Raw genomic sequence first — 56,001 nt, forward strand, 5'->3', positions numbered from 1 at the left:
GATGGCGGCGGACATCCTGGCGTACCGGGCGGACGAGGTGCCGGTCGGCGACGACCAGGCGCAGCACGTCGAGCTGACGCGGGATCTGGCGGAGCGCTTCAACCAGCGGTACGGGCCGGTGTTCACGGTGCCCCGCGCGGTGCTGCCGCGGGTCGCCGCGCGGGTGATGAATCTGCAGGATCCGACGTCGAAGATGGGGAAGTCCGAGGACACCGGTCCCGGGATCGTCTATCTGCTGGACGAGCCGGAAGCAGTCCGCAGGAAAGTGATGCGGGCGGTGACCGACAGCGGCCAGGGCGTGGCGTACGACCCTGAGGAGCGGCCGGGCGTGGCGAACCTGCTGGAGATCCTGTCGGCGTGTTCGGGGCGGACGCCGCAGGAGCTGGCCGCGGAGTACGACTCGTACGGGGCGTTGAAGAAGGACACGGCGGAGGCGGTGGTCGAGGAGCTGCGTCCGCTGCGGGAGCGGCACGCGGAGCTGGCGGCCGATCCGGGCCATGTGGACGCGGTGCTCCGTACGGGGGCTGAACGCGCACGGGCGCTGGCGCGGCCGACGGTGGACGCGGCCTACCGGGCGATCGGGCTGCTGCCTCCGGCGTGAAGGGCGGCGGGGCCTGCCACCCCCGGGTGCAGGGGGCGGCAGGCCCGACGGACGTCAGCCGTTGCCGGAGGCGAGCTCGCGGCTGCGGTCGCGGGCGGCTTCCAGGGCGGCGATCAGGGCGTGACGCACGCCGTGCTTCTCCAGCTCGCGGATGGCGTTGATGGTGGTGCCGGCCGGGGAGGTGACGGCCTCGCGCAGCTTGACCGGGTGCTCGCCGCTGTCCCGGAGCATGATGGCGGCGCCGATGGCGGACTGCACGATGAGGTCGTGCGCCTGGGCGCGCGGGAGGCCGAGGAGGATGCCGGCGTCGGTCATCGCCTCGACCAGGAAGTAGAAGTACGCCGGGCCGGAGCCGGACAGCGCCGTGGCGGCGTCCTGCTGGTACTCGGGGATGCGCAGGGTTTTGCCGACCGGCTGGAAGATCTCCTCGGCGCGGGCCAGGTGCTCCTCACCTGCGTGGCTGCCCGCGGAGATGACCGACATGCCCTCGTCGACGAGGACGGGGGTATTGGGCATGACGCGGACGACCGCGATGCCGGCGGCGAGGCGTTCCTCGAAGAAGGAGGTCGGCACGCCGGCCGCGGCGCTGATGACGAGCCGGTCGGCGGCGACGTGCGGGGCCAGCTCCGCCAGGAGGGCGGACATGTCCTGCGGCTTGACGGCGAGGATGAGGGTGTCCGCGGTCTTGGCGGCCTCGTCGTTGGAGACGGCCTCGACGCCGTAGCGGGCGCGCAGTTCCTCGGCACGTGCCGGACGGCGGGCGGTGACCAGGAGGTTTTCCGGCTTCCAGCCGGCGCGGAGCATGCCGGACAGCAGGGCCTCGCCGATCTTCCCGGTGCCGAGCACGGCGACTTTCTGGGTCATGGGCCCATCTTCGCACCGGGGACGGCGGCAAAGGGGTCGCTGTCCACGGTGCGGTCGGGCGGGTCGTGTCGGGTCGGCCGGGTGGGCGGGCGTGCGGGATCGTCAGGCGGTACGGCGGCGGAGGGTGGCGGCGCCCAGTGCCAGGGCGATGGCGGCGCTGCCCGCGACGACGGCGATGTCGCGGACGAAGTCACCGGTGATGTCGGTGTGGGTGAGCACCTGCTGCATGCCGTCGACGGCATACGACATGGGCAGCACATTGGAGACGGCCTCGAGCACGGGCTGCATCTGCCCGCGTGGCATGAGCAGTCCGCACAGCAGGAGCTGCGGCAGCAGCACGGCGGGCATGAACTGGACGGCCTGGAACTCGCTGGCGGCGAAGGCGCTGACGAAGAGACCGAGGGCGGTGCCGAGGCAGGCGTCGGCCAGGGCGACCAGCAGGAGCAGCCAGGCGGACCCGGTGACGTCCAGACCGAGGGTGAGGACGGCGAGGCCGGTGGCCAGGCCCGCCTGGACGACCGCGATGGCAGCGAAGGCGAGCGCGTACCCGGCGAGGAGGTCGCCCTTGCCCAGCGGCATCGACAGGAGGCGCTCCAGGGTGCCGGAGGTGCGCTCGCGGAGGGTGGCGATGGACGTGACCAGGAACATCGTGATGAGCGGGAAGATGCCGAGCAGCGAGGCTCCGACGGTGTCGAAGGTGCGGGGGCTCGCGTCGTAGACCCAGGACAGCAGCGTGAGCAGCACACAGGGGACGACGACCATGAGGGCGATGGTGCGCGGGTCGTGGCGCAGCTGGAGCAGCACACGGCGGGCGGTGGCGAGGGTGCGGTGCGTGCTCATCGGACGGCCTCCTCGGCCTCGTTCGGGGTCGCGGGGTGCGGGGCCGTGCGGCCGGCGGCCTCGTCGACGAGACGGAGGAAGGCCTCCTCGACGGTGCCGGCGCCGGTGCGGGAGCGCAGCGAGTCGGGGCTGCCCTGGGCGAGGATGCGGCCCTCGCGCATGAGGAGCAGGCGGTGGCAGCGCTCGGCCTCGTCCATGACGTGGCTGGAGACGATCAGCGTGGCGCCGCGTTCGGCGGCGAGACGGTGGAAGAGCTCCCACAGGTCGCGGCGGAGAACGGGGTCCAGGCCGACGGTGGGCTCGTCCAGGACGAGGAGTTCGGGCGAGCCGAGCAGGGCGACGGCCAGGGAGACGCGGTTGAGCTGTCCCCCGGAGAGGTTCCCCGCCAGGGCGCCCGCGTGCGAGGTGAGGTCGACGTCGGCGATGGCCCGGTCGACGTGGTCGCGGGCGTCGCCGCCGAGGACCGCGGCGAAGTAGTCCAGATTCTGCCGGATGGTCAGATCCAGGTAGACGGACGGCGCCTGGGTCACGTAGCCGATCGTGGGGCGCAGATCACGATGGCCGGCGGGCCGGCCCAGCACGTCGAGGGTGCCGGTGACCTGGGCCTGGGTGCCGACGACGGCACGCATGAGGGTCGACTTGCCGCACCCGCTGGGGCCGAGCAGTCCGGTGATCTCACCGCGGGGGACGGTGAAGTCCAGGCCGTCCAGGACGGTGCGGCCGCCGCGCAGGACGGTCAGGCCGGCGGCATGGACGGCGGGACCCGGGGCCGGTGCCGCGGGGTCCTCGGATTTATTCATCATGCGGTGAATACTGCTCTCGCGGTTTACGCTGCGTCAACCCCAAGGGCTTGCGCAAGGGAGGGGCCGGCCAGGCAGAATGGAGACCGCGGCACCCCGGAAGGGGACAACCGTGCGCTGTGGCGGGGGAGTTGGTCGCGTTGTCGCCATCGGCGTCGGCCTCTTGCTCTCCGGGGCGAGGCGGTCGTCCTGGTGATCACGGCGGTGGCGATCGTCGTCACCAACATGTTCGAGGGCGTCCTGATCGGGCTGCTGACGGCCGTGGTCAAGGCGGCGTGGGAGACCTCGCACACCCACGTCGAGATCGACGACCGCGGCGGCGGCCCGATCGTCGTACGTGTCCTGGGCAACGCCACCTTCCTGCGACTGCCCAGGCTGCTCGACCAGTTGGAGGCGCTGCCGCGGAACCGCGCCATGGAACTCGACCTGCGGCGGCTGCGGCACCTCGATCACGCCTGCGGCATGGCGCTGGCCGGCTGGGCCGAGCGGCACAGCGAGCAGGGGGTGACGCCGGTGCGGGTCCAGCGGGCACCGGCGTGGGCGGGTGAACCATCCCGGCTCCTGAGGGTGAACCATCCGGACTCCTGAGGCGGCCGGGATCCCGGCCAGGGGCCGTTCCCGGCCCTGACACCGGCTCCGGGCCGTCTCAGGGACATCCCCTATGGCTTCCGGCGCGGCCCCGGGCGACCGTGGCGGTATGAGCCGTTCTACCGATCCATCCCGTCCGCCACGGGACGTGACCCGCGGCGAGAAGCGTCAGCTGGCGCTGGCTTCGGCCACCCTCGGCCCCTGGCGGCCCGCCGCCGCGGTCGGCGCCATCGGCGGGGGGGTCTTTCTGACCTTGTCCGCCATCGGCGGCGACTTCGGGTTCGGCGTCGTCGCCGGGGCCTGCTCCATCGCGCTGATGCTCTTCTTCCTCGTCGGCGGCGCCGGCGCGGTGACGGGGCGCGGCCCGCGGTCCGACCGCCGCATCCGCCGCTGGGCGGCCGAGCACCCGTGGCGCGTCGCGCTGGTACCGGGCGGCATGCTGCTCGTCACCGACCTCGTGATGCGCCAGATCCTCACCTCCGAGGGCTTCTTCGGCAGCCTCTGGGACGGTCTGTGGCGGGGGGCGCTCGTCGCGGGAGTCGTCGGCGTCGTCGGATCGGTGGCCGCGTCCCGCCGGGCCGGTTAGTCCGTGACGTCCTTCACGGCGACGGTCAGCGCGACCCGGTACGGCTCCACGACGCGGCCGTCCGGGAACAGCGTCAGCAGCTCGCGCCGCTCCTCGTCCAGGATCCGGGCGGCGGCCTCCGGGCCGATCACGGCGAAGTAGGACCGGCTGCCCAGCATCGCCAGGTGCGTGTCCACGGGGACGGTGCGGGTCCAGGCCAGGGCGCGGGAGCGCGGGCTCAGGCCGAGGCCGGGACCGAGCGAGCGCAGGACGCTCTCGGCGTCGCCCGCCAGGCCGTACGCGTGATGGCCGGGCACACGGGTGGCGAGCCGGGCCTCCTGTTCCACCACCCACGGCACGTCGGTGTCCGGCAGGTTCCACCACAGCGCGAACGCGCCGCCCGGCCGCAGCACGCGAGCCGCCTCCGGCGCCGAGCGCGCAGGGTCCGTCCAGTGCCACGCCTGCGCGTACGTCACGAAGTCGGCGACCCCCGCGGCGAACGGCAGCGTGTTCCCGTCCCCGCGCACGAGTGGCACCCCCGGCTGCCCCGCCCGCAGCTGCGCCGCCATCCCCGGCCCGGGCTCCACCGCCGTCACGTGCGCCCCGCGCGCCCGCATCAGCGCGGTCGCTATGCCCGTCCCCGCCCCGACGTCCAGCACGACCGCGCCCGTGAGGGTGCGGCCCGCCAGCTCCTCGACGGCGTCGAACATCTCACCCGGGTATCCCGGGCGCGCGGCGGCGTACTGCGCGGCAACGGCGTTGAACGACTCGGCGTACAGGCGGCGGTGTGTCGGCTGTGAGGTCATGCCGGTTGTCTTCCCCAAGCCGCGGCGCCCCGACCCCTGGACCGGGGCGCGGCGGCGGTGCGCTGTCAGCAGTGCGACGTGACGTAGCCGTCGCTGCCGGTGTGCACGTAAGTGTCGGAGACGTACTGGTCGGGGCCGATGCGGTCCCAGATGTTGCTCGTGCCGTAGTAACCGCTCACCGTCGTACCCGGGGTCTGGCAGAAGATGGGCACCTTGACATCGGTGGCCAGCGTCCTCACGATCTGGTAGCTGGTGCCCGGGCCGTTGCGGACGTTGACCCGCGTGCCCGGCGCGACGTCGTAGTAGACCAGATTCGTCGCAGCCGATGCCTCGGCCGCACCACCCAGTACCAGGAAAACCGCCCCGGCCAGGCCGGCCGCACCGGCGGCCAGCACACCGCGCCGCTTGCTCCGCGTACTTAACACGTCGTCCCCTGTCCGTGAATGAAGACGCCGACGTCAGCCGCAGCGTCCCGCGATGTAGCCGTCGCTGCCGGTGTGCACGTACGCGTCGGACACGTACTGCCCCGGGGCGATCCGGTCCCAGATATCGCTCGTGCCGTAATAGCCGTTGACCGTCGTACCGGGCGTCTGGCAGATGACAGGCACCTTCACGTCGTACGGAAGGATCCTGACGATCTGGAAGCTCGTCCCGGGGCCTGTCCGGACGTTGAGGCGGCAGCCCGGAGCGACGGGGTAGTACACGACGTCGGCGGCGGCTGCACCGCTCGCCATCCCGTCCACCAGCGCTTCCGCGGGCACGTCAAGACTGTTCTCGGCCATGGCTCTCCCCCGTGAAGATTCACGCTCTGTCAAGTGCAGGCTAGCAATCCGAGCCTTCGCCGTAAGGACGATCGGTTAGGCTCCCTGGGTTGCGGCCACGGACGAAAACTCGGGGGTGGGTCATGCCGCCGTCGGGCAGACCCGGCACGGGTCCGGAAGCGGAACGTCCGGAATACGCCGGGCAGTACCTCCTGGAGAGCCGGCTCGGAGCCGGCGGCATGGGCGTGGTGCACCTGTCCCGCTCCACCTCCGGCATGCGCCTGGCCGTCAAGGTCGTGCACGAGGAACTGGCCGCGGATCCCGAGTTCAGAGCACGTTTCCGCCAGGAGGTCGGCGCCGCCCGCCGGGTGAGCGGGGCCTTCACGGCACCCGTCGTGGACGCTGACCCCGACGCCGAGCGGCCCTGGATGGCGACCCTCTACATCCCCGGGCCGACTCTCGCCCAGTTCGTGAAGCGGAACGGTTCGGTGGCCCCGGCCCAGGTGCGGTACCTGATGGCGGGCCTCGCCGAGGCGTTGCGAGACATCCACCGGGTCGACGTCGTGCACCGGGACCTGAAGCCGAGCAACGTCCTGCTGGCCGCCGACGGTCCGAAAGTGATCGACTTCGGGATCTCGCGGCCGTCCGACAGCGACCTCCGCACCGAGACCGGCAAGCTCATCGGCACGCCGCCCTTCATGGCTCCCGAGCAGTTCCGGAACCCGCGGTCGGTCGGGCCGGCCGCCGACGTCTTCGCCATGGCGAGCGTCCTCGTCCATGCCGCGACGGGGCGGAGCCCCTTCACCTCGGACAGCCCGTACATCGTGGCGTACCAAGTGGTCCACGACGAACCGCAGTTGGAGGGCATACCGGCGGACCTCCGGCCACTCATCGAGCACTGCCTCGCCAAGGATCCGGACGACCGGCCCACCCCGGACGCCATCATGGCCGAGCTGAGAGCGATCTCGGCCTCGTACGACACCCAGACCTTCAGCGCCTTCGACCTCGGGGACTTCACGGGCGAGGAACTGATTCCGCACCTGCCGAGGCGCATCGGCGACGAGGCCGCCGCGCGCGCTGCCAAGTCCGGCGCGGCAGGTGACAACGCTCCCCGCCGGTCCCGGCTACGGCTCGCCATCGCGGCCACAGCGGCACTGGCCGTTCTGGGATCTGCCGCGGCGCTCACCGTCCAGCACATGGGCAGCAAGCCGGGTGCCGTGGACGGTCAACACCCGGCAGCACGGCAGGGCAGTCCGTCCGCCACAGCCTTCACCCCTTGGCAGAGCACCCTGCCCACGGACGGGGACCACGGGGGCTCGGCCGCCTGCGCGCACGAGGGCGAGGCGGTTTTCTGCACCCGGCCGGGGATCGCCGCCGTCCGGCTCGACGCGAGCAGCGGACGGATACGGTGGTCCGTTCCCAGCCCGGACACGGACCATCTCGGCGGACCGCAGCCTCCGGTCCTGGCGGGCGGTGTGCTGCGCGTCGTCACACATGACGGGAAGGAACTGGCCGGACTGGATCCGGCGACGGGAAAGACCCTCTGGAAGCGGGACATCTCCGCCTATCACGGGGCCCATTACAGCGTCGGCAACACGGTGCTGCTGCTCAAGGCGGGCGGCCGCGTCACTGCCGTCGACGGCGTGACGGGTCAGCAGCGCTGGGACGTCACACTGCCCAGTGAGTCCCAGCCCGTCTTCGCCGCCGTCCGCAGTTCGCGCACCGCCTATTCCGTCGAAGTCTCCGGCGACGGCAAGCACACCGTGGTGAGCGCGCTGAATCTGGCCGACGGAAAAGTGGGGGAGCGACGGCGGTTCGACGGAACGCTCATGCCCGTCGGCCTGTCCGGAAGCACACTGTTCCTGACCTCCGTGGACGACCTGTCCCGGACGGACGGGGTCGTGCGCATCGACACCACCGACTGGTCGGCGAAGCGCACACCACTGCCCATCCCCATGCCCAGCGTGCAGACAGTTGTCAGCGGCACGGTGGTCTACCTGCTGGAGTACGGCGGCGCCCTGATGGCCCTCGACACGAGCCGCGGGAGCGACGACGCGCAGCTTTGGCGCATGGAGACCTCGGTGAGCGAGGGATCACAGCCCGTTGTGGAGGGCGGCCGGCTGTACTACACCGCCGCCGACGGCCGCCTGCTGGCTGTGGACACCCGGCGGGGCGTCTTCCTCGGCCAGACCAGGCCGCGCCCGGCCACGGACAGCGGCCTCGTCTCCGGCGCGCCCCCCTCCCCCGTCGTCGCCGACGGCAAGGTGTTCGCGACCGCGCCCGACGGCACCGTGTTCGCGGTGGACGCCGAGGACCCCTCGCGCTGGTGAGAGCGGGAGGGGTCCCGGGCACAGGAGCGGCCGCGCGGCGCGCGGCGGCGGTCAGCCGTCGAGCTTGGTGACGTCGCGGACCGCGCCCTTGTCGGCGCTGGTGGCCATCGCCGCGTACGCCCTCAGCGCCAGGGAGACCTTGCGCTCGCGTGCCTTGGGGGCGTAGACGCCGCCGAGGGCGGCACGGCGGGCGGCCAGGTCCTCGTCCGTGACGAGCAGTTCGACGGTGCGGCCGGGGATGTCGATCCGGATGCGGTCGCCGTCCTCGACGAGGGCGATCGTGCCGCCGGAGGCCGCCTCGGGGGAGGCGTGGCCGATCGAGAGGCCCGAAGTGCCGCCGGAGAAGCGGCCGTCGGTGATGAGGGCGCAGCTCTTGCCGAGGCCGCGGCCCTTGAGGAAGGAGGTGGGGTAGAGCATCTCCTGCATGCCGGGGCCGCCCTTGGGGCCCTCGTAGCGGATGACGACGACGTCGCCTTCCGTGATCTCCTTGCGGAGGATCTTGTCGACGGCCTCCTCCTGGGACTCGCAGACCACGGCCGGTCCCTCGAAGGTCCAGATGGACTCGTCGACGCCGGCGGTCTTCACCACGCAGCCGTCGACGGCGAGGTTGCCGTGCAGCACGGCGAGACCGCCGTCCTTGGAGTACGCGTGCTCGGCGGAGCGGATGCAGCCCTCGGCGGCGTCGGTGTCCAGGGCCTCCCAGCGCTCGGACTGGGAGAAGGCTTCGGAGGAGCGGACGCAGCCGGGGGCGGCGTGCCAGAGTTCCTCGGCCTCGGCGGAGGGGGAACCGCCGCGGACGTCCCAGGTCTTGAGCCAGTCGGCGAGCGACGGGGAGTGCACGGAGTGGACGTCCTCGTTCAGCAGCCCGGCCCGGTGGAGTTCGCCCAGCAGGGCGGGGATGCCGCCGGCGCGGTGGACGTCCTCCATGTAGTACGTGCGGTTCTTCGCCACGTTGGGGGCGACCTTGGCCAGGCACGGCACGCGCCGGGAGACGGCGTCGATGTCGGTCAGGCCGAAGGGGACGCCCGCTTCCTGCGCGGCGGCGAGCAGGTGGAGGATCGTGTTGGTGGAGCCGCCCATGGCGATGTCCAGGGCCATGGCGTTCTCGAAGGCCTCGAAGGAGGCGACCGAGCGCGGCAGCACGGACTCGTCGTCCTGCTCGTAGTAGCGCCGTGTGATGTCCACCACGGTGCGGCCGGCGTCCTCGTACAGCGCCTTGCGGGCGGTGTGGGTGGCCAGGACCGAGCCGTTGCCGGGCAGCGACAGGCCCATCGCCTCGGTGAGGCAGTTCATCGAGTTGGCGGTGAACATGCCGGAACACGAGCCGCAGGTGGGGCAGGCGTTCTCCTCGATGCGGAGGATGTCCTCGTCGGAGATCTTGTCGTTGACGGCGTCGGCGATCGCGTCGATGAGGTCGAGGGTGCGCACGGTGCCGTCGACGAGGGTCGCGCGGCCGGCCTCCATGGGGCCGCCGGAGACGAAGACGGTGGGGATGTTGAGCCGCAGGGCGGCCATCAGCATGCCCGGGGTGATCTTGTCGCAGTTGGAGATGCAGATCAGCGCGTCGGCGCAGTGCGCCTCGACCATGTACTCGACGGAGTCGGCGATCAGGTCGCGGGACGGCAGCGAGTAGAGCATGCCGCCGTGGCCCATGGCGATGCCGTCATCGACCGCGATCGTGTTGAACTCGCGCGGCACGGCGCCCGCGGCCTTGATCGCCTCGCTCACGATGCGGCCGACCGGCTGCAGGTGCGTGTGCCCGGGCACGAACTCCGTGAAACTGTTGGCCACGGCGATGATCGGCTTGCCGATGTCCTCGCTCGCTACGCCCGAGGCCCGCATGAGGGCGCGCGCGCCCGCCATGTTGCGGCCGTGGGTGACTGTGCGGGACCTCAGCTCGGGCACGGGGACCACTCCCTACGTTTCCATCCTGGAGCCTTCGAGCGTACGCCCCGGGCCGCCGCGGATGACGGTGTGTCCGTATTGCGGACGTGTCGTCCACGGAATGGAAGGCCCGGCCCGCCCACGGCGGCCCGTGGCGCGTCACCCCGCGACGTCTCCGGGTTCGGCCAGGTAGCGCTGGAGCGTCGGCGCGACGAGGCGGACGACCTCCTCGATGTCCGCCGACGCCAGCGGTTCGACACGCACGACGTAGCGCATCATCGCGATGCCGAGCATCTGCGAGGCGGCGAGCTCGGCCCGCAGCCGCGGATCGGGGACCTTCAGTTCGTCCGCCACGCGCTCCAGCATCCGCCGCAGCACGATGCCGCGCAGCACGCTCGCCGCGGTCTCGTTGGTGACCGCCGACCGCATCACGGCCAGCATGGGAGCCCGGGTGACCGGGTTCTCCCAGATGCTCACGAAGAAGCGGGCGAGCCGCTCGCCCACGTCGTCCGGACCGGCCGCGAGGATCTCGGGCACACCGAACGCGGGCTCGAAGGTCATCTCGATCGAGGCCGCGAAGACCTGCTCCTTGGCCCCGAAGTAGTGGTGCACCAGAGCCGCGTCCACACCGGCCGACCGGGCGATCGAGCGGATCGAGGTCTTGTCGTAGCCCCGGGCGGAGAACTCCTCGCGCGCGGCGGCCAGGATGCGGTCCCGGGTCTCGGGTGTGCCCGACCGTGCTCCGGCGGGGCGGCCGCGGCCGCGCCTGCCGCCGGCCGCGCTCTCCCCGTACTCCGGGGCCTCCGGAACCTCCGGGTCCCCCCGGTCCTCCGCGTCCTGCGGGTCCCGCGGCATCAGCCCACCTGCGCCGCGGCGGCCAGGTGCAGCCGGGTGAAGGCCAGCGCCTCGGCGAGGTCGGCCTCCCGTTCGGCGGCGGACATCGCGCGCCGGGTGTTCACCTCGATCACCACATGCCCGTCGAAGCCGCCGGCCGCAAGCCGTTCCAGCAGTTCGGCGCAGGGCTGCGTGCCGCGCCCGGGCACCAGGTGCTCGTCCTTGCCGGAGCCGCTGCCGTCGGCGAGGTGGACGTGGCGGAGCCGGTCGCCCATGCGCCCGAGCATCTCCAGCGTCTCGGCGCGGGCCGTGGCCGTGTGCGACAGGTCGATGGTGAAGTGCCGGTAGTCCTCGCCGGTGGGGTCCCAGTCGGGGGCGTACGCGAGCATCTCGCGGTCGCGGTAGCGCCACGGGTACATGTTCTCCACCGCGAACCGCACGTCCGTCTCGTTCGCCATCCGCCAGATGCCGGAGACGAAGTCCCGGGCGTACGCGCGCTGCCACCGGAACGGCGGGTGGACGACGACCGTCGACGCGCCGAGCCTCTCCGCGGCCGCGCGGGCCCGCTGGAGCTTCACCCACGGGTCGGTCGACCAGACGCGCTGCGTGATCAGCAGGCAGGGCGCGTGCACCGCGAGCACCGGGATGCCGTGGTAGTCCGACAACCGGCGCAGTGCCTCGACGTCCTGGCTCACCGGGTCGGTCCACACCATGACCTCGACGCCGTCGTATCCGAGCCGGGCCGCGATCTCGAAGGCCGTCGCCGTCGACTCGGGGTACACGGACGCCGTGGACAGCGCGACCTTCGCATCGGGTACGCGCACGGTGTGTTCGTTCGGGTCCACAGGGTCAGGGGCTGCCACGGGGAACAGCGTACGGCGGCCGGTCCGCCGAACGTCACATCGCACCGGGGCGACGTGACGCGATCGACACGGCGCGGGACGCCGGGTCCGCGCCCTCCCTGTGCCCGGCGCACCTGCCCGTGCCGGGCGGCCGGCGGGACGTCCTCGCGGGGCCCTCGCAGCACCCTCGCGGGTCAGACGCGCTCGCTGACCATGAGGTCCAGCCGCCGCAGGATGACGCCCTCGCGCAGCGCCCAGGGGCAGATCTCGAGTTCCGTCACGCCGTACAGGTCCATCGCCGCGTCCGCGACGAGAGCGCCGGCGAACAACTGCCGGGCGCGGCCCTCCGAAACGCCGGGCAGCGCCTTGCGGGCGCCCTCGCTCATCGCCGCGAGCCGGGGCACCCAGTCGGCGAGCGACTTACGGGTCAGCGTGCGCTGGATGTAGAGCCCCTCGGCGGAACGGGCGGCACCGGCGATACGGGCGAGCTGCTTGAAGGTCTTGGAGGTGCCGACGACGTGATCGGGCGTCCCGATACGGCTGAACCCGGCGACGGTGCGGGCGATCTCGGCCCGTACGTGCTTGCGCAGCGAGCGGACGTCGTCGCCCGCCGGCGGGTCGCCCGGCAGCCATCCGCTGGTGAGCCGGCCCGCGCCCAGCGGCAGGGAGACCGCGGCGACCGGCTCCTCGTCCATGCCGTACGCGACCTCCAGGGAGCCCCCGCCGATGTCGAGCATCAGCAGCCGCCCCGCGGACCAGCCGAACCAGCGGCGCGCGGCCAGGAAGGTGAGCCGGGCCTCGTCCTCGCCGGAGAGCACGGTGAGGTCGACACCGGTCTGCTCGGCGACCCGGGCCAGCACCTCGTCGCCGTTGGCCGCCTCGCGGACCGCGGAGGTGGCGAACGGCAGGACCTCCTCGACGCCCTTGTCCTCGGCCACCACCAGGGCCTCGGCGACCTGGGAGATCAGCCGTCGCACGCCGTCCTCGCAAATGGCGCCCCGGTCGTCCAGCAGCTCCGCCAGCCGGAGCTCCGCCTTGTGGGAGTAGGCGGGCAGCGGACGCGCGCCAGGATGCGCGTCCATGACCAGCAGGTGGACGGTATTGGAACCCACGTCGAGGACACCGAGTCTCATGCCCGGAAACCTACTGCTCCGGGTAGTTTCCCGTGACATGCGGGGTGCGCGCTGCCGCGCGGGTGACCCCTGAAGATGCTCCACATGCTTACCCTGACATCGTGGCGAAGGCGAAAAAGGCGACGAAGCGACAGGAACACCCGGTCATCGAGGACGAAGTCGGCCTCGACTTCCCGCGCGCATGGGTGGAGTTCCCCGATCCGGCCGACGACGAACAGATCTTCCGCTGTGACCTGACATGGCTCACCTCGCGCTGGAACTGCATCTTCGGAAGCGGCTGCGAGGGCATCCAGGCGGGCCGCGCGAGTGACGGATGCTGCACCCTGGGCGCGCATTTCTCGGACGACGACGACGAGAAGCGCGTGGCCGGGCATGTGGACCGGCTCACACCCGAGCTGTGGCAGTTCCACGACGTCGCCGCGCAGGGGGGCGCGAAGGGCGGCTGGGCCGAGGTCAACGAGGACGGCGACCGGCAGACCCGGCGCCACCAGGGCGCCTGCGTCTTCCTCAACCGCCCCGGCTTCGCGGCCGGCGCCGGATGTGCGCTGCACCTGCTGGCGCTCAGGGAGGGCCGCGAGCCGCTGGAGACCAAGCCGGACGTCTGCTGGCAGCTGCCGATCCGCCGGACGTACGACTGGATCGAGCGGCCCGACGACACGCGCGTGCTGCAGATCTCCATCGGCGAGTACGACCGGCGCGGCTGGGGCCCGGGCGGCCACGATCTGCACTGGTGGTGCACCGGCGCGCGCTCGGCGCACGGAGCGGGCGACCCGGTCTATGTCTCGTACCGCGCGGAACTGACCGAACTCATGGGCACGCAGGGGTACGCGGCGCTCGTCGAGCTCTGCGAGCAGCGGCTCGCCTCGCTGCTGCCGATGGCACCGCACCCGGCCGACCCGGCTCCGGGACACGGCACTGGTGAGGCGCAGGGCCAGGCACAGGGCTAGGACGACGGCGATCCGGACGGCTCGCCGCTGGGCGAGCCGGACGGCGAGGGATCCGGCGCGGGCGACGTGGACGGCTTGGGCGAGGGGTCGGGCGAGGACGGTGACGGGGACGGGGTCCCCGTCCCGTGGATGGTGACGACACCGCCCGAGGGGTCGAAGAAGATCCGGGCGGTCCACGCCCCGGCCGGCTCCCTGTCGCGGTCCACCGACACCGTGATCGTCGTGGTGTCCCCCGGCCGCAGCATGCCGTGACGCCGACTGAGCCGCAGCCAGGGCGCCGACCGTGCGGCGGACCAGCGCACGGCCCGGTCGCCCTCCGCCTTCAAGGTGATGACGGTCACGTCGCCCTCGGTGCGGGCGGCGAGGACGAGCCGCCCCTGACGGTGGGCGGGACGGCCGCCGTGGTCGCCGCCGTGGCCGCCGCCGGCGTCGCCGCCCTTGGTGGCAGGGCTCGACGGCGACGCCGAATCGTCGTGGCCGGCCGGCGGGGCGGAGGTGTCGTCCTGCGCCGCGGGGGCGGCCGAGGTGACCGACACCGACAGCCGCCCGTGGCCGCCGCGCTGGGAACGCCCGCGTTCCGCGCTGCCCGCGACACCGGCCTTCTCGTACGGGAATCCGTCCGGCCCTTCGCCCTCGGCCGCGGTGAAGGAACCTTCCCCCTTCTGCCCCGGGGCCAGCGGCGCCCCGTGGTACGCCGCCCACAGCGCCAGCACCGGCGCCGCCACCACGGCAGCGACGACGGTGGACGTCACCGCGCGGTGCCGCATCCGGGCGCGGCGCGCGGTGCGCTCCTTCAGGTCCATGGGGAAGCCGTGCCGGTCGAAGCGCGGGGTGCACTGGCGGGTGCGCCCGATGCCGCCGCGCATGGCGTGCAGCAGAGCGGCGTACGCGGCCGAGCGCGGGGCCTCGATGGTCGCCAGCACGGCGGTCGCGGCGGTGGTGGCCAGGCCCGGCCACGGGCCCGCGGCGACCGCTCGCTCCGCGGTCAGCCGGCAGTGCGAGCAGACGTCCACGTGATGGACGAGCTCGCGGCGCAGGGCGGTGCCGAGCAGCACCCGGGCGTCCCCTGCGAGCCGGGCGACCGCCGGGCAGTTGCCCAGTTCGACGACGGCCAGGGCGGCCCTGGTGCGCTCCACCTCGCAGGCGGCCTGCGCGAGCAGCGCCCGGGTGGCGTCCGGCTCCAGGCCGACGACCAGCGCCACCTCGTGCGGGGCCAGCTGATGGCGGACCGCCAGCTCCAGCACCTCGCGCTGCTCCGGCGTCGTGCCGGCCGCCTCGGGCCAGGCCAGCGCGGACAGCTCGCCGCGGCGCCGGGCGGCCACCTCCGCGGAGGCCTTCACCGACACCGGGCGGCCGTCCGCCAGCGTGCGCAGGCAGGCCCAGCGGGCCAGCGCGTACAGCCAGGGGCGCCGCAGCTCGGGGTCGCGCAGGCGGGCGCGCTGCCGCTCGGCGACCGCCAGTACGTCGCCGAGGGCCACGGCCGCGGCGTCGTGCTCGCACAGCACCGACAGGCAGTAGGTGAACAGCCCGTCCAGGTACGGCTCGTAGTGGGCGGGCGGCTGCGAGGGCAGCGTGCCGTCCGGCCGGCGCCGTCCCGCCGCCGGGCCGGTCCCGCCGCCCGCCGCGGCGCGGCCGCGCTGGACCGGCGCGCGGTGTCGGCGGTGCGCGCCGGTCGTCTGCGAGGGTGTCTCAGGCCTGCTGCTCATCACTCCGTGACGGTAGGCCCACGGTCCGTACACCCTCAGCCGTCACGGCGGGCTTTAACCCAATTGGGTGGTGATCCCGCCCGAAAGAGCACACCTCGGCCACCCTTCGGGGCGATGTCTCGGGCGTGTGCGCGAGAGCTCCGCGGCGGGATCCGGGGCACCGGCACCCGCGGGACGGCGGCGACGGCCATGGCAGCGGCGGCCGCGATGGCCGCGATGGCCGCGATGGCCGCAATGTCAGTGGTACCCGATACCGTGCACGGCATGGCTGCCCGGACTCGACCCGCGTCAAAGGACCGACCGTCCTATCGCTGCACGGCATGCGGCTGGACGACCGTCAAATGGCTCGGCCGCTGCGGCGAGTGCCAGGCGTGGGGCACGATCGAGGAGTACGGCGGCGCCTCGCCGGTGCGCACGACCGCGGCCGGCCGTGTCACGACGCCGGCCATGCCGATCGGGCAGGTGGACGGCCGCCAGGCGACCGCGCGCGGCACCGGCGTGCCGGAACTGGACCGGGTGCTGGGCGGGGGGCTGGTCCCCGGCGCGGTGGTGCTGCTCGCCGGGGAGCCGGGCGTCGGCAAGTCGACGCTGCTGCTGGACGTCGCCGCGAAGGCGGCCGGGCCCGAGGCGCGCACGCTCTATGTGACCGGTGAGGAGTCCGCGTCGCAGGTGCGGCTGCGGGCCGACCGTATCGGCGCCCTGTCCGAGCATCTCTACCTCGCCGCCGAGACCGACCTCTCGGCGGTGCTGGCGCACCTGGACGACGTCAAGCCCGCGCTGCTCGTCCTGGACTCGGTGCAGACCGTCGCCTCGCCGGAGATCGACGGCGCCCCCGGCGGCATGGCCCAGGTCCGCGAGGTCGCCGGAGCACTGATCCGGGCGTCGAAGGAACGCGGCATGTCCACGCTGCTCGTTGGCCACGTCACCAAGGACGGCGCGATCGCCGGGCCCCGGCTGCTGGAGCACCTGGTGGACGTGGTGCTGTCCTTCGAGGGCGACCGGCACGCCCGCCTGCGGCTGATCCGGGGCATCAAGAACCGCTACGGCGCCACCGACGAGGTCGGCTGCTTCGAACTGCACGACGAGGGCATCACCGGCCTGGCCGATCCCTCGGGGCTGTTCCTGACCCGGCGCGACGAGCCGGTGCCCGGCACCTGCCTGACGGTGACGCTGGAGGGCAAGCGCCCGCTGGTCGCCGAGGTGCAGGCGCTGACCGTGGACACCCAGATCCCCTCGCCGCGCCGCACGACCTCCGGCCTGGAGACCTCGCGCGTGTCGATGATGCTGGCGGTGCTGGAGCAGCGCGGCCGCATCCGGTCGATCGGCAAGCAGGACATCTACACCGCCACCGTGGGCGGCGTGAAGCTCAGCGAGCCCGCCGCGGACCTCGCCGTGGCCCTGGCACTGGCCAGCGCCGCGATCGACACCCCGCTGCCGAAGAACCTGGTCGCGGTGGGCGAGGTGGGCCTGGCGGGCGAGGTCAGACGGGTCACCGGCGTGCAGCGGCGGCTCGCCGAGGCGGCCCGGCTGGGCTTCACCCACGCCCTCGTTCCGCCGGATCCCGGCAGGATCCCGGCGGGGATGAAGGTGACGGAAGTGACGGACATAGGGGACGCCTTGCGCGTCCTGCCCAAGAGGGCCCCCCGTCCGTGAGCCTTCCGACGGTAAACTTTGCCCTGGTCTCGCCCATCCGGGCATCCGTACGACCGGAGGAGAGCAGTGGCAGCCAATGACCGGGCGGCAGCTCCCGGCAAAGCCTGGGGTCGCGAGGGCTCCGGTACTGACAGCCTGATGCGCGCCTCCCTGAGCGCCGTGGCTCCCGGCACCAGCCTGCGCGACGGCCTGGAAAGGGTCCTGCGCGGCAACACCGGCGGCCTGATCGTCCTGGGCATGGACAAGCTCGTCGAGTCGCTGTGCACCGGCGGTTTCGTCCTGGACGTCGAGTTCTCCGCGACGCGCCTGCGCGAGCTGTGCAAGCTCGACGGCGCCCTGATCCTCGACAAGGACATCACCAAGATCGTGCGGGCCGGTGTCCAGCTCGTCCCGGACGCCGCGATCCCCACCGAGGAGACCGGCACCCGCCACCGCACCGCGCAGCGGGTCTCCATCCAGACCGGCTTCCCGGTCGTCTCCGTCAGCCAGTCGATGCGGCTGATCGCGCTGTACGTCGACGGTCAGCGCAGGGTCCTGGAGGACTCCGCGGCGATCCTCTCCCGCGCCAACCAGGCGCTGGCCACCCTGGAGCGCTACAAGCTGCGGCTGGACGAGGTCGCGGGCACGCTGTCCGCGCTGGAGATCGAGGACCTGGTCACGGTCCGCGACGTCACCGCGGTCGCGCAGCGCCTGGAGATGGTGCGCCGCATCGCCACCGAGATCGCGGAGTACGTGGTCGAGCTGGGCACCGACGGCCGGCTGCTCTCGCTCCAGCTGGACGAGCTGATCGCGGGCGTCGAGCCCGAACGCGAGCTCGTCGTGCGCGACTATGTGCCCGAGCCGACCGCCAAGCGCAGCCGCACGGTCAACGAGGCCCTCTCCGAGCTGGACTCGCTCCCCCACGGCGAACTGCTCGAACTGTCCACCGTGGCAAGGGCGCTGGGCTACGCCGGCTCCCCCGAGGCGCTGGACTCCGCGGTCTCGCCGCGCGGCTACCGGCTGCTCGCCAAGGTGCCGCGGCTGCCGAACACGATCGTGGAGCGCCTGGTGGAGCACTTCGGCGGGCTGCAGAAGCTGCTCGCGGCCAGCGTGGACGATCTGCAGACCGTCGACGGCGTCGGCGAGGCCCGCGCCCGTTCGGTCCGCGAGGGCCTGTCGCGCCTGGCGGAGTCCTCGATCCTGGAGCGCTACGTCTGACCATCGGGCCGGCGCCCGCCGCCCGGGATGTCCCGGGCCGGTGCGCCGGCCCGGCGTCCGTACCGGTCAGGCGTCCTTCAGGACGAAGGACGTCTGCTTGGCCTGGAAGCCCGGCAGCTTCGCATCGACCAGGTAGGTGCCCAGCGGTGCCGTCCGGCCCTCGGGGGTCGCGCACTGCGGCGAGCTGGTCGTGCGGTCCCACCGCAGCTCGTACGTGGTCGAGCTGTTCGCCGGTACCTGCAGCAGGTAGCCGGAGCGGTTTCGGGGACAGTCGTCGCTGGCCCAGCGGTGGTTGTCGTCCACGTCGGAGACGGTGAAGACGGCCGCGGCCGGCCCGAAGTCCAGCTTGCAGCTGACACCGGAGGAGTTGGTGGCGGTCAGCCTGAACGTGGGCTTCTCGCCGGGCTCGTAGGAGTTCTGCTCGCTGCGCAGGCTGAGCGTGACGGACGAGGCGGTGCAGTCGGGGAGGCTGGAGCCGGCGGGCAACTGCGCGCCGCCCCCGCTGCCGCTGCCGCCGCTGCCGGAAACGCCGCCGCCGGACGCGGAGTCCGTGCCGCCGCCGGACGAACCGCCGTCCGCGCTGCTGCCGGTACCCCCGGTGTCGCCGCCGGACGAACTGCCGTCCGTGGCACCGGAGTCACCGGCGCCGTCGGTGGAACCGCCGCCGGAGGAGTCGCCGCCGACCGAGCCGCCGGGACGGGAGCTGTTGAGCGGGCCGCTGGCGGACGGACCGGGCGTGATGGAGGGCACGGGGGTGTGGCCGCCGGGGCCGCCCGCCCTGTTCCCGCCGCCTCCGTCACGGAAGTTGACGGCCCACACCGTCAACGCGGTGATCACCAGGAGGAGGAGCAGCAGAACCGCCCGTCGTCGCCAGTAGATGGACGACGGGAGAGGTCCCACGGGATTGCGCACAGAGCCCACGCGCAAACCTTATGCGCTTTCCCTTGAATCGGACCAAGGCACGCGCGGCACGCAGGCAACTTGTGTGATTGATCAGCAGATCTCCCCTGCCCGCCGGGCCGGTTCCGGGGCCGTAGGATCGGTGACGCTATGAGCGAGCACCGTGATCTTCACTCCCCCGTGATCGACTGGTTCGACGAGAACGCCCGGGACCTGCCGTGGCGCCGCCCCGAGGCAGGCGCCTGGGGCGTCATGGTGAGCGAGTTCATGCTGCAGCAGACGCCGGTCGCGCGGGTGCTGCCGGTGTACGAGCAGTGGCTGGAGCGCTGGCCCGATCCGGCCGCGCTCGCCGCCGAGCCGCCCGGCGAGGCGGTCCGCGCCTGGGGCCGGCTGGGCTATCCGCGCCGGGCGCTGCGACTGCACGCCGCCGCCACCGCGATCGCACACCTCCACGACGGCCATGTCCCCACCGAACACGGTGAGTTGCTGGCTCTTCCGGGCATCGGCGAGTACACGGCCGCGGCCGTCGCCTCGTTCGCGTACGGACAGCGGCACGCGGTGCTGGACACCAATGTGCGCCGGGTGTTCGCGCGCGCGGTGACCGGCGTGGAGTACCCGCCGAACGCCACGACCGCCGCCGAGCGCAAGGTCGCCCAGCGTCTGCTCCCCGCCGACGAGGCCACCGCCGCCCGCTGGGCCGCCGCCACGATGGAACTGGGCGCGCTCGTGTGCACCGCGCGCGGCCCGGAGTGCGTACGCTGCCCGATCGCCGCGCGGTGCGCCTGGCGGCTGGCCGGCTCCCCGGCGCACGAGGGCCCCCCGCGCCGCGGCCAGACGTACGCGGGAACCGACCGGCAGGTGCGCGGGAAGCTGCTGGCGGTGCTGCGCGACGCGACCGCCCCGGTGCCGCAGGCGGCCCTGGACGCGGTCTGGCACGAGCCGGTGCAGCGTGCCCGCGCCCTGGACGGGCTGGTCGCCGACGGCCTGGTCGAGCCGCTGGCGGGCGGGATGTACCGGCTGCCGGGCTGAGCACGGCCCCCTCGGCTGTCGTGGGGCCCATCGGTCCACCCGGAAAGTCCGCCCGTTACACAACCGATGGGTTCCTGTAGGGCCGCTGTGCGGCTGCGGTGGTGAAAGCCGTACATGCCCTCCGTAGCGTCGGCCGCGTCGTGATGGAACGCGCGGAGCGGAGGGACGCCATGGGGGCGAATGCCGAGGGGTCAGCCCAGGTGATGGACTTCGAGGAGTACGTACGGAGCCGTCAGGACGCCCTGCTGCGCAGCGCCCGCCGCCTGGTCCCGGACCCGATCGACGCACAGGACCTCGTCCAGACCGCGCTCGCCCGGACCTACCCGCGGTGGGACGACATCGCCGACAAGAGCCTCGCCGACGCCTACATGCGCCGGGTGATGATCAACACCCGTACCGAGTGGTGGCGGGCCCGGCGCCTGGAGGAGGTGCCGACCCCCGAACTGCCCGAGGGCGCCGTCGACGACGGCGCCGAGCAGCGCGCGGACCGCGCCATGCTGCTGGAGGCGTTGCAGGGCCTGGCGCCCAAGCAGCGCCAGGTGGTGCTGCTGCGCCACTACCGGCAGCTGAGCACGGAGGAGACGGCGCACGTTCTGGGCATGTCGGTGGGTACCGTGAAAAGCACACTGCACCGGGCGCTGGCGCGACTGCGCGCCGACCTCGGACGGCAGAGCAATGGTTACGGAAGGCCCGAAGGGCTCGGAGACATCAGGACGGAGGGTGTGTGCGCCGCAGCATAGTCCCGGTCGGCGCCGCCGTCGCCGCGGTCGCGGTGTGCGGGTCGGCGCTGGTGGCGGTGACCGGCTGCCGTGACGCCGGCGGGGTACGCGAGGAGGGCACGGCGCTCTCCTCGGCGCTGCCGGTGCCGGGCCCCCCGTCCACGGGCGTCACACCGACGGCGCGGGCGCGCCGGTCGTCCGACGGCGTCTCCCCGAGTCTTGTGCGCACGCCCGCCGCGAACGCGGTGCACCTGGTGAAGTCCGACCCCAAGGTCGCCGAGGACATCCGCGCCCGGCTGGTGGCATGCGTGGCCGCCTCGTCGGTCCCCGGATCGACGGCCCTCGACGCCACCCGCGGCAGCACCACCGCCGGCGCGCCCGCGGCACAGGCACCGGTGACGCCCTCCCCGGCCCCCGGGCCCCTGTACCCCGTCGACGACCGCTACGGCGACCTGACGGGCAAGGGCGCGGCCGATCTCGTCGTCACCGTCTCGACCTGCGGCGACGGGGTGGGTATCGGCGCGTACGTCTACCGCCGCGAGCACGGGAGGTACGTCAACGTCTTCGCCGACGAGCAGCCCCCCGTCTACGCCGAGATCAGCGACGGCGCCCTCAAGGTCACCCACCAGGTGTACGAACCGCAGGACGCCGTGTCGAACCCCTCCGGCGAGGACGTCACCACCTACCGGTGGAACGGGACGCGCTTCGAGGAGACCTCCTACAGCCACCGTGACTACGAGAGCGGCAGTGAGGACACCTCCCATGGCTGACACGCACGTCCTGTTCGTCGAGGACGACGACGTCATCCGCGAGGCCACGACCCTGGCGCTGGAACGGGACGGCTTCGAGGTCACCGCCGTGCCCGACGGGCTGTCCGGGCTGGACGCGTTCCGCGCCCGCCGGCCCGACCTGGCGCTGCTGGACGTCATGGTGCCGGGGATGGACGGGGTGAGCCTGTGCCGGCGCATCCGGGACGAGTCCACGGTGCCGGTGATCATGCTGTCGGCGCGGGCCGACGCGATCGACGTGGTGCTCGGCCTGGAGGCGGGCGCCGACGACTACGTGACCAAGCCCTTCGACGGGGCCGTGCTCACGGCCAGGATGCGGGCCGTGCTGCGCCGCTTCCGGCTGGCCGCTGCCGGCGACGAGCCGGCCGGGACCGGGGTGCTCGCCTTCGGCGACCTGGAGGTGGACCCGGAGGGCATGGAGGTGCGGCGCGGCGGCGAGCGGCTGGCGCTGACCCCGACCGAGATGCGGCTGCTGCTGGAGTTCTCGGCGGCGCCGGGCACCGTGCTGTCCCGGGACAGGCTGCTGGAGCGGGTCTGGGACTACGCGTGGGGCGGTGACACCCGCGTCGTGGACGTCCATGTGCAGCGGCTGCGGGCCAAGGTCGGCCAGGACCGGATCGAGACGGTGCGCGGTTTCGGCTACAAGTTGCGGGGCTGAGCCCGGTGACCGCGCGCCGGGGCGGCAGGCTCCGCCCACTGCCGAAGATCGGTCTGCGCTGGAAGGTGTGCGCGGCCATCGCCGCGGTGTCGGCCCTGGTCGCCCTGGTGCTGAGCCTGGTGGTGCACAACGCGGCACGGGCCAGCATGATCGACAACTCCCGGGACGTGCAGATCGAGAAAGCCCAGTTCGCGCAGCGGATCTACGAGTCCACCGGCCGGCTCACCATGGACGCCCAACTGAACGACCCCGCCCTGCCGGCCCCCCTGACGCGGCTGGCACGCGAGGGCAAGCGGGCCACCTTCGTCGCCGACACCGGCGGTGCGCCGGTGGTGTGGGCGGAGACCCCGCTCGCGGACGGCAGGATCCTCTCCCTGAAGACCACCTCCACCGACCGCTTCTCGGTCCTGGAGGACCTGGACCAGGCGCTGGTCATCGGCTCCACCGCGGTCGTGGTCGGCGGCACCGCGCTCGGCGTCCTCATCGGCGGCCAGCTGTCGCGCCGGCTGCGCAAGGCCGCCGTGGCGGCCGGCCGGGTGGCCGACGGCGAGACCCGGGTACGGGTGCGGGAAGCCATCGGCGGCCGGGTCCGCGACGAGACGGACGAACTCGCGCGCGCGGTGGACGCCATGGCGGACGCCCTGGCCGGACGCCTGGAGGCCGAACGCCGGGTCACCGCCGACATCGCCCACGAGCTGCGCACCCCCGTGACGGGTCTGGTCACCGCCGCCGAACTGCTGCCGCCGGGCCGCCCCGCGGAGCTGGTGCGGGACCGGGCGCAGGCGCTCCGCACCCTCGTGGAGGACGTCCTGGAGGTCGCCCGGCTCGACGGCGCCGCCGAGCAGGCCGATCTCCAGGACGTCGCCCTCGGCGATTTCGTGCGCCGCCGGGTCGCCGCGGCGGCACCCTCGGCCACCGTCGACATACGCGACGACGCGGTCGTGCGCACCGACCCCCGGCGCCTGGAACGTGTGCTGGCCAACCTGCTCGCCAACGCCGCCCGGCACGGCCGGCCGCCCATCGAGGTCACGGTCGACGGCCCCTATCTGGAGGTCCGCGACCACGGTCCCGGCTTCCCCGAGGACCTGCTCCGCGACGGCCCCAGCCGCTTCCGCACCGGCAGCAGCGACCGCGGCGGCGGCCACGGCCTCGGCCTGACCATCGCCGCGGGCCAGACCCGCGTCCTCGGCGCCCGCCTCACCTTCCGCAACGCCCCCGGCACCAGCGGCGGCGCCGTCGCCCGGCTCCTGCTTCCCCGGGACTAGGGCCTGCCGGCTCAGCCGTCGATCTACTCCTGCGTGCCGTCGCCCCACTCCTTGGTGAGGTCCAGCTCGTCGCGCCGCTGGGTGAGGCTGAACCAGTTGCCGGAGTCGTCACGCATGATCGCCTCCGTGCCGTAGGGGCGCTCCTGGGGTTCCTGGAGGAAGGTGACGCCCTTGCCCTTGAGGTCGCGGTAGGTGGCGTGGATGTCGTCGGTACGGAGCACGCCCGCGCCGAGGACGCCCTTGGCCACCAGTGACCTCAACTGCTCGGCGGACTCGGGGTCGAGCGCGGGCGGGCCGGGAACCATGAGGGTGATCTCCACGTCGGGCTGCTCCTTGGGGCCCACGGTCAGCCAGCGCATCGCCCCCATGCTCATGTCCGTGCGCACCTCGAAGCCGAGCTTGCCGGTGTAGAACTCCTTGGCGCGTTCCTGGTCCTGCACCCAGACGGTGACGATGGAGATACCGGTGATCCCAGTGGTCATGACCTGCTCCTGAGGGGGTCGTGTGCTTGCCCTTCCACGCTAGGCGGGGGCCGCCTCACGGCGCTTCTCCGCGATTGCGGAATCCGCCGGCCCAGAACAGCGCGTAGCAGCCGGGTATCAGGGCGGCGCCGCGGCCGAGGTGCCTGCGGCGGTACTCGGTCGGGGTGAGCCCGGTGTACTGCTTGAAGCGGCTGGAGAAGGTGCCGAGGCTGGAGAAGCCCACGAGCGTGCAGATCTCGGTGACGGCCAGGTCCGCCGTGCGCAGCATCTCCTCCGCGCGCTCGATGCGGCGCCGGCTCAGGTACTGCCCTGGCGTCTCCCCGTACACCGCCTTGAAGGAGCGCACGAAGTGGTAGCGGGAGTAGCCGGCGTGCGCGGCCACCGCGTCCAGGTCCAGCGGCTGGGCCCAGTCGCGGTCCATCGCGTCCTTGGCCAGCCGCAGCTGCCGCAGGAGCCGGAGGTTCGCCGCCATACGACGATGCTCGCACGGGGGTCGGACACCGACCCCCGTGCGAGCACGGGTCACAGCGGGTGGAGAGGGAGGGAGCGGGGACGGGCGGGGACGGGGCTCAGAAGGCCTCGACCGCTGCCACGACCTCCTGCTCGCCGCCCTTCTCCTCGGTGGCCTTGGCGGACGGGCCGCCGCGCAGCGGGATCTCCTTGAGGAAGAACGCGACGATGAAGCCGACGACGCTGAGCGCCGCGCCCCACAGGAAGACGGAGTGCGTACCGGTCGCGACCGCGTGGAGGTACGCGTCCCTCACCGCCTCGGGCAGCTTGGCCAGGCTCTTCGGGTCCATCTGACCGGACCCGCCGGCGACCGCCGACCCGGAGCCGCCCATCCGGGCGGTCATGGTGTCCTGCACCTTGTTCACGAAGATCGAGCCGAAGAGCGCGACACCGAAGGAGCCGCCGATCGTGCGGAACAGGGTGGAGGACGAGGAGCCGACGCCGATGTCCTTCATCTCGACGCTGTTCTGCGCGATCAGCATGGTGATCTGCATCAGGAAGCCCATGCCGGCGCCGAGCACGGCCATCCACACGCCGGAGACGAAGCGGGAGGTGTCGGTGTCCATGGTCGACAGGAGGTAGAGCCCTGCGGTGATCAGGGCGCCGCCGATGATCGGGAAGATCTTGTACTTGCCGGTCTGTGTGGTGACCCGGCCCGCGATGAGCGAGACCACCATCATCGACAGCAGCATCGGCAGGAGCAGCAGACCGGAGTTCGTCGCCGAGGCGCCCTGGACGGTCTGCTGGTACAGCGGCAGGAACGTGATCGCGCCGAACATCACGAAACCGACCAGGAAGCCGATCACCGAGATCAGCGAGAAGTTGCGGCTGCGGAAGATGTGCAGCGGCATCACCGGCTCGGCCGCGCGGGTCTCGGCGAACAGGAAGGCGGCGAGCGCGACCACGCCGAGCGCGAGCAGTCCGAAGATCTGGACGGACGCCCAGGGGTACTCCTTGCCGCCCCAGGTGGTGAGGAGGACCAGCGAGGTGATGCCGACGGTGAGCAGGATCGCGCCGAGGTAGTCGATGCGCGCCTGGACCCGCTTCTTCGGCAGGTGCAGCACCGCCGAGATCACGAAGAGCGCGACCACGCCGAGCGGCAGGTTGATGTAGAAGCTCCAGCGCCAGCCCCAGTTGTCGGTGATGCTGCCGCCGACCAGCGGGCCGCCGATCATGGCGACCGCCATGACGCCGGCCATCATGCCCTGGTACTTGCCTCGCTCACGGGGCGGGATCAGGTCACCGATGATCGCCATGACGCCGACGATCAGGCCACCGGCGCCCAGGCCCTGAATGGCGCGGAAGGCGATCAGCTGCCCCATGTCCTGCGCCATGCCGGACAGCGCCGAACCGATCAGGAAGAGCACGATCGAGCCCATGAAGATGCCCTTGCGACCGTACATGTCGCCGAGCTTGCCCCAGATGGGAGTCGACGCGGCCGTCGCGAGGGTGTAGGCGGTGACCACCCACGACAGGTGCTCAAGGCCTCCCAGTTCGCCGACGATGGTGGGCATCGCCGTGCCGACGATCATGTTGTCGAGCATCGCGAGCAGCATCGCGATCATCAGCCCGAACAGCACCACACGCACACTGCGCTGCGGTGCCTCGGCGGTGTCCGCCATTACAAGCTCCCCTACTTGTCACGCACTCGTCGTGAGTTGCTTACCTGCCGCCCGGCTAGTTGCCCCGGGCATCCTGAATGTAAGGCGCTAACTAGCCGGGCGTCAAGTAAGTTAAAGTTCGCCCATGGCCACGCCGCACACGCGCAGAGGTGATACGCGCCGTCGCATCCAGGACGTCGCGCTCGAGCTGTTCGCACATCAGGGGTACGAGAAGACCTCCCTGCGCGAGATCGCCGAGCACCTCGACGTCACCAAGGCGGCGCTGTACTACCACTTCAAGACCAAGGAAGACATCCTCATCGGCATCGTGGAGGATCTGACCTCCCCGGTCGACGAGTTGATCGAGTGGGCAGCCGAGCAGCCCCGCACCATGGAGACCAAGTACGAGGTGCTGCGCCGCTACAGCGAGGCGCTGTGGATCGCTGGGCCGCTCTTCCGCTTCCTCCAGGAGAACCAGGCCACGGTCCGCGAGCTCAGCATCGGCGAGGCCTTCAAGTCCAAGCTGTTCGCCGTGCACTCGTTGCTGCGCGAACCCGACGCCCCGCTCGCCGACCAGGTGCGCTCGATCACCGCCGTCTTCGCCATGCACGCGGGCATGTTCACCACGCAGAACATCGAGGGCGACCCCGAGGAGAAGCGCGCAGCCGTCCTCGAGGTCGCCCAGGGGCTCATCGCCGAGACCTACCGGGGTGACCGGGGGCAGGGCGGAGCGGGTGAAGCGGGTGGGGCAGAGGGACCGGATCGGTCACCGCAGGGTCAGACCGAGACGCCCTCGGCCCGCAGGAAGGGCAGCGGGCTCACCGAGGAGCCGTAGTACGGGGTCTTGCGGATCTCGAAGTGCAGGTGCGGGCCGGTGCTGTTGCCGGTGTTGCCGGACAGCGCGATCTGCTCTCCGGTGTTCACGTGCTCGCCGACGCGCACCTGGATCTTCGACAGGTGGCCGTACTGCGAGTACGTGTTGTCCGCGTGGCGGATGACGATGTTGTTGCCGTAGGCGCCGCCCCAGCCGGCCGTCACGACGGTGCCGCCGTGCACGGCGTGCACATCGGTGCCGATGGAGACCGCGAAGTCCTGGCCGGAGTGCTTGTGCGCCCAGTGGGCGCCGTTCTTCATGTAGCCGGCGGAGAGCTGGTAGTGCTTGACCGGGGTCATCCAGGCGGCGGAGACCCGCTGCTGGTGCGCGACGTGCAACTGGGTGCGGGCATGACGGTCGGCCGTGTTCGCCACGGCGGCGCGCTTCTGCACGTCCGCCTGGGCGCGGGTGGCCTCCGCCAGCTTGCCGGCCGCGCCCATCCCCAGCAGCCCCGGCTCCTTGGTCTCGGCCATTGCCGTGCCCGCTGCACCGAGCGCCAGCGACGCCACGACGCCGGCGGTCACGACGGCGCCGCGGCCGCGGATGACGGAGTGGGAGAAGTTGGGCTTGAGCATGCAATTACCTCGCGGAAATAGCCGGATACGTCGTTGCGGTTGTCGGCCGCGAGTCACAGGTAACCCGGCATTCCCGGCGGGGACAAACCCCTGCATGCACTATTCGGCATCGTAGACATGGCCCTCGATGCGGCCCTGATCCCTTTTCCACGGGGCCGGACTCCCCTATTGCCCTTCGTACGTGCCCCAGGTCACGTGGGTCAGGTCACCACCCCTGGGACCAAAGGAAATGGCCCCCTAAGGACGAAAGACCGCCCCTGGGGACCAAAGTCCTGTGGCCCGCGCCACCTGCCCGGAGAAAGCCGTCACGGCCTTTCTTCAACGGAATTCAGTGCGACAAGGACGACGGACGTGCGGCCGTCGGCGACCGACCGGAAGCGCGACGGGGCGACCGAGGCGTCCAGGGACCAGCGCTGGGCGGGGCGGCTGTTGCGCGGTGCGAGGACGACCCCGGCGCCGCGCTCCGCACCGTCCGGAGCGACGGCGAGCTGCTGGTTCCAGCGCGGCACGAGGTCGCCGGTGAGCGTCAGGTCGTAGCGCACGTCCTGTGCGCCGGTAACGAACGAAGCCGTGCACAGCGCCAGTTCGAGCGCCGCACCCCGGTGCGAGTTCAGGCAGTACGAGGGCTCGGCGACGCTGCGCAGCAGCCCGTCCCGTTCGTACGTCCAGAACTGGGTGGCCCCGGAGTCGCACACCTGGGTACGCGCCGTGGTGCCCAGGACCGTCCCGCGACCGGTCAGGTCGACGCACAGGTCGCTGCCCTGGTTGCGCAGCCGCCCCCGCAGCCCCTCGCCCGGCGCAGGGTCGGCGGTGACGGCGCCGGAGCCGGGCGCTCTGGCGGACGCCGAACCCGTGGGCGGGACGGAGGCGGAGGCGGTGAGGGACGCGCCCGGGAAGACACCCGCCGAGGACCGGTCGTCGGTGCCGTCGTCCGACAGCAGCCCGGCGAGCCCTGCGACGGCAGCCACGAGCAGCACGACGCCGCCGACCCCCAGGGCGGTCGCTCCGGCCGCTCCCGGCCGCCGACGGCCGCGCAGCAGCCCTCCTGACCCCCGGCGCCGGGCGCCGTGCCGGGGCCCCGACGGGCCGCCGGGGCGACCGCCCGGAGCGGCCGCGGCATCGTTGTCACGCGCCGCACGGCGCGCGGGGCGGGAGTCGAGATAGGTCCGCGCCTCCCAGACCAGCACCGCCTCGGCGATCAGCGCGCCCAAGCGGTCCTTGGACTGGTCGAGTTGCTCCGCGGCATACCGGCAGTGGTCGCATTTGGCGATGTGGCGCTGCAGATCGGGCACGAGGTCGGCGCCCCCGCGGTGGAGGGAGATGTCCAGCAGCCGGCTGAACTGCAGGCAGCTCTCGTACGGGGCCAGGTCGCGGTGGGCCTGGACACAGGCCTCACGGAAGCGGGTGCGCGCGAGCTCCAGCTGCCCGGCGGCCTTCTCCTGGCCGACGCCGAGCAGGGCGGCCGGCACGGCCACGGTCTCCGCGTCGACCTCGACGTGCCAGAGCAGGCAGCGGGCGGGTTCGGGGAGCCGCTGGAACGCCCGGTGGACCAGCCTGCGGTTGTCCGGGACGGCCAGGCGCGGGTCGGTCTGGTCCCCGCGGAGCCGCAGGCCGCGGTGGAGGGAGGCGCGCCGGCGGTCCGTGGCCCATTCCTCCGCGATGCGGTGGACGGTGACCAGGAGCTCCGGGCGCCAGGCCGCCGACGGCCCGGTCAGCCGCAGTGTGTCGACGAAGACCCGGGTGAAGGCCGCCGACGCGAGGATGCCCGCGGCGTGCCCGGAGACGGAGCACAACTCCGCGTACTCGAAGACCGGCCGCCAGTGGCGGGCCAGCAACTCCTCGAAGGGCTGGTGGACGGCTTTCTTTCCCGAGAAGTTTCTGAGCTCCACCGACAGGGCCTCGTCCGGAACGTCGAACAAATGGCCGGGGTGCGGGGAATTCGAGGGATGCGAATCCTTCAACGAGCGTTTCCTTCCGCGTACGCCGCACCGGGAAAAGTACGAACCATTCCACCGTCGGGCACGCAGCTACGTGGGGGGACGCGGGACCGGGACACCGGGAGAGGTACTCTCCCCCTTCGCCTGGAGCAGCTCATCGGGAATGCCCGCGGGAATGACGGCACGACACCGGCCCACGGAGAAGGAAGACAGAAGGAAGAGGTTCCCGCGCGCGAGCAGGGCTCACCTTTCCATAAATCAGACGAGCACAACAAGGGTCGGTTCATCGGGAACACAAATGAGCCGGCCCCGCCCGTACTTATGTACGGACGGGGCCGGCCCCGGTGTTCGACGACGCGTGACTAGGCGTCCTTGCTGAGGTTCGGGCCCGAACCTCCGCTGCCGGCCGCCTCGACCGGCGGGGCGTCGGCGACGGCCACCTTCTCCTCACCGCGGAAGGTGAACTTGATGTTCTCGCCCTCGCCCTCGGTGCCCACGACCACGATGTGACCGGTGCGCAGCTCACCGAAGAGGATCTTCTCGGAGAGCACGTCCTCGATCTCGCGCTGGATCGTCCGGCGCAGCGGCCGGGCACCCAGCACGGGGTCGTAGCCGCGCTTGGCGAGCAGGGACTTGGCCTCGGGACTGAGCTCGATGCACATGTCCTTGTCCCTGAGGCGCTCGTCCACCCGGGCGATCATGAGGTCGACGATCTGGATGATGTCTTCCTCGCTGAGCTGGTGGAAGACCACGATGTCGTCGACACGGTTCAGGAACTCGGGGCGGAAGTGCTGCTTGAGCTCCTCGCCGACCTTGGCCTTCATCCGCTCGTACCCGGTCTTGACGTCGCCCGCGGCCGCGAAGCCGAGGTTGAAGCCCTTGGAGATGTCCCGGGTGCCCAGGTTGGTGGTCATGATGATGACCGTGTTCTTGAAGTCCACGACCCGGCCCTGGGAGTCGGTCAGACGACCGTCCTCCAGGATCTGCAGCAGGCTGTTGAAGATGTCCGGGTGGGCCTTCTCGACCTCGTCGAAGAGGACGACGGAGAACGGCTTGCGGCGCACCTTCTCGGTGAGCTGGCCGCCCTCCTCGTAGCCGACGTATCCGGGCGGGGAGCCGAAGAGGCGCGAGACGGTGTGCTTCTCGCTGAACTCGGACATGTCGAGCTGGATCAGCGCGTCCTCGTCGCCGAAGAGGAACTCGGCGAGCGTCTTGGACAGCTCGGTCTTACCGACGCCGGACGGACCGGCGAAGATGAACGAGCCACCGGGGCGCTTGGGGTCCTTCAGACCGGCCCGCGTACGGCGGATCGCCTGCGAGAGGGCCTTGATCGCGTCCTTCTGGCCGATGACGCGCTTGTGCAGCTCGTCCTCCATGCGCAGCAGACGCGAGGACTCCTCCTCGGTGAGCTTGAAGACCGGGATGCCCGTGGCGGTGGCCAGGACCTCGGCGATCAGCTCCTCGTCGACCTCGGCGACGACGTCCATGTCGCCGGCCTTCCACTCCTTCTCGCGCTTGGTCTTGCCGGCAAGGAGCTGCTTCTCCTTGTCGCGCAGCGAGGCCGCCTTCTCGAAGTCCTGCGAGTCGATCGCGGACTCCTTCTCCCGGCGCACGTCGGCGATCTTCTCGTCGAACTCGCGGAGGTCCGGCGGAGCGGTCATCCGGCGGATGCGCATCCGGGAACCGGCCTCGTCGATCAGGTCGATCGCCTTGTCCGGCAGGAAGCGGTCCGAGATGTAGCGGTCGGCGAGGGTCGCCGCGGCCACCAGGGCGGCGTCCGTGATGGACACGCGGTGGTGGGCCTCGTAGCGGTCCCGCAGGCCCTTGAGGATCTCGATGGTGTGCGGCAGCGACGGCTCCGCGACCTGGATGGGCTGGAAGCGGCGCTCCAGGGCCGCGTCCTTCTCCAGGTGCTTGCGGTACTCGTCGAGCGTCGTCGCGCCGATGGTCTGCAGCTCACCGCGAGCGAGCATCGGCTTCAGGATCGAGGCGGCGTCGATCGCGCCCTCGGCGGCACCCGCACCCACCAGGGTGTGGAGCTCGTCGATGAACAGGATGATGTCGCCGCGGGTGCGGATCTCCTTGAGCACCTTCTTCAGGCGCTCCTCGAAGTCACCGCGGTAGCGGGAGCCGGCGACCAGGGCACCGAGGTCAAGCGTGTAGAGCTGCTTGTCCTTCAGCGTCTCGGGGACCTCGCCCTTGACGATGGCCTGGGCCAGGCCCTCGACGACGGCGGTCTTGCCGACGCCGGGCTCGCCGATCAGGACGGGGTTGTTCTTGGTGCGGCGCGACAGCACCTGCATCACGCGCTCGATCTCCTTCTCGCGCCCGATCACCGGGTCGAGTTTGGTCTCACGAGCGGCCTGGGTGAGGTTGCGGCCGAACTGGTCCAGGACGAGCGAGGTCGAGGGGGTGCCCTCGGCGGGGCCGCCGGCGGTGGCGGCCTCCTTGCCCTGGTAGCCGGAGAGCAGCTGGATGACCTGCTGCCGCACCCGGTTGAGATCGGCGCCCAGCTTCACGAGGACCTGGGCGGCGACGCCCTCACCCTCGCGGATCAGGCCGAGCAGGATGTGCTCCGTACCGATGTAGTTGTGGCCGAGCTGGAGGGCCTCGCGGAGCGACAGCTCCAGGACCTTCTTGGCCCGGGGGGTGAAGGGGATGTGACCGGACGGGGCTTGCTGCCCCTGGCCGATGATCTCCTCGACCTGCTGGCGGACCGCCTCGAGCGAAATCCCGAGGCTCTCCAGGGCCTTAGCGGCGACACCCTCACCCTCGTGGATAAGGCCCAGGAGGATGTGCTCGGTGCCGATGTAGTTGTGGTTGAGCATCCGGGCTTCTTCCTGAGCCAGGACGACAACCCGCCGCGCGCGGTCGGTGAACCTCTCGAACATCGTTAATCGCTCCTCAGAGCGGTCGGGCAGTTAGGGGCGTGTCCCCTCCCTGTCCTTCCGCATGCTAGTCCCGCACAGCGGGGCAGCTCACTTCAACCGTCGACACCTCGCGAGGTCGTTTACCCCCGCGCCGTCGACAACAGCCACAACTTGATGGTGCGAGACGATGTTCCCGCAGGCCAGGCGGATAGCCCTTTATCCAGTACGCCGAGGGCGAACGCCCCGCCTGTCCGACATGCCCGTCGTCCCTTCCCACTAGGTATTTCTTACCCGCTCCCACCGACAGTCCATGCGGGGAGCGCGCCCGCTGTCTGCTACGGGCGAACAGGCTTGCGTCCAAGGAATGCACGGAAAGTGACGGGATTCCGTCACCCGGGTACTCCTGGTGACGACCCTCGTAACCGGGGCCGGGTCCGCGGCGTTGCGCACGGCATGCAGGGCTTGCGAGGCATTCAGCGCATGGGGCGCACGACGGGCATGGACGCCCTCGACGTGCCCGCGGCGGCGGGGTACGAGGTCCTGGACCGCTTCCCGGCCCCGCGGACCGGGCCGGTGGCCCTGGAGGGGCCGCGCATGCGGTTCTACGTGGCCGCCGGCGGGGCCGCGGAACTGCCCGGGCTCCTGGACTGGCTGGAGTGGACCGGCGTCCCGCTGGACCTGGTACCCCTTCAGGGGACCCCGGAGCCCGCGGCTCCGGCGGAATCCGCCGTCCCGCGGAACGGCGACGCGCCCGTGTGGCTGCGTCCACCCGGTACGGGCGGGCACAGCCACACGGGCGCGCCGCACTTGCCCGCCTTGTCCGTCGCGGGCTGCTCGGCCGACGGGGGGCCCGTCGGCCTGGTGGCGCTGGTGTCCGCGCTGGCGAACGCCTGCCACCGGGTCCGGCTGCGCACCGGCAGGACCGGTCAGCCGTGCTCCTTCTCGTACGCCTCGCGGATCTGCGCCGGGACGCGGCCGCGGTCGTTGACCTCGTAACCCGCCTCCTTGGCCCAGGCGCGGATCTTCGCGGTGTCCTGGCTCGCCGAGCCGCCACGGGAGGCGGCCTTCACGGTGCGGCCGCGGCCCGCACGGCCGCCGGTGCGCCGGCCGCCGTCCACGTAGGGGCTCAGCAGGCCGCGGAGCTTGTCGGCGTTGTCGGTGGTGAGATCGATCTCGTAAGTCACTCCATCGAGTGCGAACGTCACGGTCTCATCCGCCTCGCCGCCGTCGAGGTCGTCAACAAGAAGGACCTGAACCTTCTGTGCCACCGGCTTCCCTTTCATCGAATACGGATAACCGGTAAAAGCAAACCGCCTTTTCCCGGAAAACTCAAACCCCTTGCCCGAACTGCTCCGGTCCCTCACGCTGTACGCGGTCTTCCACCGGGGAACGTATCGGACATACTGTTGTGCAGGAGACGGCCGCGGAGCGGCGTCAGAGATGCAACAGCATCCGGCTGTTGCCCAAGGTGTTCGGTTTCACTCGTTCGAGGTCGAGGAACTCGGCCACGCCCTCGTCCTTTGAGCGCAGCAGCTCCCCGAAGACATCGCCGTCGACCGGCGTCTCACCGATCTGCACGAAGCCGTGCTTGACGAAGAAGTCCACTTCGAAGGTGAGGCAGAAAATTCGCCGCACTCCCAGCCAACGCGCGGTCTGCAGCAGCTTCTCCAGTACGAGATGCCCGATGCCGTTGCCGTGGTGGACCGGGTCGACCGCGAGAGTGCGCACCTCGGCGAGGTCCTCCCACATGACGTGGAGGGCCCCGCAGGCCACGACCTCGGCGTCCTGATCGCGTTCGGCGACCCAGAACTCCTGGATGTCCTCGTAAAGCGTGACCGTCGGCTTGTCCAGCAGGATGCGGTCCCGGACATAGGCGTCGAGCAGTCGCCGGACGGCCGGCACATCACCGGTGCGCGCCCGGCGGATGGTGACGTCATTTGAAGCGACGGGCATGTACGGACGCTATCGTCCTCCGGATCCCGGCGTCTCGCCGGGGTCTGCGGGTTCAGTGGGTTCTGCCGGTTGAGCGGATTGGACGACGCGCATTGCGTCCCTGAGCGCTTCTCGCTGTTCCGCCGACATCATCCCGAAGAAGGCGACAAGAGCCGCCGCCGGGTTGTCACTCGCGGCCCACGCCTCGTGCATCAGCGCGGCCGAGTATGCGGCACGCGTGGAAACCGCCTCATAGCGATAGGCGCGCCCTTCGGCTTCCCGGCGCAGCCAGCCCTTCTGATGGAGGTTGTCCATTACGGTCATGACCGTCGTGTACGCGATGGAACGCTCGAGGCGCAGATCTTCGAGCACTTCGCGTACCGTCACCGGGCGGTTCCAGCGCCACACCCTGGTCATGACGGCGTCTTCGAGGTCTCCCAGAGGACGGGGCACACCCGAATACTAGTGGCAATCGGGAAAAATACCCCGGAATGCCGGAGAACCCCGGGCGTCAGGCCCGGGGCTCGGCTCCGCCCGGCCGGGGGGCCGTGACGGCGGGGGCGGAGGCGACCTTCACGGAGAGCGCGGTGTCGACCACCGCGTCCTCCTTGGCCTTGTTGGCTCCGCCCTGGCTCTTGATCAGCGTCCTGATGAGGAAGGTGAACGCGATGGCCATCACGGCCGGGGGCACGAGCGCGGAGACGTAGTCCATGCGACCAGAGTAGCCACGCCCCCGCGCGGCCCCGTCGGCCGGTCGGCCCGGACGGCCCGCCAGCCCCGCCGAAACGAGTCAGCCCGTGGCGAGCTGTTCCGGCGGCGGGGGCGGGGTGCGGCGACGCGGCGGGAAGATCTCCGCCGGGGTGGGCACCTTGCGCTTGGGCTCGTCGCCCTCGGGAGTGCCGGGATCGGCCGGCGGCGTTCTCGGGTCCGGTCGCGGCGACGGCTTCGGCTCCTGGCCCCGGCCGCGTTCCGCGGGGTCGTCGGCGGCGGTCCTGCCACCGGGCAGGGCGCGCAGCCTGGTGCGCCCCAGGCGCGTCGTGACGGGCGGCGAGGCGGGTGCGGGGATGCGGGCCGCCAGCCGGGCGCGGACGTCCAGCTCCGCGAGGTGCTCGCAGCGGCGCAGCACGCCGTATCTGCGGTGCGTCTCGGCCGCGGAGGAAGGATGGGTGCGCAGCATGCGCAGCGCCGTGAGGTCGTCCGGCACGGGGACGTAGCCGGTGTCGAGCGCACCGGTCAGCCGCTCGAGGTAGCCGGCCGCGCTGCCGGGCAGGGCCGCCCGGTAGCGGGCGAGCTCCGCGAGCAGGAACGTGCGCAGTCGCCCGGCCTCCCGGGCCGCCTCGTCCACGTCCTCGACAAGACGCAGATAGTCCCGCACATCGTCGGGCGTGGGGGTCGTGGTGCTGGACTGGAGGGCCGCTGAGAGGGCGCGCCGGAGCACGCGCAGTTCATCCGCGCTGAACGCCATTCCGCCTCGGGACCCGTGTGGCGTGGGCATGCACCGACTTTACGTACTAAGCGGACAAAATACGCGTAACCAGATATGCCCGGCGTGCCGTGCCGACGGCCGCCCGACGACCCGCCCGGCGCCCGTCAGGTGGCCTGGACGTTGCGCTCGTAGACCAGGCGCAGACCGATGAGCGTCAGCCACGGCTCGTGGACGTCGATGGCCGCCGACTCGCCCAGGACCAGGGGCGCCAGGCCGCCGGTGGCGATGACGGTGACGTCGTCGGGGTCGTCCGCGAGCTCCCGGGCCATCCGCTCGGCCACGCCGTCCACCTGGCCCGCGAAGCCGTACAGGATGCCGGACTGCATCGCCTCGATGGTGTTCTTGCCGATGACGCTGCGCGGGCGGGTCAGTTCGACCTTGCGCAGCTGCGCGCCCCGCGCCCCGAGGGCGTCCACGGAGATCTCGATGCCGGGGGCGATGGCGCCGCCGGCGTACTCGCCGCGCACGGTGACCGCGTCGAACGTGGTGGCCGTGCCGAAGTCCACGACGATGCACGGGCCGCCGTACAGATGCACGGCGGCCAGCGAGTTGATGATCCGGTCGGAGCCGACCTCCTTGGGGTTGTCGGCGAGCACCGGGACCCCGGTCTTCACCCCGGGCTCCACGAGGACCGCGGGGACGTCGCCGTAGTAGCGGCGGGTCACCTCGCGCAGTTCGTGCAGCACGGACGGCACCGTGGAGCAGATCGCGATGCCGTGGATGCCGTCGCCGAGCTCCTCGCCGAGCAGCGGGTGCATGCCCATCAGGCCCTGCATCAGGACCGCCAGCTCGTCCGCCGTGCGGCGCGGGTCGGTGGAGACCCGCCAGTGCTCGATGATCTCGTCCCCGTCGAACAGCCCCAGGACGGTGTGGGTGTTGCCGACGTCGATGGTGAGAAGCATCAGTCCCGCTCCGGCCCTTCGCCCTCGGACCCCACTGCACTCGCGGGGCGCAGGTCGAGGCCGATGTCGAGAATCGGCGACGAGTGCGTCAGGGCGCCCACGGCCAGGTAGTCCACGCCGGTCTCGGCGTAGGCCTGGGCGGTCTCCAGGGTGAGCCGGCCCGAGGACTCCAGGGCGGCGCGGCCGGCGACCAGCGCCACGGCCTCCTCGGTCTCGCCGGGAGTGAAGTTGTCCAGCAGGATCAGGTCCGCGCCCGCCTCCAGGACCTCGCGGACCTGGTGCAGGGTGTCGGCCTCGACCTCGATGGCCAGGTCCGGGAACTCGTCCCGTACGGCCTTGAAGGCGGCCGCGACGCCGCCCGCGGCGACCACGTGGTTGTCCTTGACCAGGGCCGCGTCCGACAGCGACATGCGGTGGTTGACGCCGCCGCCGCAGCGCACCGCGTACTTCTCCAGCGCGCGCAGCCCCGGGGTGGTCTTGCGGGTGTCGCGGACCCGGGCGTTCGTGCCCTCCAGCAGGTCCGCCCAGCGGCGGGTCGTGGTGGCGATGCCGGACATCCGGCACAGCAGGTTGAGCGCGCTGCGCTCGGCGGTCAGCAGGTCCCTCGTCCGGGTGCGGACGGAGAGCAGCACCTGGCCGGCCTCGACCCGGTCGCCGTCCTCGACGTGCCGTTCCACCTCGAACTCGTCGGTGCAGACCACGGACAAGATCGCCTCGGCGACCCGCAGACCGGCCACCACGCCCGCCTCACGGGCGGTGAAGTCGCCAGTGGCGAAGGCGTCCTCGGGGATCGTGGCGACGGTGGTGACGTCCACCCCGCCGTCCAGGTCCTCCTCGATCGCCATGTGGGCGATGTCCTCGACCAGCACCGGGTCCAGGCCGGCGTCCGCCAGCAGCTGGGCCAGGCCCGGGTCGAGGCCGCACTCCTGGGGGTCGTACCCGTGCTCCTCGCCGGCGCCGCAGCCGCAGCCGTCACCGCAGCCACCGCCCCCGCCGCCGCTCGGGCCGCCGATCTGCAGGAGGGGTTGGTCGGGCGTGCTCATCGCTGCTGCTCCGTTCCAGGGCGGGTCGGGTGGGGTCCCCCTGGCCGGGGGCCGGGGGCGAAGTCCGCTGTGTCGGTGGTGCGGATGGTGAGAGTAGCGGGTGTCGCGGGCAGCGCCGCGCCCAGCCGCAGGCCCCGGGAGGCGGGCGGGTCGAGGGTGGCGACGATGTGCCGGCGCCAGTTGGCGTCGTCCCGCGCGGGGCGGTCCTCGCGCCAGTGGCAGCCGCGGGTCTCCTCACGGCGCCGGGCGGCCTCGACGAGCACCCGGGCGACCAGGCAGAGGTTGGACGCCTCCCAGGTCTCCACGCAGGGCTCCGCGGTCTTGCCGTCGCGCTCCAGCAGCTCGGCGGCGTCGGCGTACATCCGGTGCAGGGCCCCGGCCGCCTCCTCCAGGCTGGCGGCGCTGCGCAGCACGCCCGCACCGCGCGTCATGATCCGCTGGATCCCGTACCGCGCCTCGGAGGGCAGCAGCGGGAAGCGGCTCGGGGCGGGGATCACCGGGGCGCCGGGGTCCGCCGGGTGGGCGGCGATGTCGGCGGCGATCCGTTCGGCGAAGACCAGCCCTTCGAGGAGGGAGTTCGACGCGAGCCGGTTGGCGCCGTGCACACCGGTGCAGGCGACCTCGCCGCAGGCGTACAGGCCCGGCACGGTCGTCCGGCCGCGCAGGTCGGTGCGGACGCCGCCGGAGGCGTAGTGCGCGGCCGGGGCGACCGGGATCAGCCCGGTCACCGGGTCGATGCCGTGGGCGCGGCAGGCGGCCAGGATCGTGGGGAAGCGCTTGCTCCACATCTCGGCCCCGAAGTGCCGGCCGTCGAGGTACATGTGCTCTGCGCCGGTCTCCTGCATCCGGCGCATGATGCCCTTGGCGACGATGTCCCGGGGGGCCAGCTCGGCCAGCTCGTGCTGCCCCTGCATGAAGCGCACGCCCTCTGCGTCCACGAGGTGGGCGCCCTCGCCGCGCACCGCCTCGGAGACCAGCGGCTGCTGGCCCTCCGCGTCCGCGCCGAGGAAGAGCACCGTCGGGTGGAACTGGACGAACTCCAGGTCCGACACCTCCGCCCCGGCGCGCAGCGCCAGCGCCACGCCGTCACCGGTCGACACCGCGGGGTTGGTCGTCGCGGAGAACACCTGCCCCATGCCGCCGGTGGCCAGCACCACCGCACGGGCCCGGACCGAGCCGACCCCGTCGCGCTGCCCCGCGCCCATCACGTGCAGGCTCACCCCGGCGGTGTTGCCCGCGGCGTCGGTGAGCAGGTCCAGGACGAGGGCGTTCTCGATGAGTTCGATCTTCCCCTGGCCTTCGGCATGGGGGACCCCGGCTTCCCGCACGGCCTCGATGAGGGCCCGGGAGATCTCCGCGCCCGTCGCGTCGCCGCCGGCGTGGGCGATGCGGCGGCGGTGGTGGCCGCCCTCGCGGGTCAGCAGGATCTCGCCGGTGGTCTCGCTGGTGTCGAAGTGCGCGCCCGTCGCCATCAGCCGGCGCACCGCGTCGGGGCCCTCGGTGACCAGGACGCGGACCGCCTCCTCGTCGCACAGCCCGGCGCCCGCCACCAAGGTGTCGTCCAGGTGCTGCGCCGGGGTGTCGCCCTCGCCGAGGGCCGCGGCGATGCCGCCCTGGGCCCAGCGGGTGGAGCCGTCGTCGAGATGCGCCTTGGTCACCACGGTGACCCGGGCCCCCTGCGCCGCGCAGCGCAGCGCGACCGTCAGCCCGGCGACGCCGGACCCGACCACCACCACGTCGGCCTCGTGCGCCCAGCCGGGCGCGGGGGCGAGCAGCCGTATGCCGGTGGTGCTCACAGGGCGCCTCCGAAGTCGAGTGGCAGATTGTCGATCAACCGGGTCGCACCGACCCGGGCGGCGACGGCGAGCACCGCCGGTCCGGTGTGGTCCGGGGCGGCCTCGGAGAAGTCGCGCGGGTCGGCGAGGGCGAGGTAGTCCACGCTCACGCCCTGTGCGCCGTCCAGTACCGCCCGGGCGGCGGCCCGTACGGCCTCCGGCCCCCGCCCGGCCGCTTCACGGCCGGCGAACAGGGCGCGGGACAGGGCCAGGGCGGTGCGGCGCTCCCCGTCGGAGAGGTAGCGGTTGCGGCTGGACAGGGCCAGGCCGTCCGGCTCGCGCACGGTGGGAACCCCGACGATCTCGACGGGGAAGTTCAGGTCGGTGGCCATGCGCCGGATCAGCGCGAGCTGCTGGGCGTCCTTCTGACCGTAGAACGCGGCGTCGGGCCGGGTCAGGTGGAGCAGCTTGGCGACGACGGTGAGCATCCCGTCGAAGTGGCCGGGGCGGGAGGCGCCCTCGTACCGCTCGCCCATCGGTCCGGCGCTGAGCCGCACCTGGGGCTGCCCGCCGGGGTAGACCTCGTCCGCGGAGGGGGCGAACACGACGTCCGCGCCCGCCTGTTCGGCGACCTTGAGGTCGGCGTCGAGGGTGCGCGGGTAGCGCTCGAAGTCCTCGTTCGGGCCGAACTGGAGCGGGTTGACGAAGACGGTGACGACCACGGTGCCGTCGCCGACCCGTTCGCGGGCGGTGCGGATCAGCGTGGCGTGGCCCTCGTGCAGGGCACCCATCGTCATCACGACGCCCGTCGCGCCGGACCGGCCCTCGACGGCCGCCCTCAGCTCGCGCGCGGTGTGGACCAGTTCCGTCATCGCTCTCCCCCTTCTCCGCCGCCGGGCCGCCCGTCGCCGCCGCTGCGGCCGCTGCCACCGCTGCCACCGCTGCCACCGGTTCCGTCGGCGAGTACGCCGAGCAACGCCTCGGCGAACTCCGCTTTCAGCATGCCGCCGGCCAGCGCGCGGTCCGCGGTGACGCGGGCCATCGCGAGATAGGAGGCCGCCATCTCGGGCGCGTGCTCGCGCAGTTCGGACAGATGGGCGGCGACCGTGCCGGCGTCGCCGCGGGCCACGGGGCCGGTCAGCGCGGCGTCGCCGGAGCGCAGCGCGTTGTCGAGGGCGGCACCGAGCAGCGGGCCGAGCATGCGGCCGGGCTCGGCGACCCCGGAGGCGCGCAGCAGTTCCATGGACTGCGCCACCAGGGTGACCAGATGGTTGGCGCCGATGGCCAGGCCCGCGTGGTAGAGCGGCCGGGCCGACTCCTCGATCCACTCGGGCTCGCCGCCCATCTCGATCACCAGCGCCTCGGCGGCCATCCGCAGCTCCAGCGGGGCCGTGACGCCGAAGGAGCAGCCGGCCAGCCGCTGCACGTCGACGGAGGTGCCGGTGAAGGTCATCGCCGGGTGCAGCGCCAACGGCAGCGCGCCCGCACGCAGTGCGGGGTCCAGGACGCCCGTGCCGTACCGGCCGGAGGTGTGCACCAGCAGCTGGCCCGGCCGCACCGCACCGGTCTCGGCGAGTCCGGTCACCAGGTCCGGCAGCGTGTCGTCGGGGACGGTCAGCAGCACCAGCTCGGCACGGGCCAGCACCTCTGCGGGCTCCACCAGCGGCACGTCGGGCAGCAGGGCGGCGGCCCGGCGGCGTGAGGCGTCGGAGACCCCGGACGCGGCGACCGGGCGGTGCCCGGCCATCCGCAGCGCGGCCGCGAGCGCGGGACCGACCCGTCCCGCGCCGACGACACCGACCGTGAGCCGCGCGGGGCGGGCCTCCACGTCGGGGGGCAGAGGCCCCGGGGAGTGCGATGCGTTCACGCTGGCTTGCCTTCCGTTCCAGTCCTCACGGGGGTACCGGACGTTCTCGTCAATGCTACGCGAATGTTCCCCGGCGCCCTCCGGCACGGCAGGATCGGGGCATGACCTCTACGGATGACGAGAAGGCACGGCGGATCGCCGCCGTCAACGCCTGCGCCCGGGTGCTGTCGCACGGCAGATACCCGACGATGCGGGACCGGCTGACTCAGCTGGCCGCCCGGGACGGGCTGGACGGCCCTCCCGACATGTACGGCGACGGCATCGTGGCCGAGGTGGAGCAGCGGGTGGCCCGGTTGCTCGGCACCGAGGATGCGGTCTGGTTCCCGACCGGAACCATGGCGCAGCAGGTCGCGCTGCGCTGCTGGGCGGGCCGCACGGGCAACCCCACGGTCGCCCTGCACCCGCTGGCCCACCCCGAACAGCACGAGCGCGGGGCGCTGTCGGCGCTCAGCGGACTGCGGACCGTGCACCCGACCACCGCGCGGCGGCTGCCGGACGCCCAGGAGATACGGGAGCTGGACGAGCCCTTCGGCACACTCATGCTGGAACTGCCGCTGCGCGACGCCGGTTTCGTCCTGCCCTCGTGGGAGGACCTGACGGCGACCGTGGAGGCCGCCCGCGAACGCGACGCGGTCGTCCACTTCGACGGCGCCCGGCTGTGGGAGTGCCCGCCGCACTTCGGGAAGCCGCTGGAGGAGATCGCGGGACTGGCCGACAGCGTCTACGTGTCGTTCTACAAGTCGCTCGGCGGAGTCGCGGGCGCCGCCCTGGCCGCCCCGTCCGACCTGGCCTCGGAGGCCCGCGCCTGGCGCCACCGCTACGGCGGCCTCCTCTTCCAGCAGTGGCCCACCGTCCTGTCGGCGCTGGACGGCCTCGACCGCGAACTGCCCCGGCTGCCGGAGTACGTGGCCCATGCCAAGACCGTCGCGGCGGCTCTGCGCCGGAGCCTGGCGCAGGCCGGATGGTCCCGGGTGCACCCGGACGTGCCGCACACCCACCAGTTCCAGGTCTGGCTCGCCGAGGTGCCCGAGGTGCTCAACGAGGCGGGCGTGCGGCAGGCGGAGGAGACCCGCAGCGCGCTCTTCGGCCGCTGGTCCGCCGGCGAGGCACCGGGGACGTCCATGACCGAGGTGACGGTCGCCGCATCGGCCCTGGAGTGGGACGCCGAGGACATCGCCGGGGCCGTGGACGACTTCCTCGGCTTTGTGCGCGAGGTCCGCAAGGACTCCTAGAAGGTCCCGGCGGCCGCGGCGACCCGCTCCACCACGGGCCGCCAGTGGTCGAGGCCCGGTGCGCGCAGGCCCACGACCTTGCCGGCGTCGTCGGCGCGGCGCAGGGCGATCGCCCCCTCGAAGTCGGGGCCGGCCTCGGAGGCGGCGGCCTCCCGCGCCGTCATCGGGCCGCCCTGGCAGCCCTGGCAGCCCTGGCAGCCCAGGGTGCGGGCGCTCTCCGGGGAGAGGGCGAGGGCGGGGTCGGTGGCCGCCAGGTAGCGCTTGGCCGGGATGTGGAGGGCGACCAGGCGGGCCACCCGCTCGCCGAGGAGACCGGCGACGGCCGCGGCGGCGCGCTCGCCGTGGCCGGCCTCGTCCCCGGGGTACAGGTAGTGCCCGGGGTACAGGTAGTGCCCGATGTCGTGGACGAGCCCGGCGACCTGCAGTTCCTCGTCGCCGGGGTGGCACTCGGCGAGGACCGCGGCGACCTGGAGGCCGTGGTCGAGGATGTCCACCGGGTCGCCTGAGCGGTGTCCCAGGCGTCCACACAGTCGGCCAGCAGTGCCATGAGCCCGTCCACGGACGGCGGAGAAGCCGCAGCGGACGGTGTGTGAGCTACCCCGCGCCGCCGCCGGCGCGGACCAGGCCGGTCTCGTAGGCCAGGACCACGGCCTGTACGCGGTCGCGCAGGCCGAGCTTGGTGAGGATGCGGCCGACATGGGTCTTCACGGTCGCCTCGCTCAGGACCAGTTGCGCCGCGATCTCCCCGTTGGACAGGCCCTGGGCGACCAGCAGCAGCACCTCGCGCTCGCGGTCGGTCAGCCGGTCCAGCTCCTTGCGGCTGGGCTGGGACACGCTCGGCAGCAGGGGCGTGAAGCGGTCCAGCAGGCGCCGGGTGGTGCTGGGTGCGACGACCGCGTCGCCGCTGTGGACGGCGCGGATCGCGGCCAGCAGCTCGTCGGGCGGGACGTCCTTGAGCATGAAGCCGCTGGCGCCCGCCTTGAGCGCGGAGAAGGCGTACTCGTCGAGGTCGAAGGTGGTCAGGATCAGCACCCGCGGGCCCTCGCCGGCCTCCCTGGCGCGGGTCGTGCCGTCCGCGGCGGCGCAGATCAGCCGGGTCGCCTCCACCCCGTCGAGCTTCGGCATGCGGACGTCCATCAGCACGACGTCCACCGCGGTGGAGCGCAGCGTCTCCACCGCCTCGGCGCCGTCCCCCGCCTCGGCGACGACCTCCATGTCCGGCTGGGCCTGGAGCACCATGCGGAAACCGGTGCGCAGCAGCACCTGGTCGTCGACGAGCATCACGCGGATCGCCATGGGTACCGGTGCCTCTTTCCCTGTGTCTGGTCCCGTGCCGGCCGTTCCGGCACGCCTGTCATGTCTGCCGTGCCTGCCGTGCCTGTCGTGCACGGCACGGCGGCCGCGGCGGCCGCTACCGCGCGGCCTTCACGGGCAGCACCGCGCCGATCCGGAAGCCGCCGCCGGGCCGCGGGCCGGCGTCGAGGGTGCCGGCGACCATGCCGACCCGCTCGCGCATCCCGATCAGCCCCTGGCCCTGGCCGTCCTCGCCGCCCGATTCGTACACCTCCTGCTGGGCGCCGCGCCCGTCGTCCTCGATCAGCAGGGCCAGTTCGCTGTCGCGGAAGGTGAGCCGCACACTGGCCCGCGCGTCGGGGCCGCCGTGCTTGCGGGTGTTGGTCAGTGCCTCCTGGACGATCCGGTACGCGGTCAGCTCCACGCCGCTGGCCAGCGGGCGGGCATCGCCCTCGACCTCGAAGACCACCGGCAGCCCCGCGCCGCGCACCTGCTCTATGAGGTCGCCGAGCTGGTCGACACCGGGCTGCGGAACGTACTCCCCGCCGACGGCGTCCCCGGCACGCAACAGGCCCAGCAGCCGGCGCATCTCGGTGAGCGCCTGGCGTCCGGTGGTGGAGATGGTCTCCAGGGCCTGCTTGGCCTGCTCGGGCGAGGCATCCAGCACATAGGCCGCGCCGTCGGCCTGGACCACCATGACCGACACATTGTGCGCGACGACATCGTGCAGCTCGCGCGCGATCCGGGCGCGCTCGGCGGCCACCGCCGCCTTCGACTGGGCCTCGCGCTCGCGATGGAGACGGGCGGCCCGCTCCTCCAGCTCCGCGTAGTAGGCGCGCCGGGTGCGCAGGCTGTCCCCGATGACCCAGGCCAGGGCGAAGGGGATGGCCACGAAGACCGCCCCGACGGCCTGCGCCCAGCTGCTCTGGTGCGCGTCGGGCCAGCGCACCGACGCGATGGGCGAGGCCAGCAGTCCGCCGATGAGCGCCAGCCGGGACGCCCGCAGCTCGCCGTTGGCGGCGACGGTGTAGATGATCACGAGCATGGCGAAGTCGCCCGGGTTCACACGGACATCGGCCACCAGTTGCGCGACGCCGACCGCGATCGCCAGCAGCAGCATCCGCTCCGGCGCCCGGCGGCGCAGTGCGACCACCAGGGACAGCGCCAGGGACAGCGGGATGGCCGCCGCGCGCGAGCCCTTGCCGATGTCCCCCGCGGCCATCCACAGGCTCGACAACCCGAGCAGGGCGACGGCCCAGAAGGTGTCGACCCAGGTCGGGTGACGGCGGAGGAAGTCGTAGAGACGCTGCACGTAACCCAGCGTAGGCACGGCGAACGTGTGCGGGAGTCAACCGGCAGAGCGATCCCGGGTACTCCGCAGGTTGGACGTGGACCCCTGATGGAGGAGGATTCGGGCGCGGGTGAACGCCGGTGAAGCGGGACAGCTCAGCCTGCGCGGCGGTGGCTGCGCGTGCCGTTGCGGGAGCGCTTCTCGATGTACATCCGCTGGTCGGCGGAGTGCAGCACCTCTTCAGCGGTCATGCCGCAGCCCGCCCAGCCGATGCCGAAGCTCGCCCCGACCCGGACCGCGCGCCCCTCGAAGCGGATCGGGGGGATGATCGCGTTCCGCAGCCGCACGGCGAGGTCCTCGGCGTCCTCGCGGCCCAGGCCGTCGGCAAGGACGACGAACTCGTCTCCCCCGAGCCTGGCAACGGTGTCACCGTCGCGCACCGCGCTGGTGAGCCGGCGGGCGACCTCGATGAGGACGGCGTCGCCGGTGTGGTGGCCGAACCGGTCGTTGATCGACTTGAAGCCGTCGAGGTCGCAGAAGAGCACCGCGAGGCCCTTGCCGCCCTCGGGGTCGTCGGCGGGCGGGAGCGTGTGCGTGTGGTGGTCGTAGCCGGCCAGCGGGGGCACGCCGCCCTCGATCGGGTCGAAGCCGTAGTTGTACGCGAACTCGTCGCCGATGTCCGCCGCGGTGTGGCCGTCGGCGTCCGGGGCCTGCGGCCGGGAGCAGATCCTGCCGGACAGGCGGGCGCGGAGCTCGGCGCTGTTGGGCAGGCCGGTGAGCGAGTCGTGGCTGGCGCGGTGGGCGAGGGCCAGTTCGCGGCCCTTGCGCTCCTCGATGTCCTCGACGTGGGTGAGCAGGAAGCGGGGTCCGTCGGCGGTGTCGGCGACCACGGAGTTGCGCAGGCTCACCCACAGGTAGGAGTTGTCGCGGCGCTGCAGGCGCAGCTCGGCTCGGCCCCCCTCGGCGCTGGTGCGCAGCAGGACGCCGACGTCCTCGGGGTGGACGAGGTCGGAGAAGGAGTGGCGCCGCAGCAGGGCCGCGGGACGGCCGAGCAGCCGGCACAGGGCGTCGTTGGTCCGCACGAGCTTGCCGTGCTGGTCGCCGCCCATCTCGGCGATGGCCATACCGCTGGGGGCATACTCGAAGGCCTGCCGGAAGCTCTCCTCGCTGGCCCGCAGCGCCTGTTGCTCACGCTCGAGGCGGACCAGCGCGCGTTGCATATTTGCACGTAGACGCGCGTTGCTGATCGCGATGGCGGCCTGGAAGGCGTACATCTGCAGCGCCTCGCGGCCCCAGGGGCCGGGGCGGCGGCCGCCCACCGGACGATCCACGGAGATCACGCCGATCAGTTCGCCGGCCCCGGAGGGATTGGCGTACATCGGGGCGAGCAGCCGGTCCTCGGGGTGCCACTCGTCGGGGAAGCGGGGCAGCGGTCCGTCGCCGGGCCAGCTCGGGACGTCGTCGCCGTCCAGCACCCAGCCCTCGTGATGGGGTATGAAGCGCAGCGTGCCCCAGCGCTCGCCCATGGTCAGCCGGCGTTCCCACGAGGTGCGCGAACCCACGCGTCCGGCCATCAGGGCCTCGGCGGCAGCGCTCCCGGCGACGGCGGCGACCACCAGGTCGCTGTCCGGGCGGACCAGGTTGACCACGGCCAGCTCGAAGCCCAGGCCCTTGACCACCCCGTCGGCGACGGCCTGCAGGGTGTCGGCGAGGCTGCGCCCGGTGTTGAGGTCCGCCACCACCTGGTGCACCTGGCGCAGGGTCGCGAGGCGGACATACGGCTCCGACTCGGTGTCCATGCGCTCTCCCGGGCCCTCGACGACAACTCCTGAGACTGCTTGTGGTCCGTTGTGGTCCGATTCCCACCGCAACTGAATCACAGCGAGCACCACGACCGGTACACAGGGTCAACAATTCATGGCGCCTGTGACTCAAGTCACAGATGATTGTCGTGTTCCGATCACGCAGCGTAGAGCTCGCCGGGGGATTGCCTTCACTCATTGAACACAAGCGGCCAGGTGAGCGGGGGTCGGACGGCGGAACCGGGGTCCGGGGGAGGTCCTAGGACCAGGCTCGATCCGAAGTCCGATGCGAGTGCGGCGTCAGTGCGGCTAGCGTCGTGGCGTGCCACAGTCAATCACCTCCCCGCCCGTGATCCCGCATCCTGGGACCGTGCCCGACGGTTCCGAGCCAGAGCCCCCGGTTGTGGACGGCGAAGCCTTCCGCGCCGCCATGAGCCGCCTCGCCGCGGGTGTCGTCCTCGTCACCGCACACGACCCCGAGGACGGCCCGAGCGGCGAGGACGTCGGCATGACCGCGACCGCCTTCATCTCGGTCTCCCTGGATCCGCCCATGGTGCTGGTGAGCCTGCGCGAGGACTCCCGGATGGACGACGTGCTGGAGCGCTGCCCGCGGTGGGCGGTCTCCGTGCTCAGCGAGAGCCAGCGGCACATCGCCGGGCGCTTCGCGATGCGCGGCCGCATCAGCGACCGCCTGCTGTTCGAGGACGTGGCCTACTACCGCGGCGAGGCGTCCGGCGCCCCCATCCTCGGCGGCGGCCTCGCGGTCCTGGAGTGCGAGACCGACCAGCGCGTGACGGCAGGTGACCACACCCTGGTCATCGGACGGGTGCTGACGGCCCGCACGCCCAGCGCCGACGGCGCGCCCCTGGTGTACTTCCGCGGCCGCTACCGGCATCTGAGCTGAGGCCGGCGGCGCGGGCGGGCCGGCGGCCGGCCCGCGTCGATCAGTTCCAGCCCCGCGCGTCGCGCCCGCGCTTGGTCTCGCCGCGCTGCTTCTTCTCCCGCAGCCGCCGCTCGTTGATCCCGCGCGGGATCTTCGTCGGCCTGCGCACCCTCGGCGGCGGCGCGGTGGCCTCGGCGAGCAGCGCCGCGAGACGGGTCAGCGCCGTCTCCCGGTTGCGCCACTGCGAGCGGTGCTCCGAGGCCCGTACGACCACCACACCGCCCACCAGGCGGGAGGCGAGGCGCTCCAGGGCGCGTTCCTTCCACACCGGCGGCAGGCACTCCGTGGCGGCCAGGTCGAAGCGCAGCTCCACCTGGCTGTCGGAGGTGTTCACATGCTGGCCGCCCGGACCGGACGACCTGGAGAAACGCCACTGGAGCTCGGCCTCCGGGACGGAGACCGAGCCGCGGACGACGAGCGGCAGCGATCCGGACATGCTCCCCATGATCCCGGCCGGGGGCGCCCACGTCACAGGGTTTTAGCGCCGTTAAGGAACCGTGCGCGCCCCTGACCGCGTTGACCCCGGTGAAGGTAGCGTCAGCGTCGGCACGTACGACCGACATCACGGAGGGGACTCCCATGGCTGTAAGCCTGTCCAAGGGCGGCAACGTTTCGCTCACCAAGGAAGCTCCGGGCCTGACGGCCGTCACGGTCGGCCTGGGCTGGGACGTCCGTACGACCACCGGCACCGACTTCGACCTCGACGCGAGCGCCATCGCGCTCAACACGGGCGGCAAGGTCTACTCCGAAGGCCACTTCGTCTTCTTCAACAACAAGCAGACCCCCGACCAGTCCATCGTCCACACCGGCGACAACCGCACCGGCGAGGGCGCGGGCGACGACGAGGCGATCAACGTCAACCTGGCGGCGCTGCCCGCCGACCTCGACCGCATCGTCTTCCCGGTCTCGATCTACGACGCCGAGACGCGCACCCAGAACTTCGGCCAGGTCCGCAACGCCTACATCCGCATCATCAACCAGGCCGGCGGTGCCGAGATCGCCCGCTACGACCTGAGCGAGGACGCTGCCACCGAGACCGCCATGGTCTTCGGCGAGCTCTACCGCAGCGGCGCCGAGTGGAAGTTCCGCGCCGTGGGCCAGGGCTACGCCTCGGGCCTGTCCGGCATCGCCACCGACTTCGGTGTCGGTCTCTGAGCGACCCCGCTCATATCCGGGTGACTCGTGCCCCGCACGCGCCTAGCGTGCGGGGCATGCCCTTTCTCCAGCCCCTCGAACCGCTCGTCCCCCGCGACGGCGCCCTGCCGCCCGGCGCGCTCGGCGAGCTGACGGAGCTGTACGCCTCCAACGCCGCCTTCCACCGCTCCAGCGGCGACTTCCCCGACCCGGACCGCATCACCTCCGCACAGGTCGCCTCGGCCCTCAACGCCGAACTGGCGCACCCCGCCGCGGAGGTGCTGCTCGCCCGCGACGGCGCCGACGGCGCCCTGGCGGGCATCGCCGTCACCCTGGCCGAGCACCCGGACCCCCTCGACCCGTACCCGTGGATCGGCCTGCTGATGGTGCACGGCGGGCGGCAGGGGGCGGGCCTGGGCCGGGAGCTCGCCGGACGCGTCGAGGAGCGGCTGCGGGCCGCCGGGCGGGACGGCGTACGCCTGGCGGTGCTCGACAGCAACCCCGGCGGGCTCGCGTTCTGGACCGCGCTCGGCTACCGGGTCGTGGACCACCGCGAGGACCGCCAGATGGGCCGCCCCTGCGCCGTCCTGCACAAGGACCTGCCGCCGGAGGCGCCACGTACCATCGGCGGGTGATCGACCTCGGCTACTCGCTCTCCCGCCGCTTCCCCGACCCCCCGCAGACCGACTACCGCACCGCGGACGTGCGGGCGCTGCGCCACGACCTGTTCTGCGGGGATGTCTACCTGGCGGACGTCAAGGCCGACCGCGAGCTGTCCACAGCCTGGGGATGGGTGCCGGTCCTCGACTTCGCGTGGGCGATGTGCGCCATCGTCGAGCACCTGGACCGCGACCCGCTCGGCGGCCGCGCGGCCCGCCCCCAGCACGCGGAGCTGGACTTCACGGAGTCGACCGACCGCCTGCGCTTCAAGCGCCGCTTCGGCTGGGTGGACGTCACCGCCGACTGGGCGCCGGACGAGCCGCCGCTCGCCTTCGCCCACGCGGAGCTGCGCCGCGAGGCCCGCGACTTCCTGCACGACCTGATCGCCGACCTCACCGACATGCACGACGGCCTGGACGCGAACCCGGCGATCTGGGAGCTCCAGTCCCGTTTCCCGCGCGTGTGACCCGTTCGGGCGCATCCCCCGGACGGCCCCATCCGGAGTGCAGGACCCTTGCGGCCGCCGTCCACTGGGGGCCATGGACGACTACCCCTTGCTGAATCTGTTCTGGACCATGCTCCTGATCTTCTGCTGGGTGCTGTGGTTCTTCCTGCTCTTCCGGATCATCGGCGACCTCTTCCGCGACCACTCGCTGGGCGGCTGGGCCAAGGCCGGCTGGATCATCGTCCTCATCTTCCTGCCCTTCCTCGGCGTGCTGGTCTACGTGATCGCCCGCGGCAAGAGCATGGCCGAGCGGGACCAGAAGCAGGTCAAGGAGGCGGACGCCGCCTTCAAGCAGTACGTCCGCGACGCCGCGGCGGGCGGGGGCGACGGCACCGCCGGTGCGGCCGGGGCGCACGCCGCGGCCGGAAGCCCGGTCGACCAGCTCGCCAAGCTCGCCGACCTCAAGAGCAACGGCCATCTCACCGAGGAGGAGTACCAGAAGGCCAAGGCGAGAATCCTGGCGTGACGCGGTTGACCTCAACCCCGGTTGAGGACGAACAGTGGGCGGTGCGGACCCGGTCCGGCCGCCCGCTCACTGTTCCGCGTTCTTCCCCAGGGGGCACTTCGTGCACGCCATCCGTCTCCACGCGTTCGGCCCGGCCGCCAACCTGAGGTACGAGACGACCGAGGACCCCGCACCCGGCCCCGGCCAGGTGCGGATCGCGGTCGCCGCAGCCGGGGTCCACAGGATCGACACCGCGCTGCGCTCGGGCGACTTCGACGGCCCCTACCCGCTGCCCGTCCTGCCGACGGTCCCCGGGCGCGAGGTCGCCGGCACCGTCGACGCCGTCGGGGAGGGCGCCGGCCGTGCGTGGCTCGGCCGGCGCGTCGTCGCCCACCTGGGCATGGTGCCCGGCGGCTACGCCGAACTCGCCGTGACCTCCGCCGACAGGCTCCACGTAGTGCCGGACGCTCTGGGCTTCGCCGAGGCCGTCGCCATGGTCGGCACCGGCCGTACGGCGATGGGCATCCTGCGCCAGGCTCCGGTCGGCCCGGACGACGTGGCCGTCGTGACCGCGGCGGCCGGCGGCATCGGCACCCTTCTCGTCCAGGCCGCCGCGAGCGCCGGGGCGACCGTGCTCGGGCTCGCCGGCGGTCCGGCGAAGACCGCGCGGGTCCGGGAGCTGGGCGCCGACGCGGCCGTGGACTACACGGCGGACGGCTGGACGGAGACCGCCCGGGCCGCCCTGGGCGGGCGGGCCGCCACCGTCGTCTTCGACGCGGTCTCCGGGGACCTCGGGCGCGGGGCGGTGGACCTGCTCGGCCCAGGCGGGCGGCACGTGGTCTACGGGTGGGCCTCCGGCCGGGCACGGGAACTGACCGACGAGGAACGGGCCGCGCGCGGCATCACCTCCGCCGTCGTCCTCGGCCCGGCCATGGCGCGGGCAGGCGGTCCCGGCGGCCTGCGCGCCCTGGAGGAGCAGGCACTGGCGAAGGCGGCGGCCGGACGGCTGCTGCCGGCCGTCCACCGCTTCCCGCTCGCGGACGCGGCCGCCGCCCACGCCGCCCTGGAGACCCGGGGCACCACGGGCAAGGTCGTCCTGATCCCCTGACCGGCCGCTCCCGCCCGCGGCCCCGTTCGCCGGACATTCCGTGTGCCCGGCACAGGTCGCGGGCAGGGGAAGAGTGTGACAACCGCGCTGCGCGCCCTGCGCGAGATCCCGCTCGACGGCGGACCGGTGGAGTTCCGGGGCGCCCTCGACCTGGAGCGCACCGCGGCCGGACTGCTGCCGCGCCGCCTGCCCGCATGGACGCGCTCGCAGTACCCGGACGTCTTCATGGACGAGGTCACCGCGCTGCCGTCCGGCGTGCGGCTCGCGTTCCGCACCGCGGCCCGCGCCGTCGAACTGGAGCTGCTGACCTCCGTGTGGCAGCTCGACGGGAGCACGGAGCCGCTGCCCGCGGGGGCGGTCGACCTGACCGTGGACGGCGTGTACGCGGAGACGCGGCCCGCCCCGCGCGGCCACGTCCTGCACAAGACGGACCTCTTCGCGCAGCCCGCGCGCCTGCAGCGGGGACTGCCCGGCCGGGTGCGCTTCGAGGGCCTGCCGGAAGGCGAGAAGGACCTCGAACTGTGGCTGCCCCAGCAGACCCGGACGGAAGTGGTCGGCCTCCGGGCCGACGCCGAGGTGCTGCCGCCCCGGCCGACCGGGCGCCCGCGCTGGGTCCACCACGGCAGTTCCATCAGCCACTGCGCCGCCGCCGACTCCCCCACCGCGACCTGGCCGGCCCTGGCCGCGTCCCTCGCCGGGGCCGAGCTGCTGAACCTGGGGCTCGGCGGCAACGCCATGCTCGATCCGTACGTCGCCCGGACCATCCGGGACCTGCCGGCCGACCTGATCAGCCTCAAGCTGGGCATCAACATCGTCAACCAGGCCGCCTTCCGGCTGCGTTCGTTCGGGCCGGCCGTGCACGGCTTCCTGGACACCGTCCGTGAGGGCCACCCCCGCACCCCGCTGCTGGTCGTCTCCCCCATCAGCTGCCCCGCCGTGGAGACCACCCCGGGCCCCACCGCGCCCGACGTCTCCGCCGCCGGCCCGCGCGTCGTCGCCCTCGGTGACCCCGGCGACGTGCCCGGCGGCGCCCTGACCCTGACCGTCATCCGGGCGGAGCTGGCCCGCATCGTCGCCGACCGGGCCGTGGCGGGCGACCGCCGGCTCCACTACCTCGACGGCCGCGAGCTGTTCGGCCCGGACGACGTGAGCGACCTGCCGGACTGCCTGCACCCCAACGCGGCCGGCTACCGGCGTATGGGCCGGCGCTTCGCCGCCCGCGCCTTCGCCCCCGGCGGGCCCTTCTCGGACCGCTGACCGCCCGGCCCACCCCTGCGCAACGATCCACGTAAGCAGTGCAAGAAAGAGACAGAGATCCGCACTTCGTCACCAGGGGGACGAAAACATCGCGCATGAGCCTTGTGGAGCCGTCCGCCGGGTCCTTACTGTCGCCTCACCTCACGACGTCCGCTCCGCCTCGCACGTCCAGGGCGGTCGCGCCTACGAGAGAAACGAGCTGGGGATGGCAGGGAGCAGCAGGAGCAGGAACACCTGGCGAAGAACGGTCGCGGTGGTCGCGGCGGCGGCCGGGATCGGGCTCGGGCTCGGCGGCACCGCGCAGGCGGGTACCGCCGGGACGAAGTCCGCCGGCCCGGTCGTGACGCGGGCGGCGCTGGATCCGGCGCTGGTCGCCGGACGCGGCGCCGACCCGGGGTTCGCCGAGCAGGAGGCGGAGAACGCCGCGACGAACGGCACGGTCATCGGCCCCGGCCGCAGTGCGTACACCCTCCCCGCGGAGGCGTCCGGACGGAAGGCGGTGACCCTGGAGCGCGGCCAGTACGTGGAGTTCACCCTGCCGAGCGCCGCGAACGCGATCACCGTGCGCTACAGCATCCCGGACGCGCCGGGCGGCGGCGGCATCACCGCGCCGCTCGACGTGACCGCCGGCGGGCAGGGCCGCCGGACGATGACGCTCACCTCGCAGTACGCCTGGCTCTACAACCAGTACCCGTTCTCCAACGACCCGCAGGCCGGGCTGCTCCACGACGACTGGTGGATCACCGAGTGCGGCTGCGTGCCGAACGCCACCAGCCCGGCGCCGGTGATCGGCAAGCCGTTCCGGCCGAACCACTTCTACGACGAGCAGCGCCTGTTGCTGGGCAGGACGTACAAGGCCGGCGAGAAGGTCCGGCTCACCGTTCCCGCCCGCGCCGGGGCCGTGACGACGACGATCGACCTGCTGGACTCGCAGTTGGTGGCCGCCCCGCGGATCGCCCTCGTCGCCGCGAACGTGCTCGCCTTCGGTGCCGACCCGACCGGGCGGCGGGACTCCGCGGGCGCCATCGACAAGGCGATCGCCTTCGCGCGCCGGGCGCATCTGAAGGTCTACATCCCGCCGGGGACGTATCAGGTCAATCGTCACATCATCGTCGACGACGTGACGATCGAGGGTGCCGGCAACTGGTACACCGTCATCAAGGGCAAGGAGGTCGCGCTCGGCACCCCGACGCCCGAGGGCTCCGTGCACACCGGGGTCGGCTTCTACGGCAAGGACGCCTCGGCCGGCGGCAGCCACGACGTCCACCTGTCGGGCTTCGCGATCGAGGGCGACGTCCGCGAGCGCATCGACACCGACCAGGTGAACGGCATCGGCGGCGCGCTCTCCGACTCCACGATCGAAGGCCTGTACATCCACCACACCAAGGTGGGCATGTGGTTCGACGGCCCGATGTCGAACCTGCGCATCACCGGCAACGTCATCACCGACCAGATCGCGGACGGCCTCAACTTCCACACCGGCGTGACCGATTCGGTGGTCCGCAACAACTTCGTCCGCAATTCCGGCGACGACGGGCTGGCCATGTGGTCGGAGAGGACCGCGAACGCCCGCAACACCTTCGACCGCAACACGGTGCAGACTCCCGTGCTCGCCAACGGCATCGCGATCTACGGGGGCACCGACAACACGGTCTCCGGCAACCTGATCGCCGACCCGATCCGTGAGGGCAGCGCCCTCCAGGTGGGCTCCCGCTTCGGCGCCGAACCGTTCGCCGGTCACCTGTGGATCACCGGCAACACCACGGTGCGGGCGGGCACCTACGAGCTGAACTGGAACATCGGGCTCGGGGCGATCTGGTTCTACGCGCTGGAGAAGTCCATCGACGCCGACATCCGTGTGACCGGCGACCACTTCCTCGACAACACCTACAACGCGATCATGCTGGTCTCCGACTTCCCGGTGAAGGACGCCTATTCCATCAGCAACGTGCACTTCAAGGACATTCGGGTCGACGGCACCGGCACCTCCGTGGTGAGCGCGCGCGCCTCCGGCTCCGCGTCCTTCGAGAACGTCGACGCCCGCAACGTGGGCGCGGTCGGGGTGAACAACTGCGGTTCGTTCAACTTCCCCGCCACCGGTTCCGAGTTCTCACTGAACGACCTCGGCGGCAACGACGGCGGCGGCACGACCGGGCCCTGGCTCGGTTCCTGGGAGCTGCCCAACACCATTACCTGCGACGACCGTCCGCCGGTGGTCGTCCCGCCGGCGCCTTCCACCTGGTAGTCGCGACCGGGCCGACCTGCCCCGCGCCCCCGTACCGCACCGTGTGGTACGGGGGCGCTCGCACGCCTGGATCCGGCCACTATTTGACCGAATCCATAGACATGTCACTCCTGTGAGTCACCTGATGACCCGCAATCGGCCATCTCTCCTTCGCCATGTGGGTGTCGTGTGTACGCGAGCCGGTGTTTCGACCGGCAGGACACTCATAAGGACACACGCAATGACACTTCGCGGGAAGAGATCCGTGGGAGCCGGCGCACGCCGCACCGCGGTGGTCACCGCACTGGCGCTGGCCCTGGCCGGTGCGGTCACCGGCGCTGCCACCGCCTCGGGAACCTCCGGGGACGGGGCCGCGCAGGACCGGACCGCGACCCCGGACTGGCTGCCGCAGACGCCGGAGAACTGGCCGCTCGTGGTGGACTACAGCCGCACCCCGAGCGAGACCGTCACCCAGGGTCTGGAGCACTACAGCGAGACCTACGACACCGTCGGCGGCCGCCAGCACGTCCAGGTGCTGAGCGC

55 protein-coding genes and 2 pseudogenes (2 of these 57 running past the window's edge) are annotated in these 56,001 nt (G+C 72.3%); 24 read left to right on the forward strand and 33 right to left on the reverse strand.

Translation table 11 applies throughout. The features are described from left to right. A protein-coding gene (gene trpS / locus RV983_RS16505; RefSeq protein WP_475986537.1) for a tryptophan--tRNA ligase crosses the window boundary here: on the forward strand, positions 1–601 show its 3' portion. 398 nt of this gene lie to the left of the window's left edge; 601 of the gene's 999 nt are visible here — the last part of the coding sequence; the start codon falls outside the window, past its left edge; it ends in the stop codon at positions 599–601. A 54-nt stretch (positions 602–655) separates the two neighbouring features. Here the strand turns inward: trpS and proC are convergent, their stop codons facing one another. The 3 genes from proC to RV983_RS16520 all read right to left on the reverse strand — a co-directional run bounded on the left by proC (position 656) and on the right by RV983_RS16520 (position 3,108). Further along, on the reverse strand, positions 656–1,465 hold the full coding sequence (gene proC, locus RV983_RS16510; protein WP_475986538.1) for a pyrroline-5-carboxylate reductase: 810 nt from the start codon (positions 1,463–1,465) through the stop codon (positions 656–658). A gap of 102 nt (positions 1,466–1,567) precedes the next feature. Beyond that, complete coding sequence (locus RV983_RS16515) at positions 1,568–2,305, reverse strand: ABC transporter permease (RefSeq protein WP_475986539.1); 738 nt, start codon at positions 2,303–2,305, stop codon at positions 1,568–1,570. Further along, the gene (locus tag RV983_RS16520) at positions 2,302–3,108 is read right to left on the reverse strand and encodes an ABC transporter ATP-binding protein (RefSeq protein ID WP_475986540.1); all 807 of its coding nucleotides are present in this window, start codon (positions 3,106–3,108) and stop codon (positions 2,302–2,304) included. Before RV983_RS16520 ends, RV983_RS16515 begins: the two co-directional genes overlap by 4 nt. 168 nt (positions 3,109–3,276) lie before the next feature. Here RV983_RS16520 and RV983_RS16525 point away from each other — a divergent pair. Next, a pseudogene (locus RV983_RS16525) lies at positions 3,277–3,693 on the forward strand (SulP family inorganic anion transporter); the annotation flags it as partial. A 109-nt stretch (positions 3,694–3,802) separates the two neighbouring features. Beyond that, on the forward strand, positions 3,803–4,279 hold the full coding sequence (locus tag RV983_RS16530; RefSeq protein ID WP_475986541.1) for a hypothetical protein: 477 nt from the start codon (positions 3,803–3,805) through the stop codon (positions 4,277–4,279). Here the strand turns inward: RV983_RS16530 and RV983_RS16535 are convergent. The 3 genes from RV983_RS16535 to RV983_RS16545 form a co-directional block, all read right to left on the reverse strand. Continuing rightward, positions 4,276–5,064 (reverse strand): class I SAM-dependent methyltransferase, encoded by a 789-nt coding sequence (locus tag RV983_RS16535; protein WP_475986542.1) that lies wholly within the window; start codon positions 5,062–5,064, stop codon positions 4,276–4,278. The two genes, RV983_RS16530 and RV983_RS16535, sit on opposite strands and share 4 nt — an antisense overlap. Before the next feature lie 65 nt (positions 5,065–5,129). Then, on the reverse strand, positions 5,130–5,489 hold the full coding sequence (locus RV983_RS16540; RefSeq protein WP_475986543.1) for an SH3 domain-containing protein: 360 nt from the start codon (positions 5,487–5,489) through the stop codon (positions 5,130–5,132). Positions 5,490–5,522: 33 nt separating this feature from the next. Beyond that, positions 5,523–5,846 (reverse strand): SH3 domain-containing protein, encoded by a 324-nt coding sequence (locus tag RV983_RS16545; protein WP_475986544.1) that lies wholly within the window; start codon positions 5,844–5,846, stop codon positions 5,523–5,525. Positions 5,847–5,968: 122 nt separating this feature from the next. Between RV983_RS16545 and RV983_RS16550 the strand changes: the two genes are divergently transcribed. After that, positions 5,969–8,155, forward strand: coding sequence for a protein kinase domain-containing protein (locus tag RV983_RS16550; protein ID WP_475986545.1), 2,187 nt, complete (start codon positions 5,969–5,971; stop codon positions 8,153–8,155). Between the two features lie 51 nt (positions 8,156–8,206). Here the strand turns inward: RV983_RS16550 and ilvD are convergent, their stop codons facing one another. The 4 genes from ilvD to RV983_RS16570 form a co-directional block, all read right to left on the reverse strand. Next, a complete protein-coding gene (ilvD, locus tag RV983_RS16555) occupies positions 8,207–10,060 on the reverse strand; it encodes a dihydroxy-acid dehydratase (RefSeq protein ID WP_475986546.1) in 1,854 nt (617 codons plus the stop codon). A gap of 138 nt (positions 10,061–10,198) precedes the next feature. Next, entirely contained in the window at positions 10,199–10,894 is a 696-nt protein-coding gene (locus RV983_RS16560) for a TetR/AcrR family transcriptional regulator (RefSeq protein ID WP_475986547.1), read from the reverse strand. Further along, the gene (locus tag RV983_RS16565; protein ID WP_475990351.1) at positions 10,894–11,697 is read right to left on the reverse strand and encodes a sugar phosphate isomerase/epimerase family protein; all 804 of its coding nucleotides are present in this window, start codon (positions 11,695–11,697) and stop codon (positions 10,894–10,896) included. The genes RV983_RS16560 and RV983_RS16565 overlap by 1 nt, the downstream gene beginning before the upstream one ends. 212 nt (positions 11,698–11,909) lie before the next feature. Further along, a complete protein-coding gene (locus RV983_RS16570; RefSeq protein WP_475986548.1) occupies positions 11,910–12,848 on the reverse strand; it encodes a Ppx/GppA family phosphatase in 939 nt (312 codons plus the stop codon). A 101-nt stretch (positions 12,849–12,949) separates the two neighbouring features. Between RV983_RS16570 and RV983_RS16575 the strand changes: the two genes are divergently transcribed. Next, positions 12,950–13,795, forward strand: a complete 846-nt coding sequence (locus tag RV983_RS16575; protein ID WP_475986549.1) for a DUF3109 family protein — start codon at positions 12,950–12,952, stop codon at positions 13,793–13,795. On the opposite strand, the gene RV983_RS16580 is transcribed toward RV983_RS16575, so the two are convergent. Next, positions 13,792–15,501 (reverse strand): RNA polymerase sigma factor, encoded by a 1,710-nt coding sequence (locus RV983_RS16580; protein WP_475986550.1) that lies wholly within the window; start codon positions 15,499–15,501, stop codon positions 13,792–13,794. The genes RV983_RS16575 and RV983_RS16580 overlap by 4 nt on opposite strands. 264 nt (positions 15,502–15,765) lie before the next feature. Between RV983_RS16580 and radA the strand changes: the two genes are divergently transcribed. Both radA and disA read left to right on the forward strand, forming a co-directional pair. Continuing rightward, complete coding sequence (radA, locus tag RV983_RS16585; protein ID WP_475986551.1) at positions 15,766–17,154, forward strand: DNA repair protein RadA; 1,389 nt, start codon at positions 15,766–15,768, stop codon at positions 17,152–17,154. 66 nt (positions 17,155–17,220) lie between these two features. Next, positions 17,221–18,351 carry a DNA integrity scanning diadenylate cyclase DisA gene (gene disA, locus RV983_RS16590; protein WP_475986552.1) on the forward strand — a complete coding sequence of 377 codons (1,131 nt, stop codon included), beginning with the start codon at positions 17,221–17,223 and terminating at the stop codon, positions 18,349–18,351. Positions 18,352–18,417: 66 nt separating this feature from the next. Here disA and RV983_RS16595 read toward each other — a convergent pair whose 3' ends face one another. Then, positions 18,418–19,272 (reverse strand): hypothetical protein, encoded by an 855-nt coding sequence (locus RV983_RS16595; protein ID WP_475986553.1) that lies wholly within the window; start codon positions 19,270–19,272, stop codon positions 18,418–18,420. Positions 19,273–19,401: 129 nt separating this feature from the next. Between RV983_RS16595 and RV983_RS16600 the strand changes: the two genes are divergently transcribed. The 5 genes from RV983_RS16600 (at position 19,402) to RV983_RS16620 (ending at position 23,710) form a co-directional block, all read left to right on the forward strand. Beyond that, positions 19,402–20,280, forward strand: coding sequence for an HhH-GPD family protein (locus tag RV983_RS16600; protein ID WP_475986554.1), 879 nt, complete (start codon positions 19,402–19,404; stop codon positions 20,278–20,280). Between the two features lie 170 nt (positions 20,281–20,450). Next, the gene (locus tag RV983_RS16605) at positions 20,451–21,020 is read left to right on the forward strand and encodes a SigE family RNA polymerase sigma factor (protein ID WP_475986555.1); all 570 of its coding nucleotides are present in this window, start codon (positions 20,451–20,453) and stop codon (positions 21,018–21,020) included. Then, positions 21,005–21,769, forward strand: coding sequence for a hypothetical protein (locus RV983_RS16610; protein ID WP_475986556.1), 765 nt, complete (start codon positions 21,005–21,007; stop codon positions 21,767–21,769). Before RV983_RS16605 ends, RV983_RS16610 begins: the two co-directional genes overlap by 16 nt. Beyond that, entirely contained in the window at positions 21,762–22,445 is a 684-nt protein-coding gene (gene cseB, locus RV983_RS16615) for a two-component system response regulator CseB (protein ID WP_475986557.1), read from the forward strand. The genes RV983_RS16610 and cseB overlap by 8 nt, the downstream gene beginning before the upstream one ends. 5 nt (positions 22,446–22,450) lie before the next feature. Continuing rightward, complete coding sequence (locus tag RV983_RS16620) at positions 22,451–23,710, forward strand: sensor histidine kinase (protein WP_475986558.1); 1,260 nt, start codon at positions 22,451–22,453, stop codon at positions 23,708–23,710. A gap of 23 nt (positions 23,711–23,733) precedes the next feature. On the opposite strand, the gene RV983_RS16625 is transcribed toward RV983_RS16620, so the two are convergent. From RV983_RS16625 to RV983_RS16635, 3 genes are all read right to left on the reverse strand, one after another. After that, complete coding sequence (locus RV983_RS16625) at positions 23,734–24,192, reverse strand: VOC family protein (RefSeq protein WP_475986559.1); 459 nt, start codon at positions 24,190–24,192, stop codon at positions 23,734–23,736. Positions 24,193–24,247: 55 nt separating this feature from the next. Beyond that, positions 24,248–24,664, reverse strand: coding sequence for a helix-turn-helix transcriptional regulator (locus RV983_RS16630; RefSeq protein ID WP_475986560.1), 417 nt, complete (start codon positions 24,662–24,664; stop codon positions 24,248–24,250). A gap of 97 nt (positions 24,665–24,761) precedes the next feature. After that, positions 24,762–26,324: an MDR family MFS transporter gene (locus RV983_RS16635; RefSeq protein WP_475986561.1), complete on the reverse strand. Its 1,563-nt coding sequence runs from the start codon at positions 26,322–26,324 to the stop codon at positions 24,762–24,764. Between the two features lie 124 nt (positions 26,325–26,448). On the opposite strand from RV983_RS16635, the pseudogene RV983_RS16640 reads away from it, so the two are divergent. After that, positions 26,449–27,015: pseudogene (locus RV983_RS16640) on the forward strand (TetR/AcrR family transcriptional regulator); the annotation flags it as partial. Positions 27,016–27,080: 65 nt separating this feature from the next. Here the strand turns inward: RV983_RS16640 and RV983_RS16645 are convergent. From RV983_RS16645 to RV983_RS16655, 3 genes are all read right to left on the reverse strand, one after another. Then, positions 27,081–27,752 carry a M23 family metallopeptidase gene (locus tag RV983_RS16645; RefSeq protein WP_475986562.1) on the reverse strand — a complete coding sequence of 224 codons (672 nt, stop codon included), beginning with the start codon at positions 27,750–27,752 and terminating at the stop codon, positions 27,081–27,083. 305 nt (positions 27,753–28,057) lie between these two features. Continuing rightward, complete coding sequence (locus RV983_RS16650; protein WP_475986563.1) at positions 28,058–29,713, reverse strand: ricin-type beta-trefoil lectin domain protein; 1,656 nt, start codon at positions 29,711–29,713, stop codon at positions 28,058–28,060. A 338-nt stretch (positions 29,714–30,051) separates the two neighbouring features. After that, the gene (locus tag RV983_RS16655; RefSeq protein ID WP_475986564.1) at positions 30,052–32,580 is read right to left on the reverse strand and encodes an ATP-dependent Clp protease ATP-binding subunit; all 2,529 of its coding nucleotides are present in this window, start codon (positions 32,578–32,580) and stop codon (positions 30,052–30,054) included. Between the two features lie 459 nt (positions 32,581–33,039). Here RV983_RS16655 and RV983_RS16660 point away from each other — a divergent pair, with 459 nt between their 5' ends. Continuing rightward, complete coding sequence (locus RV983_RS16660; RefSeq protein WP_475986565.1) at positions 33,040–33,555, forward strand: SCO3374 family protein; 516 nt, start codon at positions 33,040–33,042, stop codon at positions 33,553–33,555. Here the strand turns inward: RV983_RS16660 and RV983_RS16665 are convergent. From RV983_RS16665 to RV983_RS16710, 10 genes are all read right to left on the reverse strand, one after another. Continuing rightward, positions 33,486–33,827, reverse strand: a complete 342-nt coding sequence (locus RV983_RS16665) for a histone-like nucleoid-structuring protein Lsr2 (protein WP_319663575.1) — start codon at positions 33,825–33,827, stop codon at positions 33,486–33,488. The two genes, RV983_RS16660 and RV983_RS16665, sit on opposite strands and share 70 nt — an antisense overlap. A 166-nt stretch (positions 33,828–33,993) precedes the next feature. Next, positions 33,994–34,512, reverse strand: coding sequence for an amino-acid N-acetyltransferase (locus RV983_RS16670; RefSeq protein ID WP_319663574.1), 519 nt, complete (start codon positions 34,510–34,512; stop codon positions 33,994–33,996). Positions 34,513–34,521: 9 nt separating this feature from the next. Continuing rightward, positions 34,522–34,944, reverse strand: coding sequence for a BlaI/MecI/CopY family transcriptional regulator (locus tag RV983_RS16675; protein ID WP_475986566.1), 423 nt, complete (start codon positions 34,942–34,944; stop codon positions 34,522–34,524). Positions 34,945–35,002: 58 nt separating this feature from the next. Further along, a complete protein-coding gene (locus tag RV983_RS16680; RefSeq protein WP_475986567.1) occupies positions 35,003–35,203 on the reverse strand; it encodes a hypothetical protein in 201 nt (66 codons plus the stop codon). 78 nt (positions 35,204–35,281) lie between these two features. Beyond that, complete coding sequence (locus RV983_RS16685; RefSeq protein WP_475986568.1) at positions 35,282–35,986, reverse strand: hypothetical protein; 705 nt, start codon at positions 35,984–35,986, stop codon at positions 35,282–35,284. A gap of 95 nt (positions 35,987–36,081) precedes the next feature. After that, positions 36,082–36,879, reverse strand: coding sequence for a type III pantothenate kinase (locus RV983_RS16690; protein WP_475986569.1), 798 nt, complete (start codon positions 36,877–36,879; stop codon positions 36,082–36,084). Beyond that, positions 36,879–37,922: a carboxylating nicotinate-nucleotide diphosphorylase gene (gene nadC / locus RV983_RS16695; RefSeq protein WP_475986570.1), complete on the reverse strand. Its 1,044-nt coding sequence runs from the start codon at positions 37,920–37,922 to the stop codon at positions 36,879–36,881. The genes RV983_RS16690 and nadC overlap by 1 nt, the downstream gene beginning before the upstream one ends. Further along, positions 37,919–39,718 (reverse strand): L-aspartate oxidase, encoded by a 1,800-nt coding sequence (locus RV983_RS16700; protein ID WP_475986571.1) that lies wholly within the window; start codon positions 39,716–39,718, stop codon positions 37,919–37,921. Before RV983_RS16700 ends, nadC begins: the two co-directional genes overlap by 4 nt. Continuing rightward, positions 39,715–40,569, reverse strand: a complete 855-nt coding sequence (panC, locus tag RV983_RS16705) for a pantoate--beta-alanine ligase (protein WP_475986572.1) — start codon at positions 40,567–40,569, stop codon at positions 39,715–39,717. Before panC ends, RV983_RS16700 begins: the two co-directional genes overlap by 4 nt. Further along, on the reverse strand, positions 40,566–41,564 hold the full coding sequence (locus RV983_RS16710) for a Rossmann-like and DUF2520 domain-containing protein (protein WP_475986573.1): 999 nt from the start codon (positions 41,562–41,564) through the stop codon (positions 40,566–40,568). Before RV983_RS16710 ends, panC begins: the two co-directional genes overlap by 4 nt. 101 nt (positions 41,565–41,665) lie before the next feature. On the opposite strand from RV983_RS16710, the gene RV983_RS16715 reads away from it, so the two are divergent. Continuing rightward, the gene (locus RV983_RS16715; RefSeq protein WP_475986574.1) at positions 41,666–42,796 is read left to right on the forward strand and encodes a threonine aldolase family protein; all 1,131 of its coding nucleotides are present in this window, start codon (positions 41,666–41,668) and stop codon (positions 42,794–42,796) included. On the opposite strand, the gene RV983_RS16720 is transcribed toward RV983_RS16715, so the two are convergent. The 4 genes from RV983_RS16720 to cdgB form a co-directional block, all read right to left on the reverse strand. Then, entirely contained in the window at positions 42,793–43,290 is a 498-nt protein-coding gene (locus tag RV983_RS16720) for an HD domain-containing protein (protein WP_475986575.1), read from the reverse strand. The two genes, RV983_RS16715 and RV983_RS16720, sit on opposite strands and share 4 nt — an antisense overlap. Before the next feature lie 100 nt (positions 43,291–43,390). Beyond that, positions 43,391–44,092 (reverse strand): response regulator, encoded by a 702-nt coding sequence (locus RV983_RS16725; protein ID WP_475986576.1) that lies wholly within the window; start codon positions 44,090–44,092, stop codon positions 43,391–43,393. Between the two features lie 115 nt (positions 44,093–44,207). Then, positions 44,208–45,401, reverse strand: a complete 1,194-nt coding sequence (locus RV983_RS16730) for a sensor histidine kinase (RefSeq protein ID WP_475986577.1) — start codon at positions 45,399–45,401, stop codon at positions 44,208–44,210. A gap of 134 nt (positions 45,402–45,535) precedes the next feature. After that, complete coding sequence (cdgB, locus tag RV983_RS16735) at positions 45,536–47,179, reverse strand: diguanylate cyclase CdgB (protein ID WP_475986578.1); 1,644 nt, start codon at positions 47,177–47,179, stop codon at positions 45,536–45,538. Between the two features lie 433 nt (positions 47,180–47,612). On the opposite strand from cdgB, the gene RV983_RS16740 reads away from it, so the two are divergent. Then, positions 47,613–48,086: a flavin reductase family protein gene (locus tag RV983_RS16740; RefSeq protein WP_475990352.1), complete on the forward strand. Its 474-nt coding sequence runs from the start codon at positions 47,613–47,615 to the stop codon at positions 48,084–48,086. A 40-nt stretch (positions 48,087–48,126) separates the two neighbouring features. On the opposite strand, the gene arfB is transcribed toward RV983_RS16740, so the two are convergent. Continuing rightward, the gene (arfB, locus tag RV983_RS16745; protein ID WP_475986579.1) at positions 48,127–48,570 is read right to left on the reverse strand and encodes an alternative ribosome rescue aminoacyl-tRNA hydrolase ArfB; all 444 of its coding nucleotides are present in this window, start codon (positions 48,568–48,570) and stop codon (positions 48,127–48,129) included. 134 nt (positions 48,571–48,704) lie between these two features. Here arfB and RV983_RS16750 point away from each other — a divergent pair, with 134 nt between their 5' ends. The 8 genes from RV983_RS16750 to RV983_RS16785 form a co-directional block, all read left to right on the forward strand. Further along, the gene (locus tag RV983_RS16750) at positions 48,705–49,280 is read left to right on the forward strand and encodes a TerD family protein (protein ID WP_475986580.1); all 576 of its coding nucleotides are present in this window, start codon (positions 48,705–48,707) and stop codon (positions 49,278–49,280) included. Between the two features lie 56 nt (positions 49,281–49,336). Next, positions 49,337–49,894: an N-acetyltransferase family protein gene (locus RV983_RS16755; protein ID WP_475986581.1), complete on the forward strand. Its 558-nt coding sequence runs from the start codon at positions 49,337–49,339 to the stop codon at positions 49,892–49,894. Next, entirely contained in the window at positions 49,891–50,385 is a 495-nt protein-coding gene (locus RV983_RS16760) for a hypothetical protein (RefSeq protein ID WP_475986582.1), read from the forward strand. The genes RV983_RS16755 and RV983_RS16760 overlap by 4 nt, the downstream gene beginning before the upstream one ends. A gap of 73 nt (positions 50,386–50,458) precedes the next feature. Further along, positions 50,459–50,890, forward strand: coding sequence for an SHOCT domain-containing protein (locus tag RV983_RS16765; protein WP_475986583.1), 432 nt, complete (start codon positions 50,459–50,461; stop codon positions 50,888–50,890). Between the two features lie 100 nt (positions 50,891–50,990). Then, positions 50,991–51,977, forward strand: a complete 987-nt coding sequence (locus RV983_RS16770; protein ID WP_475986584.1) for a zinc-binding dehydrogenase — start codon at positions 50,991–50,993, stop codon at positions 51,975–51,977. Positions 51,978–52,052: 75 nt separating this feature from the next. Next, the gene (locus RV983_RS16775) at positions 52,053–53,234 is read left to right on the forward strand and encodes a GDSL-type esterase/lipase family protein (protein WP_475986585.1); all 1,182 of its coding nucleotides are present in this window, start codon (positions 52,053–52,055) and stop codon (positions 53,232–53,234) included. 205 nt (positions 53,235–53,439) lie between these two features. Continuing rightward, entirely contained in the window at positions 53,440–55,479 is a 2,040-nt protein-coding gene (locus RV983_RS16780; RefSeq protein ID WP_475986586.1) for a glycosyl hydrolase family 28-related protein, read from the forward strand. Between the two features lie 244 nt (positions 55,480–55,723). Beyond that, positions 55,724–56,001: the beginning of a phosphodiester glycosidase family protein gene (locus RV983_RS16785; RefSeq protein ID WP_475986587.1), read on the forward strand. It continues 3,145 nt past the right edge of the window; the window shows 278 of its 3,423 coding nt (coding positions 1–278); its start codon is at positions 55,724–55,726; its stop codon lies beyond the right edge, outside the window.

Source organism: Streptomyces sp. RLA123 (genome assembly GCF_056270165.1).

What these genes read in the sequence shown, in the direction of transcription:
- proC (WP_475986538.1), bottom strand. Translation starts at nt 1,465, where the DNA reads ATGACCCAGAAAGTCGCCGTGCTCGGCACCGGGAAGATCGGCGAGGCC.
- RV983_RS16515 (WP_475986539.1), bottom strand. Translation starts at nt 2,305, where the DNA reads ATGAGCACGCACCGCACCCTCGCCACCGCCCGCCGTGTGCTGCTCCAG.
- RV983_RS16530 (WP_475986541.1), top strand. Translation starts at nt 3,803, where the DNA reads ATGAGCCGTTCTACCGATCCATCCCGTCCGCCACGGGACGTGACCCGC.
- RV983_RS16535 (WP_475986542.1), bottom strand. Translation starts at nt 5,064, where the DNA reads ATGACCTCACAGCCGACACACCGCCGCCTGTACGCCGAGTCGTTCAAC.
- RV983_RS16660 (WP_475986565.1), top strand. Translation starts at nt 33,040, where the DNA reads ATGGGGCGCACGACGGGCATGGACGCCCTCGACGTGCCCGCGGCGGCG.
- RV983_RS16645 (WP_475986562.1), bottom strand. Translation starts at nt 27,752, where the DNA reads ATGCTCAAGCCCAACTTCTCCCACTCCGTCATCCGCGGCCGCGGCGCC.
- RV983_RS16725 (WP_475986576.1), bottom strand. Translation starts at nt 44,092, where the DNA reads ATGGCGATCCGCGTGATGCTCGTCGACGACCAGGTGCTGCTGCGCACC.
- RV983_RS16670 (WP_319663574.1), bottom strand. Translation starts at nt 34,512, where the DNA reads ATGCCCGTCGCTTCAAATGACGTCACCATCCGCCGGGCGCGCACCGGT.
- RV983_RS16560 (WP_475986547.1), bottom strand. Translation starts at nt 10,894, where the DNA reads ATGCCGCGGGACCCGCAGGACGCGGAGGACCGGGGGGACCCGGAGGTT.
- RV983_RS16550 (WP_475986545.1), top strand. Translation starts at nt 5,969, where the DNA reads ATGCCGCCGTCGGGCAGACCCGGCACGGGTCCGGAAGCGGAACGTCCG.
- arfB (WP_475986579.1), bottom strand. Translation starts at nt 48,570, where the DNA reads ATGGGGAGCATGTCCGGATCGCTGCCGCTCGTCGTCCGCGGCTCGGTC.
- RV983_RS16680 (WP_475986567.1), bottom strand. Translation starts at nt 35,203, where the DNA reads ATGGACTACGTCTCCGCGCTCGTGCCCCCGGCCGTGATGGCCATCGCG.
- RV983_RS16600 (WP_475986554.1), top strand. Translation starts at nt 19,402, where the DNA reads ATGAGCGAGCACCGTGATCTTCACTCCCCCGTGATCGACTGGTTCGAC.
- RV983_RS16545 (WP_475986544.1), bottom strand. Translation starts at nt 5,846, where the DNA reads ATGGCCGAGAACAGTCTTGACGTGCCCGCGGAAGCGCTGGTGGACGGG.
- RV983_RS16570 (WP_475986548.1), bottom strand. Translation starts at nt 12,848, where the DNA reads ATGAGACTCGGTGTCCTCGACGTGGGTTCCAATACCGTCCACCTGCTG.
- RV983_RS16630 (WP_475986560.1), bottom strand. Translation starts at nt 24,664, where the DNA reads ATGGCGGCGAACCTCCGGCTCCTGCGGCAGCTGCGGCTGGCCAAGGAC.
- RV983_RS16715 (WP_475986574.1), top strand. Translation starts at nt 41,666, where the DNA reads ATGACCTCTACGGATGACGAGAAGGCACGGCGGATCGCCGCCGTCAAC.
- cdgB (WP_475986578.1), bottom strand. Translation starts at nt 47,179, where the DNA reads ATGGACACCGAGTCGGAGCCGTATGTCCGCCTCGCGACCCTGCGCCAG.
- radA (WP_475986551.1), top strand. Translation starts at nt 15,766, where the DNA reads ATGGCTGCCCGGACTCGACCCGCGTCAAAGGACCGACCGTCCTATCGC.
- RV983_RS16765 (WP_475986583.1), top strand. Translation starts at nt 50,459, where the DNA reads ATGGACGACTACCCCTTGCTGAATCTGTTCTGGACCATGCTCCTGATC.
- RV983_RS16625 (WP_475986559.1), bottom strand. Translation starts at nt 24,192, where the DNA reads ATGACCACTGGGATCACCGGTATCTCCATCGTCACCGTCTGGGTGCAG.
- RV983_RS16580 (WP_475986550.1), bottom strand. Translation starts at nt 15,501, where the DNA reads ATGAGCAGCAGGCCTGAGACACCCTCGCAGACGACCGGCGCGCACCGC.
- nadC (WP_475986570.1), bottom strand. Translation starts at nt 37,922, where the DNA reads ATGAGCACGCCCGACCAACCCCTCCTGCAGATCGGCGGCCCGAGCGGC.
- RV983_RS16750 (WP_475986580.1), top strand. Translation starts at nt 48,705, where the DNA reads ATGGCTGTAAGCCTGTCCAAGGGCGGCAACGTTTCGCTCACCAAGGAA.
- RV983_RS16685 (WP_475986568.1), bottom strand. Translation starts at nt 35,986, where the DNA reads ATGCCCACGCCACACGGGTCCCGAGGCGGAATGGCGTTCAGCGCGGAT.
- RV983_RS16655 (WP_475986564.1), bottom strand. Translation starts at nt 32,580, where the DNA reads ATGTTCGAGAGGTTCACCGACCGCGCGCGGCGGGTTGTCGTCCTGGCT.
- panC (WP_475986572.1), bottom strand. Translation starts at nt 40,569, where the DNA reads ATGACGGAACTGGTCCACACCGCGCGCGAGCTGAGGGCGGCCGTCGAG.
- RV983_RS16755 (WP_475986581.1), top strand. Translation starts at nt 49,337, where the DNA reads ATGCCCTTTCTCCAGCCCCTCGAACCGCTCGTCCCCCGCGACGGCGCC.
- cseB (WP_475986557.1), top strand. Translation starts at nt 21,762, where the DNA reads ATGGCTGACACGCACGTCCTGTTCGTCGAGGACGACGACGTCATCCGC.
- RV983_RS16520 (WP_475986540.1), bottom strand. Translation starts at nt 3,108, where the DNA reads ATGATGAATAAATCCGAGGACCCCGCGGCACCGGCCCCGGGTCCCGCC.
- RV983_RS16635 (WP_475986561.1), bottom strand. Translation starts at nt 26,324, where the DNA reads ATGGCGGACACCGCCGAGGCACCGCAGCGCAGTGTGCGTGTGGTGCTG.
- RV983_RS16780 (WP_475986586.1), top strand. Translation starts at nt 53,440, where the DNA reads ATGGCAGGGAGCAGCAGGAGCAGGAACACCTGGCGAAGAACGGTCGCG.
- RV983_RS16605 (WP_475986555.1), top strand. Translation starts at nt 20,451, where the DNA reads ATGGGGGCGAATGCCGAGGGGTCAGCCCAGGTGATGGACTTCGAGGAG.
- RV983_RS16690 (WP_475986569.1), bottom strand. Translation starts at nt 36,879, where the DNA reads ATGCTTCTCACCATCGACGTCGGCAACACCCACACCGTCCTGGGGCTG.
- RV983_RS16740 (WP_475990352.1), top strand. Translation starts at nt 47,613, where the DNA reads ATGAGCCGCCTCGCCGCGGGTGTCGTCCTCGTCACCGCACACGACCCC.